56 protein-coding genes, 4 pseudogenes and 1 other annotated feature are annotated in these 57,671 nt (G+C 34.1%); of the genes and pseudogenes, 14 read left to right on the top strand and 46 right to left on the bottom strand.

What is annotated here, in order from left to right; translation table 11 throughout:
- Positions 1–535: 535 nt before the first annotated feature.
- Positions 536–1,297, bottom strand: a complete 762-nt coding sequence (locus AC6CHR_RS21715) for an SDR family oxidoreductase (RefSeq protein ID WP_498251126.1) — start codon at positions 1,295–1,297, stop codon at positions 536–538.
- 197 nt (positions 1,298–1,494) lie between these two features.
- Between AC6CHR_RS21715 and AC6CHR_RS21710 the strand changes: the two genes are divergently transcribed.
- On the top strand, positions 1,495–2,115 hold the full coding sequence (locus AC6CHR_RS21710; protein WP_498251124.1) for a TetR/AcrR family transcriptional regulator: 621 nt from the start codon (positions 1,495–1,497) through the stop codon (positions 2,113–2,115).
- A 79-nt stretch (positions 2,116–2,194) separates the two neighbouring features.
- Here the strand turns inward: AC6CHR_RS21710 and AC6CHR_RS21705 are convergent, their stop codons facing one another.
- From AC6CHR_RS21705 to AC6CHR_RS21680, 6 genes and pseudogenes are all read right to left on the bottom strand, one after another.
- Positions 2,195–2,947, bottom strand: a complete 753-nt coding sequence (locus tag AC6CHR_RS21705) for a CPBP family intramembrane glutamic endopeptidase (RefSeq protein WP_498251123.1) — start codon at positions 2,945–2,947, stop codon at positions 2,195–2,197.
- A gap of 478 nt (positions 2,948–3,425) precedes the next feature.
- A pseudogene (locus tag AC6CHR_RS21700) lies at positions 3,426–3,752 on the bottom strand (class I tRNA ligase family protein); the annotation flags it as partial.
- Between the two features lie 62 nt (positions 3,753–3,814).
- Positions 3,815–4,036, bottom strand: a binding site (T-box leader).
- Positions 4,037–4,319: 283 nt separating this feature from the next.
- Positions 4,320–5,246, bottom strand: a complete 927-nt coding sequence (locus AC6CHR_RS21695; RefSeq protein ID WP_498251122.1) for a 1,4-dihydroxy-2-naphthoate polyprenyltransferase — start codon at positions 5,244–5,246, stop codon at positions 4,320–4,322.
- A 73-nt stretch (positions 5,247–5,319) separates the two neighbouring features.
- The gene (locus tag AC6CHR_RS21690; protein ID WP_498251121.1) at positions 5,320–5,751 is read right to left on the bottom strand and encodes a MarR family winged helix-turn-helix transcriptional regulator; all 432 of its coding nucleotides are present in this window, start codon (positions 5,749–5,751) and stop codon (positions 5,320–5,322) included.
- A gap of 492 nt (positions 5,752–6,243) precedes the next feature.
- Positions 6,244–7,281, bottom strand: coding sequence for a serine hydrolase domain-containing protein (locus AC6CHR_RS21685; RefSeq protein ID WP_498251120.1), 1,038 nt, complete (start codon positions 7,279–7,281; stop codon positions 6,244–6,246).
- 565 nt (positions 7,282–7,846) lie between these two features.
- Positions 7,847–8,179, bottom strand: coding sequence for a hypothetical protein (locus AC6CHR_RS21680; protein ID WP_498251118.1), 333 nt, complete (start codon positions 8,177–8,179; stop codon positions 7,847–7,849).
- Positions 8,180–8,244: 65 nt separating this feature from the next.
- Between AC6CHR_RS21680 and AC6CHR_RS21675 the strand changes: the two genes are divergently transcribed.
- The gene (locus tag AC6CHR_RS21675) at positions 8,245–9,213 is read left to right on the top strand and encodes an NAD(P)-dependent alcohol dehydrogenase (protein ID WP_498251117.1); all 969 of its coding nucleotides are present in this window, start codon (positions 8,245–8,247) and stop codon (positions 9,211–9,213) included.
- 276 nt (positions 9,214–9,489) lie between these two features.
- Here the strand turns inward: AC6CHR_RS21675 and tsaA are convergent, their stop codons facing one another.
- Complete coding sequence (gene tsaA / locus AC6CHR_RS21670) at positions 9,490–9,954, bottom strand: tRNA (N6-threonylcarbamoyladenosine(37)-N6)-methyltransferase TrmO (protein ID WP_498251160.1); 465 nt, start codon at positions 9,952–9,954, stop codon at positions 9,490–9,492.
- A 498-nt stretch (positions 9,955–10,452) separates the two neighbouring features.
- On the opposite strand from tsaA, the gene AC6CHR_RS21665 reads away from it, so the two are divergent.
- On the top strand, positions 10,453–11,370 hold the full coding sequence (locus AC6CHR_RS21665; RefSeq protein WP_498251116.1) for a DMT family transporter: 918 nt from the start codon (positions 10,453–10,455) through the stop codon (positions 11,368–11,370).
- Between the two features lie 224 nt (positions 11,371–11,594).
- Here AC6CHR_RS21665 and AC6CHR_RS21660 read toward each other — a convergent pair whose 3' ends face one another.
- Genes AC6CHR_RS21660 through AC6CHR_RS21650 form a run of 3 tightly spaced genes read right to left on the bottom strand, consistent with a single transcriptional unit; the run spans position 11,595 to position 14,523 of the window.
- The gene (locus AC6CHR_RS21660; RefSeq protein ID WP_498251115.1) at positions 11,595–12,413 is read right to left on the bottom strand and encodes an ABC transporter ATP-binding protein; all 819 of its coding nucleotides are present in this window, start codon (positions 12,411–12,413) and stop codon (positions 11,595–11,597) included.
- 53 nt (positions 12,414–12,466) lie between these two features.
- Positions 12,467–13,522, bottom strand: a complete 1,056-nt coding sequence (locus tag AC6CHR_RS21655; RefSeq protein ID WP_498251114.1) for a FecCD family ABC transporter permease — start codon at positions 13,520–13,522, stop codon at positions 12,467–12,469.
- A complete protein-coding gene (locus tag AC6CHR_RS21650; protein ID WP_498251112.1) occupies positions 13,519–14,523 on the bottom strand; it encodes a FecCD family ABC transporter permease in 1,005 nt (334 codons plus the stop codon). Before AC6CHR_RS21650 ends, AC6CHR_RS21655 begins: the two co-directional genes overlap by 4 nt.
- Before the next feature lie 171 nt (positions 14,524–14,694).
- On the opposite strand from AC6CHR_RS21650, the gene AC6CHR_RS21645 reads away from it, so the two are divergent.
- Positions 14,695–15,693: an ABC transporter substrate-binding protein gene (locus AC6CHR_RS21645; RefSeq protein WP_498251111.1), complete on the top strand. Its 999-nt coding sequence runs from the start codon at positions 14,695–14,697 to the stop codon at positions 15,691–15,693.
- Positions 15,694–15,908: 215 nt separating this feature from the next.
- On the opposite strand, the gene AC6CHR_RS21640 is transcribed toward AC6CHR_RS21645, so the two are convergent.
- The 10 genes and pseudogenes from AC6CHR_RS21640 to AC6CHR_RS21595 form a co-directional block, all read right to left on the bottom strand.
- The gene (locus AC6CHR_RS21640) at positions 15,909–17,447 is read right to left on the bottom strand and encodes a response regulator (RefSeq protein ID WP_498251110.1); all 1,539 of its coding nucleotides are present in this window, start codon (positions 17,445–17,447) and stop codon (positions 15,909–15,911) included.
- Positions 17,448–17,460: 13 nt separating this feature from the next.
- On the bottom strand, positions 17,461–19,308 hold the full coding sequence (locus AC6CHR_RS21635; RefSeq protein WP_498251108.1) for a sensor histidine kinase: 1,848 nt from the start codon (positions 19,306–19,308) through the stop codon (positions 17,461–17,463).
- 103 nt (positions 19,309–19,411) lie between these two features.
- Positions 19,412–21,016 (bottom strand): type 2 periplasmic-binding domain-containing protein, encoded by a 1,605-nt coding sequence (locus tag AC6CHR_RS21630; protein WP_498251159.1) that lies wholly within the window; start codon positions 21,014–21,016, stop codon positions 19,412–19,414.
- A gap of 117 nt (positions 21,017–21,133) precedes the next feature.
- Entirely contained in the window at positions 21,134–22,024 is an 891-nt protein-coding gene (locus tag AC6CHR_RS21625; protein WP_498251107.1) for a carbohydrate ABC transporter permease, read from the bottom strand.
- A gap of 103 nt (positions 22,025–22,127) precedes the next feature.
- Positions 22,128–23,024 carry an ABC transporter permease gene (locus AC6CHR_RS21620; RefSeq protein WP_498251158.1) on the bottom strand — a complete coding sequence of 299 codons (897 nt, stop codon included), beginning with the start codon at positions 23,022–23,024 and terminating at the stop codon, positions 22,128–22,130.
- Between the two features lie 883 nt (positions 23,025–23,907).
- Positions 23,908–24,726 carry a CPBP family intramembrane glutamic endopeptidase gene (locus tag AC6CHR_RS21615; RefSeq protein WP_498251106.1) on the bottom strand — a complete coding sequence of 273 codons (819 nt, stop codon included), beginning with the start codon at positions 24,724–24,726 and terminating at the stop codon, positions 23,908–23,910.
- Between the two features lie 420 nt (positions 24,727–25,146).
- Positions 25,147–25,302, bottom strand: a complete 156-nt coding sequence (locus tag AC6CHR_RS21610) for a hypothetical protein (protein ID WP_498251105.1) — start codon at positions 25,300–25,302, stop codon at positions 25,147–25,149.
- Between the two features lie 108 nt (positions 25,303–25,410).
- Positions 25,411–25,635 (bottom strand): annotated as a pseudogene (locus AC6CHR_RS21605) (NUDIX hydrolase); the annotation flags it as partial.
- Positions 25,636–25,785: 150 nt separating this feature from the next.
- Positions 25,786–26,295 carry a MepB family protein gene (locus AC6CHR_RS21600; protein WP_498251104.1) on the bottom strand — a complete coding sequence of 170 codons (510 nt, stop codon included), beginning with the start codon at positions 26,293–26,295 and terminating at the stop codon, positions 25,786–25,788.
- A gap of 182 nt (positions 26,296–26,477) precedes the next feature.
- Entirely contained in the window at positions 26,478–27,017 is a 540-nt protein-coding gene (locus AC6CHR_RS21595) for a hypothetical protein (protein WP_498251103.1), read from the bottom strand.
- Positions 27,018–27,345: 328 nt separating this feature from the next.
- On the opposite strand from AC6CHR_RS21595, the pseudogene AC6CHR_RS21590 reads away from it, so the two are divergent.
- Positions 27,346–27,548 (top strand): annotated as a pseudogene (locus tag AC6CHR_RS21590) (IS110 family RNA-guided transposase); the annotation flags it as partial.
- Between the two features lie 188 nt (positions 27,549–27,736).
- Here the strand turns inward: AC6CHR_RS21590 and AC6CHR_RS21585 are convergent.
- From AC6CHR_RS21585 to AC6CHR_RS21560, 6 genes are all read right to left on the bottom strand, one after another.
- A complete protein-coding gene (locus AC6CHR_RS21585) occupies positions 27,737–28,111 on the bottom strand; it encodes an STAS/SEC14 domain-containing protein (protein ID WP_498251102.1) in 375 nt (124 codons plus the stop codon).
- A 555-nt stretch (positions 28,112–28,666) separates the two neighbouring features.
- Positions 28,667–29,419 (bottom strand): tyrosine-protein phosphatase, encoded by a 753-nt coding sequence (locus AC6CHR_RS21580; RefSeq protein ID WP_498251100.1) that lies wholly within the window; start codon positions 29,417–29,419, stop codon positions 28,667–28,669.
- 47 nt (positions 29,420–29,466) lie between these two features.
- The gene (locus tag AC6CHR_RS21575) at positions 29,467–30,261 is read right to left on the bottom strand and encodes a PhnE/PtxC family ABC transporter permease (protein ID WP_498251099.1); all 795 of its coding nucleotides are present in this window, start codon (positions 30,259–30,261) and stop codon (positions 29,467–29,469) included.
- Between the two features lie 24 nt (positions 30,262–30,285).
- Complete coding sequence (phnE, locus tag AC6CHR_RS21570) at positions 30,286–31,083, bottom strand: phosphonate ABC transporter, permease protein PhnE (protein ID WP_498251098.1); 798 nt, start codon at positions 31,081–31,083, stop codon at positions 30,286–30,288.
- Positions 31,080–31,928 carry a phosphonate ABC transporter ATP-binding protein gene (phnC, locus tag AC6CHR_RS21565; protein ID WP_498251097.1) on the bottom strand — a complete coding sequence of 283 codons (849 nt, stop codon included), beginning with the start codon at positions 31,926–31,928 and terminating at the stop codon, positions 31,080–31,082. Before phnC ends, phnE begins: the two co-directional genes overlap by 4 nt.
- A 5-nt stretch (positions 31,929–31,933) precedes the next feature.
- Positions 31,934–32,860, bottom strand: coding sequence for a phosphate/phosphite/phosphonate ABC transporter substrate-binding protein (locus AC6CHR_RS21560; RefSeq protein ID WP_498251096.1), 927 nt, complete (start codon positions 32,858–32,860; stop codon positions 31,934–31,936).
- Between the two features lie 510 nt (positions 32,861–33,370).
- Between AC6CHR_RS21560 and AC6CHR_RS21555 the strand changes: the two genes are divergently transcribed.
- Positions 33,371–34,018 carry a GntR family transcriptional regulator gene (locus AC6CHR_RS21555; RefSeq protein WP_498251094.1) on the top strand — a complete coding sequence of 216 codons (648 nt, stop codon included), beginning with the start codon at positions 33,371–33,373 and terminating at the stop codon, positions 34,016–34,018.
- Between the two features lie 373 nt (positions 34,019–34,391).
- On the opposite strand, the gene AC6CHR_RS21550 is transcribed toward AC6CHR_RS21555, so the two are convergent.
- Positions 34,392–35,321 (bottom strand): DUF3231 family protein, encoded by a 930-nt coding sequence (locus tag AC6CHR_RS21550; RefSeq protein WP_498251093.1) that lies wholly within the window; start codon positions 35,319–35,321, stop codon positions 34,392–34,394.
- Positions 35,322–35,728: 407 nt separating this feature from the next.
- Here AC6CHR_RS21550 and AC6CHR_RS21545 point away from each other — a divergent pair, with 407 nt between their 5' ends.
- From AC6CHR_RS21545 to AC6CHR_RS21535, 3 genes are all read left to right on the top strand, one after another.
- Positions 35,729–36,043, top strand: coding sequence for an ArsR/SmtB family transcription factor (locus AC6CHR_RS21545; protein WP_498251091.1), 315 nt, complete (start codon positions 35,729–35,731; stop codon positions 36,041–36,043).
- 83 nt (positions 36,044–36,126) lie between these two features.
- Positions 36,127–36,555: a DMT family transporter gene (locus tag AC6CHR_RS21540; RefSeq protein ID WP_498251156.1), complete on the top strand. Its 429-nt coding sequence runs from the start codon at positions 36,127–36,129 to the stop codon at positions 36,553–36,555.
- Between the two features lie 12 nt (positions 36,556–36,567).
- Entirely contained in the window at positions 36,568–37,035 is a 468-nt protein-coding gene (locus AC6CHR_RS21535) for a DMT family transporter (RefSeq protein WP_498251089.1), read from the top strand.
- Between the two features lie 128 nt (positions 37,036–37,163).
- Here the strand turns inward: AC6CHR_RS21535 and AC6CHR_RS21530 are convergent, their stop codons facing one another.
- The 4 genes from AC6CHR_RS21530 to AC6CHR_RS21515 form a co-directional block, all read right to left on the bottom strand.
- The gene (locus AC6CHR_RS21530) at positions 37,164–37,385 is read right to left on the bottom strand and encodes a YdbC family protein (protein ID WP_498251088.1); all 222 of its coding nucleotides are present in this window, start codon (positions 37,383–37,385) and stop codon (positions 37,164–37,166) included.
- Positions 37,386–37,686: 301 nt separating this feature from the next.
- Entirely contained in the window at positions 37,687–38,619 is a 933-nt protein-coding gene (gene bla, locus AC6CHR_RS21525) for a class A beta-lactamase (protein ID WP_498251087.1), read from the bottom strand.
- Positions 38,620–38,696: 77 nt separating this feature from the next.
- Positions 38,697–40,772, bottom strand: a complete 2,076-nt coding sequence (locus AC6CHR_RS21520; RefSeq protein WP_498251085.1) for a peptidoglycan D,D-transpeptidase FtsI family protein — start codon at positions 40,770–40,772, stop codon at positions 38,697–38,699.
- Positions 40,773–41,024: 252 nt separating this feature from the next.
- On the bottom strand, positions 41,025–43,067 hold the full coding sequence (locus AC6CHR_RS21515) for a penicillin-binding transpeptidase domain-containing protein (RefSeq protein ID WP_498251083.1): 2,043 nt from the start codon (positions 43,065–43,067) through the stop codon (positions 41,025–41,027).
- A 371-nt stretch (positions 43,068–43,438) separates the two neighbouring features.
- Here AC6CHR_RS21515 and AC6CHR_RS21510 point away from each other — a divergent pair, with 371 nt between their 5' ends.
- Complete coding sequence (locus AC6CHR_RS21510; protein ID WP_498251081.1) at positions 43,439–43,819, top strand: BlaI/MecI/CopY family transcriptional regulator; 381 nt, start codon at positions 43,439–43,441, stop codon at positions 43,817–43,819.
- Positions 43,820–43,827: 8 nt separating this feature from the next.
- Positions 43,828–45,633, top strand: a complete 1,806-nt coding sequence (locus AC6CHR_RS21505; protein WP_498251079.1) for a BlaR1 family beta-lactam sensor/signal transducer — start codon at positions 43,828–43,830, stop codon at positions 45,631–45,633.
- 174 nt (positions 45,634–45,807) lie between these two features.
- Here AC6CHR_RS21505 and AC6CHR_RS21500 read toward each other — a convergent pair whose 3' ends face one another.
- The gene (locus AC6CHR_RS21500; protein WP_498251078.1) at positions 45,808–46,200 is read right to left on the bottom strand and encodes a hypothetical protein; all 393 of its coding nucleotides are present in this window, start codon (positions 46,198–46,200) and stop codon (positions 45,808–45,810) included.
- A gap of 254 nt (positions 46,201–46,454) precedes the next feature.
- Here AC6CHR_RS21500 and AC6CHR_RS21495 point away from each other — a divergent pair, with 254 nt between their 5' ends.
- Positions 46,455–47,459 (top strand): DUF3231 family protein, encoded by a 1,005-nt coding sequence (locus AC6CHR_RS21495; RefSeq protein ID WP_498251077.1) that lies wholly within the window; start codon positions 46,455–46,457, stop codon positions 47,457–47,459.
- A 255-nt stretch (positions 47,460–47,714) separates the two neighbouring features.
- On the opposite strand, the gene AC6CHR_RS21490 is transcribed toward AC6CHR_RS21495, so the two are convergent.
- From AC6CHR_RS21490 to AC6CHR_RS21480, 3 genes are all read right to left on the bottom strand, one after another.
- Entirely contained in the window at positions 47,715–47,930 is a 216-nt protein-coding gene (locus tag AC6CHR_RS21490; protein ID WP_498251075.1) for a hypothetical protein, read from the bottom strand.
- Between the two features lie 35 nt (positions 47,931–47,965).
- Entirely contained in the window at positions 47,966–48,418 is a 453-nt protein-coding gene (locus AC6CHR_RS21485) for a GNAT family N-acetyltransferase (protein ID WP_498251074.1), read from the bottom strand.
- A 199-nt stretch (positions 48,419–48,617) separates the two neighbouring features.
- On the bottom strand, positions 48,618–48,764 hold the full coding sequence (locus tag AC6CHR_RS21480; protein ID WP_498251073.1) for an NUDIX domain-containing protein: 147 nt from the start codon (positions 48,762–48,764) through the stop codon (positions 48,618–48,620).
- 228 nt (positions 48,765–48,992) lie between these two features.
- Here AC6CHR_RS21480 and AC6CHR_RS21475 point away from each other — a divergent pair, with 228 nt between their 5' ends.
- Positions 48,993–49,439, top strand: coding sequence for a carboxymuconolactone decarboxylase family protein (locus tag AC6CHR_RS21475; protein WP_498251072.1), 447 nt, complete (start codon positions 48,993–48,995; stop codon positions 49,437–49,439).
- 222 nt (positions 49,440–49,661) lie between these two features.
- On the opposite strand, the gene AC6CHR_RS21470 is transcribed toward AC6CHR_RS21475, so the two are convergent.
- From AC6CHR_RS21470 to AC6CHR_RS21435, 8 genes and pseudogenes are all read right to left on the bottom strand, one after another.
- Complete coding sequence (locus tag AC6CHR_RS21470; RefSeq protein ID WP_498251071.1) at positions 49,662–49,976, bottom strand: hypothetical protein; 315 nt, start codon at positions 49,974–49,976, stop codon at positions 49,662–49,664.
- A 246-nt stretch (positions 49,977–50,222) separates the two neighbouring features.
- Positions 50,223–50,762 (bottom strand): 2'-5' RNA ligase family protein, encoded by a 540-nt coding sequence (locus AC6CHR_RS21465; protein WP_498251069.1) that lies wholly within the window; start codon positions 50,760–50,762, stop codon positions 50,223–50,225.
- A gap of 122 nt (positions 50,763–50,884) precedes the next feature.
- The gene (locus AC6CHR_RS21460) at positions 50,885–51,334 is read right to left on the bottom strand and encodes a GNAT family N-acetyltransferase (protein WP_498251068.1); all 450 of its coding nucleotides are present in this window, start codon (positions 51,332–51,334) and stop codon (positions 50,885–50,887) included.
- Positions 51,335–51,628: 294 nt separating this feature from the next.
- Positions 51,629–51,784, bottom strand: a pseudogene (locus AC6CHR_RS21455) (IS110 family RNA-guided transposase); the annotation flags it as partial.
- 164 nt (positions 51,785–51,948) lie between these two features.
- Positions 51,949–52,452, bottom strand: coding sequence for a DfrD/DfrG/DfrK family trimethoprim-resistant dihydrofolate reductase (gene dfr, locus AC6CHR_RS21450; protein ID WP_498251155.1), 504 nt, complete (start codon positions 52,450–52,452; stop codon positions 51,949–51,951).
- A gap of 467 nt (positions 52,453–52,919) precedes the next feature.
- Positions 52,920–53,486, bottom strand: a complete 567-nt coding sequence (locus AC6CHR_RS21445) for an HAD-IIIA family hydrolase (protein WP_498251154.1) — start codon at positions 53,484–53,486, stop codon at positions 52,920–52,922.
- A gap of 307 nt (positions 53,487–53,793) precedes the next feature.
- Positions 53,794–54,174: a hypothetical protein gene (locus AC6CHR_RS21440; protein WP_498251067.1), complete on the bottom strand. Its 381-nt coding sequence runs from the start codon at positions 54,172–54,174 to the stop codon at positions 53,794–53,796.
- Between the two features lie 160 nt (positions 54,175–54,334).
- Positions 54,335–54,904 carry a histidine phosphatase family protein gene (locus tag AC6CHR_RS21435; RefSeq protein WP_498251065.1) on the bottom strand — a complete coding sequence of 190 codons (570 nt, stop codon included), beginning with the start codon at positions 54,902–54,904 and terminating at the stop codon, positions 54,335–54,337.
- A 635-nt stretch (positions 54,905–55,539) separates the two neighbouring features.
- On the opposite strand from AC6CHR_RS21435, the gene AC6CHR_RS21430 reads away from it, so the two are divergent.
- Positions 55,540–55,758 (top strand): hypothetical protein, encoded by a 219-nt coding sequence (locus AC6CHR_RS21430; protein ID WP_498251064.1) that lies wholly within the window; start codon positions 55,540–55,542, stop codon positions 55,756–55,758.
- A gap of 430 nt (positions 55,759–56,188) precedes the next feature.
- On the opposite strand, the gene AC6CHR_RS21425 is transcribed toward AC6CHR_RS21430, so the two are convergent.
- Entirely contained in the window at positions 56,189–56,995 is an 807-nt protein-coding gene (locus tag AC6CHR_RS21425; protein WP_498251063.1) for an aminoglycoside phosphotransferase family protein, read from the bottom strand.
- A gap of 179 nt (positions 56,996–57,174) precedes the next feature.
- Positions 57,175–57,432, bottom strand: coding sequence for a hypothetical protein (locus AC6CHR_RS21420; RefSeq protein ID WP_498251062.1), 258 nt, complete (start codon positions 57,430–57,432; stop codon positions 57,175–57,177).
- Positions 57,433–57,671: the final 239 nt, after the last annotated feature.

The following is a 57,671-nucleotide window of genomic DNA, read 5'->3' as shown; positions in this document are numbered from 1 at the left end:
ACTAGCCTAATATCTCCTTCAATTTTATGTCCTATCTGCTATTTTATTGGATTCGAACTAAATGCTCTCACATAGGGAATGGAAATAATAAAATCTATTTGTTTATCTAAAAAAAATTTGCTAGCTTTTTTGACTGTGACAAACAATTGTCTGTTAAAATCGATTCAAACTTTTGTTCCTTATCCTCACAATGACGAATCATGCTTCCATCCCCTTCAATTTTGATATTATTGAAGAATTACAATTTTATAATTAAATGCTTTTGGTCTTATATTTCTCCTTCATTGTTGAAATACCTTCTTCATCCAAACTATATAAAATAAGAAAAAACACCTTGCCATCATACTGCAAATCAAAGTTTTTCAGCACTGTAACTATTGCAAAACAAAATATTAAGAGACAGAATCTCTATTGAATAAACCTGCTTCAATTAACAAAAGTCGACAACAAAAAACCATTTTGATAAAAGTTTCATCAAAATGGTTTTTACAGTATTGAGTACGACATTATTTTTAAATAGAAACTAAAAGTAGCATTAAAAAGCAGCGGTCCAGCCAGCATCGGCTACAATAACTGTGCCGTTAACAAAGCTTGATTCATCAGAAGCTAAAAAAAGAGCAACTTGAGCAATTTCGTCAGATTTACCCATTCTTGGCATAACATCTTGTACCACCTTTGTACGACTTGCACCAAATTCATTCATATTTTTCATCGATGAACCAATGTTTGTTTCAACACCACCTGGTGCAATTGCGTTACAACGAATGCCTTTGTTTGCATACATGAAACCAGTATTCTTTGTTAGACCAACGACTGCATGTTTTGATGCCCCATATGTAGCCCCTGCATGAGCACCATTTAATCCACCGGTAGAAGCCGTATTAACGATTACTCCTTTTCCTTTTTCTAAAAAGATCGGTATTGCTTTACGCATTGCACGCATGACACTTTTTGTATTAATATCAAATATTAAATCCCATCTGTCATCATTAATGTCACCAACCGGTTCAAATCCATCCATAATACCAGCATTATTAACTAGGATATCTAACGTACCATACTCACTTACGGCAGTATCAATCATATTTTCAATATCTTCTAATTTTGCTACATTAACTTGTACAGCTTTAGCTACACCACCATTAGAAATAATACCTTCAGCAGCAGTTGTAGCGCCTTCTATATTAAGATCCGCTAAAATAACTTTTGCCCCTTCTTTAGCATACAATTCTGCAATGGCTTTTCCCATGCCAGATGCTGCTCCTGTTACGATTGCCACTTTATCATTAAGTCTCATTATAATTCCTCCATTCATTTGAATGCGTTATTAGACTAAAATTATTGAACAGTTGTTCATTATTTACTATAATCAATATTATTATCATATAGTAATTAATGCAATCAGCAAATAAAGCTCGATTTGTCTATTAATCAACACTATATTTAGTATTTGTTCAATAAGATTAATTTTTTTTCAAATGATGGAGGTCCTTTATGAATTACGACATAACGAACACGATAGACAGAAGGATTACTAAATCTAAACAAGCCTTAAAAGATGCCATTCTATCATTAATGAAAGAGAAAGATTTTAAAAAGATTACAATCACAGACATTGTACAAATAGCAGACTTAAATCGTGGAACGTTTTATAAACATTATCAATATAAAGAGGATATTTTGGATGAAATTATCGATGATGTCATATCAGATTTGATTTCATCTTTTCGCGAACCTTATAAAGGTAACGAAACGTTTGAGGTGAGAAAACTAACATCTTCTGCTATTAAAATCTTTGAACATGTGAATAAATATCAGGATTTTTACACTCTAATCGTGCAATCTACTACACTATCTGGTTTTCAGAGTAAAATATGCAATGTACTAAAAGAATTAGCATTGCATGACCTAAATGACAATCTATCTTATCCAAACATTAATCGAAAATTGCAAGCTAACTATCATGCATATGCTATTTTAGGAATGATTATAGAGTGGATTGATGGAGGATTTAAATACAGTTCAACCTATATGGCTGAACAACTTTTGGAAATAATAATGAATAATCAAGCACATGCTGTTTATACATTAAATATGACTGAATTGGAGCGATAAATTTCAGTTCCTTTTTAGAGTAGTTTTGTCGCAGTAAAAGTAGTTTATAACAAAATCTATACTCTACAGAATTTTCTTCCTAATATACTCCTAAAATCAAGAAAATAATTGGGAAAGCACTAAATGCAATGTTAACAAAAAAATGACAAATGAGTAGAGGAAACAATCTTTTTTGTTTATGATAGATAATCCCACTGCCAATTCCCCATACAAAGAATGCAACTGCATAGACAATAGCTCCTTGAAAACTTGCAGCTAACATAACGTGTTGGAAAGCAAAACCAATAGAAGGAATAATAACACCAACCCACACCCTTTTATAACGCTTGATAAATAATGGTTGGGCATAACCACGGTACATTAACTCTTCAATTGGGGCATTTAAAAAAGGGAAAATTAAAGATATGCCTGCTGCAACCCACATTAGCCATACTGGACGTGAAAAGGAATCGTTCTCTACATCTCCAGCAAATACAGTTTGAAAATGATTGATAAAATCAGTTCCAAACATAATAAACATTGTTCCCATAACAGCAAAAACAAAGGGAATATACAAAATAAAAAGCCAAAAGACACCGTACAAAATATCCTTTCCTAAACGGTCTGGACGAAAACCTAGTAATTCTTTGATGGTACGGCCTTCCTTTTTTAATATTTGATACATAAGAAAGAAGCACATTACATTTACAACTGTGAAGTAAACGGTCGATAAATCAGGAAGAAAAGGGAAAGTGATTTCTAATCCAGACAGTTTTATTACTAAATAGAAAATAATGAACATCACAAAGAGCAATGGAATTCGTATAAATGAAACAATCCATGCATTTTTCAAGAAGGTGTCACCTACTTTCTAGAATGATCCAACTATCTTTTTAATAGGCTGTTTTCGCAAAGGTTGTTGCTTTCCATACAAAGTACACATGTACACGTTTTAAGCTTATCACCATGCTCTTTTCGCTAAATGACTTGATACCCCTCTGGAGATTGCTTGAATTTACATCATAAAAATCCAAAAGCAGATTTTTATTAGTCCTAGAGCAACAAACTTTTAGAAAAGAGCCTTTTAATAATAACCAATTGTCCAGTAGCACTATCTAATTCAAGTATTAATCCATTAGCTTCAGTTAGAAACTAAATGATTAATTAAGGAGATGGATAAAATCTATAACGCGAATACCCATCAGTACTTTTAAAGGAGTCTTTACCGAAATCCGTCTTTAACAAGTGCTCCTCTATATTAAGTTCTACAAATAAAAATAAGAACCTTCTTAAAAGATTAGTTTCAAACAATACGTATAGATTAAGAGTGATAACTCCAAAAAGATATTCTGTACAATAGTGTGATGATGTTCTGTATCAGTCCGTGTGTAGCAATCATAGGTAAAACCTAATACTTCAAAACAGTTAGAAAACTCCTCGTGATATTTATCAGCAATTTCTTTCTGGGTTACCCGCTCTTGCTTTGCTCTTAAAGAAATTGGAGTTCCGTTACAATCACTTCCTGAAACATAAAGAACGTTCTCACCTTTAGCTCTATAATATCGATCTAAAACATCACCCGATAATAAACTAGCTATGTGACCTAAATGCAATGAACCATTTGCATATGGCCAAGCTCCACCAATAAATACACTCATTTAATATTCCTCCTTCTGTAGTTTTAAACAACAAAAAACCTCGCCCAAAAACAAATACATTGTCTAAGGACGAGGTTATACCCGTGTTTCCACCTAACAATAAAGTTCTTATACTCTGACATTTATAACGAGTGCCAAATCTCGTCATAGCTTTACCCGCAATTTGAAGTTCAGCTATGCTACTCAGAGACCATATTCAATCAATCATCCTTTGCTTATTATCAGCTACCGAAGCTTTCTGTATAAGAATAAAATCGATTTACTCTTCTCTTCATTGCTTTTAAGTTCAATCATCATTTACCGTATTATTACATTTCTTTTCCTTTTATTTAAATTAGTTAACAATAACATTGTTATGTAAACTATGTACAGTAGCTAATTTCCCCAAATGATCAAATGAACTCCAAGGGAAAACCCTGTATTATCACGTTAGTAAATATTACAGGGTTTTAATTAAATTTTTTCAATTTTAATAAGTATTCTGCTAAATAATCAAGAGGTGTAAAAGTTACGATCGTACTCGATCAGTTATATGATGAGTAAGAATTGTAGTTTTGTCAAGAACGCTTAAAAAAGATAACTAATAAATAAACCTAGTGAAAGCAGAAAACCAAAAATGGTATTGGTTTGACCCGTTGCTTTCATCGCATTAACCATGTTCAAAGGATTTTCTCTGTCTACAAACCCTTTAATTGCTTGAATCGGTTTAGGTACACTTAAAAAAATCAGAAACAGCCACAAACTTATATCGCTAGCTAGGATTAATCCTGTAATCCATAGATAAGCGGTTAAAAATAAGAATGCTAGGAAGTATACTGCTTTTTTCTTCCCTAACAAAATAGCTAAAGTCTTTCGTCCGCCCTTCTTATCTTCCTCTATATCTCGGATATTGTTAGAGAGATTAAGAGCACCGACGAGAATTGCAATGGGAATGGATATGAGAATACTTTGAGTATTTATCGTGTTTGTCTGAATAAAAAAAGAAATCAATACAAACAGTGAACCCATACATATTCCTGCAAATAGTTCTCCAAAAGGTGTGTATGCAATTGGGAATGGGCCTCCTGTGTAAAGGTATCCAACTGCCATCCCAGCTAGACCAATAAGAGCCAACCACCAACTGCTGTTAGCACATATATATAAGCCAATCAAAAGGGCTATACCATAAGAGCTTAACGCTAATTGTAACACCGACTTTGGTTTCATCCCGTGTCGTACGATGGCTCCCCCAATCCCCACTGAATCTTCTGTATCAAGCCCACGTTTAAAGTCATAATATTCATTAAACAGATTAGTAGCAATTTGAATCAAAAGGCAAGAAAAAAGTACAGCAATAAAAAGCCAGATATGAATTTTCACATAAAACATAGCCAAGACGGTTCCGATTAAGACTGGTACAAATGATGCCGTTAATGTATGAGGGCGAGTTAATTGCCATAACACTTTTCCTACACTTTGTTCTCCTGAATCATTTATTATATTGTCTTGTTGCATTTAACTCTTCCTTTCTATAAGTAAAAATATTGCCGTTTAATTTTACCATGTATAGGTATTATTTGAACATTTATTATTCAATAGCTGCCAAAGTATTGTTCATCATCTTTGTGAAAAGGTTTTGCATGTCAACAAATTGTTCAACCGTTATCCCAGACATCACGGTTTGTTGTGTTTTTTGAAGAACGGGCACAACAAAATGTTCAAGTCGCTTCCCTTCATCGGTTAAATGAACTTTAAATGTGCGTTTGTCTAGAGGGTCATCTGCTCTTTTAATGTATCCCTTTCTTTCTAAACTCACAATCATTCGTGCAATATTAGCTTTGTCCTTATTTAGTTTTAGGGCAAATTCGTTAGGTGAAATTGCATCCTTTTGCCAAAGCATCATCATAATTAAATTTTGTTCTGGGGTAAGATTGTAAGGTTCTAACTGTTTTTTTACATAATTTGCAATGGTCAAATCCGCATTTCGAATCAGGATTCCAATATGTTCATTCAAATTCAATAGGTATCCACCTTCCCAAAAGTCGTTGAATAAACAACGTTGATATATCAACGTTATAGCAATATATTTTCTTTGTCAACTATTCTTCGTCCGATTTTACCTTTGCAATCTTCGATCATTCCGCTTGTTAGCACAATAAGGGTTGAACTATTAATTAATGACTTGTCTCTTCTCGTTAGTAGTGTTTATTTTTTCTTCAACAAGCATAAACCAAATAATTCTCACTGTAGACAACGATTGAAGAATATTCAATAAGTGTATATTCAATAAACCCTGTTGAAATTAGCTTGCTGCGAAGACAAAAACATCCATTATGATCTTATTACTCTTCATCTAACTCTACCAAATCAATTGTTTCCACTTTAGGTTTCGCCTTGTGAAGATATTTTTACTCACTTATTCAGCACATTATATACTGAATGATTTTTTCACCTTTTTCTATGGAAATAATAAAACACCTTTTTCAACCTCTCAATAAAAACTTACTCTTCTTTACTTCTCAATAGATTTATATATTTCTCCTATGATCCCTTCCATTTGGTGAACACCTAATTCTGTATTTGTCATGATGACTGCACCCTTTTCTATATAAGGAAACGCCACCAACATACATTGAAAACCTACTCCCCAACCAAATGATGAAATTTCAACTCCCTTTTCTATTCCATCTAAAAATACTCCTAGTCCAGTCCACGTCTTACCTCTTTGTGGGGTTATCATTTCTTTCGCTCTACTTGCAGTCATTCCAATCGTGCTTTCTCCTTTCAAAGCTTTCAATAATTCAACGACCAATTGTGCTAGATCTAAGGAACTTGTCCAGAGTCCAGAAGCTGCTGGGAAAGGATAAATAGGATATTTCCCATCTACTAATAGGCCATTTTTGTTATGACCACAAGAAAAATGGTCTTTTTTCGTTCCTGAGATTATCGGATCTAATGTACTGTTTTCCATGTTCAATGGTTCAAATATTTGTTCATTCATCATTTGCTCAAAAGGTGTCTCAGTAATATCCTCTATTAGTTGCTGAATGATACAAAAACCTGCATCTGAATAGTGAAATTCTGTCTCAGGTTCATATTTCACTTCAACAGGACCTTTACAATAAGGTGTTTTCCCCGCTAATAATTCAGCCATTGAAGGAATACCTCCCATAGAATTAAGTTCAGCGAAACTATCTTTTGGGTCAATAATTCCAGATTGATGACTAAGTAAGTTTCGTAATGTAACTCTCTTATATTTAGTTAATTCATTATCAGGTACTTTCCACGAAACAAGCCTTTTGTTTACATCCTCATCTAGATCAAGAAGACCTTGTTCCGTTAGTTTCATAACTAGCATTCCTGTTAGGAATTTACTAATCGAGCAAGCACTAAAAATAGTCTGTCTGTTTACATTTTTAGTTGTTCCAGCCTCTAGCAAACCGTAATCTTCGGTCATCTTAATTTCACCATTCTCAATTAATGTAAAACTCAAACCTAATACATGATAATGCTGCATACGCTCTATAATGTTTATATTCTTCAATTCCATCTATTGCCTCCTAATTTTAACTTAATAGAATTATAACAAGAATATATGTTCTGTGTATATATTTAGATATTTTTACATAAAAAGGAGGATAAATTGTCCTATCCCCTCTTACCGTTTATTCCGTAAACTAAGGATTTCTGAAAATAGATAGACCAATCCGAACCCTCTGAACATAAGCAGAGCCTTTGAATGTATTGAATTCACGATTCAAAGATAGAATTAAAATAAACATTCACTTTTCAACGTTTTCATTGGTTTTTAAGCATTGACAAGAACGTTAATGTTAATCCAACAAAAGGGTTAACAATTGGAAATTGATTGAAATACAGGAGGATACTATCATCATGGTAGAATGGGTTCAACAAACAGAGGGTATCCACTATACAGAGAACTAAGACGATTCTGGTTACAAGTAATAAAATGACTAGAAATGTTATTATTCAATCGTGAACGATAATATTCGCACTCTTTTCACCGAAAATTTTATGCTATTAAAATTAAAACTCGTATTCTGGTAAAGGTTTTCATGTTGAAAATCCACCTAATTTAGGTGTGTATGACTATCTCATTGTTTTCTTATTGCAGACATGGAAGCAAATACAGATTCATTGAATCCTTTAAAGATAAGCCATACTGCTAAAATCATTTCGTTAGCAAAAACAGGTAGAGCCAAAATAGCACCCCAAACAGATACTTGTTCAATGTCCCCGAACATGACTAAAAATGCACATATAAAAACAATACACAACTGGTTAGGTGGTAGATAATAATTTAAATAATTTGAATCTTTATATTCACTATTCCGTATAACATGTGGTATCTTATCCTGCTTGATTTTTATCCTATTGAAAGGATTGTAAACGGTAAGGGTTAAACGATTTGTTTCTTTATTAAACATATTTAGTCAATTTCGATACTAAAATTAGGTAATATTGTTTTAACGAAGAACATTGGAGGGTATTCATGAAAGCTATAGTAAGTCACAAATATGGTTCACCTGATGTGCTTGAATTTAAAGAGGTCGAAAAACCTACACCTTTAGACAATCAAGTTTTGGTAAAGATTCATGCAGCATCTTTGAACTTTGGTAACTTAGTTCTATTGAAAGGCGAACCGTTCTTAGCTCGTTTTGCATTCGGACTACGAAGACCAAAATACTCCATCCCAGGAGGTGACATAGCTGGTCGAGTTGAAGCAGTGGGCAAAGATGTTATCCATTTTCAACCAGGTGATGAAGTATTCGGTGACCTGTCTAGTTGTGGTTGGGGTGGTTTTGCGGAGTATGTAACTATTCCTGAGCATGCAATAGTATTAAAACCATCTAATTTGTCTTTTGCGGAAGCCGCTGCCGTACCTATGGCTGCAGTCACAGCCCTACAGGGTATGCGAGAGAAAGGCAAGATTAAGGCCGAAAAAAAGGTATTGATTAATGGTGCCTCTGGTGGTGTGGGAACATTCGCAGTACAGATTGCTAAATCGTTTGGTGCAGAGGTAACAGGTGTATGTAGTACGAGAAATATAGATATTTTACGTTCAATTGGGGCAGACCATGTCATTGACTATACAGAGGAAGATTTTACGAATAAACCGCAAAAGTATGACTTGATCCTTGCTGTTAATGGTTCTCATCCGATATCTGCCTATAAGCGTGTATTACATCCCAACGGAACATTTGTTCACGTCGGAGGATCAGTGAATCAAATGTTCCAAGCCTTAGTCCAAGGGCCATTTATTTCGATGAAAGATAGAAAGACAATGGGTGTTTTTTTACAAAAATACAACCAAAATGATCTTGTTGTTATAAAAGAACTGATTGAAGCAGGAAAGGTAAAACCTGTTATAGATAGATGTTATAAACTTGCGGATGTTCCTGATGCATTCAGGTATTTTAGCGAAGGACACGCACAAGGAAAAGTTGTCATCACTTTGTGAAGAATTTCAGATGAACAACTTGTTTTATTTTAAAAGAAATAGGAAGAGTTACTAAGTTGATAGAGTCGACCTTAACCATAAACTAAAACGTATAGTCAACTTATATGAAAAACACATTCTTTGAAAAACTCAACAAAATAGTAGAACATCCCCTCTAGTTCTGTTCTTCTACTTAAATGTAAGTGTGAAATCTAAATACAGTATTAGAAGGCACATTTTCACCTATGATGTGCCTTCTGTTTTTGTCATATTTTGAGTCACACGGGTCATGAGGCCTTATTTCCCCCAATAATCTTCCATTAAAATGTTAGACCAATTAGGCTGTTGTATCTCCTTTTTGGGTAGGAATTCTTGCATAACTGGTTTGATATCAATAATAGGCGTTCCATCTATTGCATCTAAACCTTTTACAATTAACTCTTTATTAGTATGTTCAATAAGTTCAACAATTGTACTTCCCAGTTTATTAGGTCTATTTTTCCCCCTTTGTGCAAATATACCTACCTTTGGGAACTCTTTATTGTTTCTTGGATGCCTTGAGTTATATTGTATTTTGTTATCGTTTACCTGATTAAAATAAAACAAAATTTCCAGATGTGAAAACTCATCTATACCCTTTAATGAATCATCGCTTAGTTCATCAGTTAGGAAGATGCTTGAAAGAACATCTCCCCAATGATCATCTTCAATCTCTTTTTTACTATTTTGTACTACCGCAATAGGTTTAATTGTATATATAATTTCCCCCGCCTTTTTGGGTCCTCTATAAATAAGACTAACAGAGTGAATAGTCCCATGAAGAAGACATTAATTTTTGTCAATTTTTTCTTTGAAATAGTCGTATGCTTAAATAACGCATGCTTGAAAATAGGTCACAAACAAAAGTGAATAGCCCCACTATAAGTTCCAATATACTAACCTCTTCATAGTTAATATCTTACATAAAGCTTGTTCGTTCCTCAAGTTTCCTTTTAGTTTCATATAAAAGTGAAAAGAGCAGGAAGCCTAATTTCTTTAATTTATTAAATAATAGTGATCATATTACGGTTAAAGTGGTAAAATTCAATTTAATTAATTATTATATATTTTTCATTTCATCTTATCTATCTAAAAGAGAGCCAAAAAAATGTATGATTTCTTGTTCTTCTCGCTTGAATGATTCGTTATAATGAGCCAGTAGTTGTTTAGAGAAGTAGATTTATGGGCTGAATTAAATTAGTAACAGAAAGGAATAGCATGATGCATAACAAATTAGCACTACTATATATTGGGGTAGCGGCATCTTTATGGGGCTTTATTGGATTCTTTGTAACCTACCTTTACGAATTAGGTTTTACACCAACACAGGTTGTTACCATTCGCTCCATATCAGCCGTTTTATTTTTAGTCGTTTATGTGATAATCAAAAATCGAAAGCTTTTCATAATCAAAATAGCCGATTGTAAGTATTTTATTGGAACTGGTGTTATTAGTATTGTCTTTTTTAATTGGTGCATGTTTAGTGCAATTGAAGAAACGTCTATATCGATTGCATCCATTCTTCTTTACACAGCACCTGCATTTGTCACGATTTTCTCAAGAATCCTTTTTAAAGAATCTCTAACGACACGAAAGGTTATCGCTTTAATTGTAACCTTTGTCGGGTGTTCCTTTGTTATTGGCATTTTGCCAAATTCGAGTGAATCGATTTCATTTCTTGGGTTAATTCTTGGACTTGGTTCCGGTTTCTTTTATGCGCTTTACAGCATATTTGGAAAATTCGCACTCAAAAAATACAACTCTTTAACCGTTACGGCCTATACTTTTTTGTTTGCAACGATAGCAGTAACTCCTTTTAGTGAACTATGGAATGTTATCCCGTTATTTTCAAATCTCAACGTATGGTTCTATATAATCGGGTTAGGTTTTCTTTCAACCATGCTTCCCTTTATTTTTTATACAAAAGGTCTAAGCGAAATAGAATCAAGTCGCGCGTCAATCGTAGCAACAATAGAGCCTGTGATAGCATCACTAGTTGGTTTTTTCATTTTTCAGGAAAAACTAAATCTATGGCAATACATAGGAATCGTTTTAGTTATTACAGCTGTCATTATTGTTCAAGAGACATCTAAAATGACAGCTAAACAAACATCCATAACGAGTGAGCCTTCTCTTTGAAATTAAAGCATAAACAGCATTGGGAATCAGGTTCCCAATGCTGTTCAAGTTGTTTAGTGATACAGGTAGTTAGTGTATCACCACGCCGCTCCTGGTGAAATTACCTACCATGTATAAACGCTCAAAATAACGTCCCTTTCATTCCTAAATCGTGCTCTACTTCAATAGAGCACCTTCATACATATTAATTTGAATAAACCAGCGAATTCCTCCATTTTGTTTTATTATCCATTGATAATCTTACTCTTATTTGCAATATATCTACCTCTTCCATGAGGTATACACATTGGTGTCCCAAACAATGGATCCACGGTTACTTCACAATTCATTTGAAAAACATCCTGAACAAGGCTTTTAGTCAAAACCTCCTCTGGTCTTCCTTGAGCATAGATTTTTTGTTCTTTTAATGCGACAAGATTGTGAGCATACCGACAAGCTAAATTTAAGTCATGGAGAACCATAATGATTGTTCGATTTTCACGTTCATTTAATTCAAATAACAGATCCAATATCTCAATTTGATGAGTCATATCTAAGTATGTTGTTGGTTCATCCAATAAGATCGTGTCTGTTTTTTGTGCTAATGTCATCGCAATCCATGCACGTTGCCTTTGACCACCTGAAAGCGAGTCAACAGGTCTTTCCGCAAAGTTCTGCATGGCAGTTGCCTCAAGAGCACTAGAAACAGCTTCTTCATCTTCCTTTGTCCATTGTTTCAACCAGCTCTGATATGGATATCTGCCCTGTTTAACCAACTGAAGAACTGTCAACCCTTCAGGTGCAACGGGACCCTGAGGGAGAATAGCGAGTTGTTTTGCCACTTCCTTTGTAGACAATTTAGCAATTGCTTCCCCTTGAAGTAAAATCGAACCTTGCTTTGGTTTTAAAAGTCTAGCAATTGAACGAAGTAATGTCGATTTCCCACAGCCGTTACTACCGATAAAAACAGTAATTTCCCCTTTTGGTATGTTTAAATCTAACCCATTAATAATAGTCGTATCTCCATATGAAAGTGTTAGGTCTTTTGTTTCAATAGTGTACATGCCGTTTGTCCTCTCTACTATTATTATATGTTTTTTGGATCGTTAGTTATCGATTACATATTTCTTGTTTTATATAATAAATAGATAAAATATGGTGCGCCAATTGCTGCCGTAAAGACACCGGCCGGAACTTCTAGTGGAGAAAATAAAGTTCTACCTATTAAGTCAGCTACTATTACTAAAATGGCTCCAATTAAGGCCGATACAGGCAGTAATGCACCAAATGATGAACCAACTAACCTTCTAGCAATATGTGGAGCCATTAAACCAACAAAACCAATTACACCTGCAAATGCTACAGCACTTCCAGTTAAAGCCGTACTTAAAAGTAATAGGAAGAGCCGATTTTTTTGAACAGAACTACCAACACCTGTTGCTAGTTCGTCTCCTAGCTCTTGAACATTTATTGTTCGAACCGAAATAAATGAAATCAACAATAAAACGATGACAACTGGTAACAGTATGTGAACCTGTTCCCAATTTGCAGCGTAAACTGTACCTGTGATCCATACATTTGCTTGTGCAGCTTGGTAAATCGGCCCTTTTATCATAAATAAGGTTGTTAACGAATTGGTGAGCAATGATAATCCGATCCCAATTAAAACAAGTCTTATTGGAGATGAACCATTCTTCCAGGATAACAGATAAACAAGTAATCCTAAGATTGTAGCACCTAGGAAGGCAGCAACAGGCATCCATTTGATGCTGACAATTAATGAATTACTTCGATCGCTAAATAGCATTAAAAAGATCACAACTGCTACTGATCCTCCACCCGTAATTCCAATGATATCTGGGGATGCTAATGGGTTACGAATGATCCCTTGTAAAATAGCTCCTGCAACCGCTAAACTCATTCCCACTAATAAAGCAATGATAATCCGTGGTAATCGAAATGAGAAAATAAAGAGATTTTCCATCTCAGATCCATAGCCTAGAAGCGCTTTAAACACATGTAGTGGACTAATTATTAGTTCACCTATTCCTGTACTAATGACAAAAAGCGCTAGTACAATAACAGATAAAATACCAGTAATAAATAGTGCCTTTTTATCTATTAATAATGAAAGTTTATCTGAAAAAAGTCGTAACTTGTAATATTTTTTCATGATCGGCCAAACCCCCTACGTGCAATATAAATAAAAAAGGGAGTTCCAATAAATGCGGTCATAACTCCTACTGGTACTTCTTCTGGCATGATGATAAATCGTGCTAGAATATCTGCTAAAACTAAGAAAGCCCCTCCTAGGATTGCACAATATGGCATGATCCAACGATAATCATTTCCTACTAGAAACCTGGCAAAGTGAGGGATAACAATCCCAATAAACGCGATCGGACCTGCTACCGCAACTGACCCACCTCCTAGAACAATGACGATGAGGGCAGCCATTAATTTAACAGTCCCTGTTCGTTGTCCTAGTCCTTTTGCAACATCTTCTCCCATTGTTAAAACATTTATTTTACTAGATAATAGAAAGCTAAAAATAATTGCAGGTAGCACATAAGGCAGTATTGTTAGTAAGCTTTCCATTTTCCTTCCTTGAATCGAACCAGCTAGCCAAAACAGCACTTGATCAAAAGCTGCTTCATTCACAACCAATAGTCCTTGTGTTAAAGAAGAAAATAAGGCTGCCATAGCAGCACCTGCTAACGTTAACTTCATGGGTGTAAGCCCTTCTCTCCCCAATGAACCAAGGAAGTAAACTGTAAACGCAGTTATAGCAGCACCCGCAAAAGCAGTCCAAGTATAAACCTGTAACGAATCGACATAAAATAATGAGACAGCTACTACTACAAAAAATCCTGCACCAGCGTTTATACCGAATATACTTGGTGAGGCTAGAGGATTTTTTGTTAATGCTTGCATAATAGCCCCAGATATCGCCAAACTGGCACCAACAACTGTCCCAATAAGTGCCCTCGGAAATCTTACATTAAAGATAATAATATGTTCATTTGATCCATCAAAGCTTGTAAAGGCATCAAATGCCATTTTCCAACTTGTGTTTGCATAGCCAAATACAAGACTTCCACACATTAATAACAGAAGAATGATAATGATAGATAATAAGCCTATTAGTTTTAATTGGTTTGATTTAAATAACATGATAAACCTCTATTTCTATTCGATTATAAAATAATTTCTACTAGTATAATAACAAAAATTAAATGATTTTGAAATTCATTTTCATTTAGATATTGACTTTTTAGACAATTCCTTCTATTATTCAATATTGTAATTGAAAATCATTATCAAATAATAGTAGGGGGACAAATAATGAATACTACATACAGAAAATCAACACTAGCAATCCTAATGATGAGCTTTATTCTGCTTTTATTAGCAGCCTGTGGAAACAGTGGAGATGAAGAGGATAAAACAGAAGGTAACAAAGAAGCTCCAGTAGAAGAAACCTATTCGGTTGAACATGTAATGGGAACAGCCGAAATAAAAGGAACACCTAAAAAGGTTGTTATTTTAACAAATGAAGGAACTGAAGCTTTATTAGCTCTTGATGTAAAACCAGTCGGTGCTGTTCAATCCTGGTTAGGTGAACCTTGGTACGAGCATATTACAAGCGAGATGGAAGGCGTTGAAGTTGTTGGTACCGAAAGTGAAGTTAATGTTGAGGCAATTGCAGCCCTTAAACCAGACTTGATTATTGGAAACAAAATGCGTCAAGAAAAAATTTATGACCAATTAAATGCCATTGCTCCAACTGTCTTTGCTGAAACATTAAGGGGTGACTGGCAAGAAAACTTCAAATTATATGCCAAAGCTCTAAATCGTGAAGAAGAAGGCAAAAAAGTCATTGCTGATTTTGAAGGACGTATTACCGAGTTAAAAGAAACTGCTGGTGATAAATTAAATCAATCTGTATCGGTTGTTCGTTTTATGGGAGGATTAACAAGAGTCTATTATACAGATACATTTTCTGGTGTAATCTTTGATAAGCTTGGTTTAAAACATGCAAATACTATTCAAGAGTTATTTGCTAATGATCAAGATGACCTATTTGTACGCGAAGTAGGTAAAGAAGTTATTCCTCAATTAGATGCAGATATTCTCTTCTATTTCACATATGCACCACCTGGTGATAAGGAAGCAACGAAAACAGAGGAAGAATGGACAAACGATCCATTATGGAAAAACCTTGAAGTTGTAAAAGAAGAAAATTCGTATAAAGTAGATGACGCGATTTGGAACACTGCTGGTGGAGTGATCGCAGCAAATTTATTGCTAGATGATCTTGAAGAAAAGCTTGTAACTGAGTAAATAATCGTTTAAAGGACTGACTTATTGTCAGTCTATTTTTTTGGTTCCACTCCCTCATCTATCATTATAATTTCAAAAAAAGAGACATTCCTAAAAGGTTACTTATAAACCTTTAAGAAAAGTCTAAGATCAAATCTATAAATAAAATAGTAGAAAATAATCAGTCTCTATGTAATCGCATACAAAATACTTAGTAATAATTTATACTGTATCAATTAGTCCACCCTACTACCTACAGAGTGGTTTCGAAATTCCTGTGGTGAAATTCCTTCTAATTCACGGAATACACGAGAAAAAAGTTTCGGGTTTTTATAGCCAATTTTCTCACTTATCTCATATACTTTTTCATTTGAGTGAATTAATAATTCTTTCGCTTTTTCAATTCGTACTTTCCTTAAATATGCCACAAAGTTTTCCCCAGTGTATTCCTTAAACGCATGACTAAAATATGAATAATTTAACGATACATGATTAGACACAATCGCTAGATTTAATTCCTTCATATAATTATACTTTATATATGTAACAGCTGCTTCCATTTCGTTATGACTCGTGTATACTTGTTTAATTTGGTGAAGGTATTCATTTAATCTAATAACGAATTGATTGACATTACGAGCATATTCTATGACTGTATCAAATAGATACATGCTTCCTAAGCGGTGATACATTTGAAAGATATCAACTGAGCTTTCACCGAGTTTATTGAAAACTCTATCAAATACAAGATTATTAAATAAATGATTGATTTCTTCAACGTATTGAATCTTTGCAAGTTCCAATTCTTTGTGATTTAAAACCTGCTTTAAAAGCATTTTTAATTCAGCTTCACGATCTGTCCCTAACATATTGCCAATCTTTTTAATCATTTCAATGGGTGCTTGTTTTGATTGTCGGTTTTTATATTCCTCATAGAAAATAAGTCCGGTAGATGACAACAAAAAGTGGTATTTTAGAGCCTCTGCCGCTTGTCGATAACACTCTTTAAAGTTAGTAATGTCTGTCCCTTTTTCACTTATACCAATCTTATATAAATATAAATTTGGTAGCTTTTCCGCTACTTTTTTTATCCAGTGTATATCATTGACAAGGATGACTAGTTGGCGATCTTTATCGATAAACCATATTCCATTTTGACCTAATAGTTTTAAGGTATCCTGATAAATCACTTGATCTCCTATGTTTTTTTCCAGCAAGCTCCCTTTTACGATGGCAATATAATACGGTTTATAAAGCAAATCTAGTTGAGCTCGTTCGCAAATTGTTTTTATTTCTTCTTCTGTAATTGTTTGATGCAAAAGGATGAAATTTAATTGACTTGAACGTAGTTCTTCTGTTTTTTGATGAACGGAAGACACGTTTTTTTCAACAACTTCTTTATTCTGTAGTTCTTTTAGGACTCTCTCAATTGCTGTGTAAAGTTCAATTCGATTGACTGGCTTCAATAAATAATCCTTCACTTCACACTTAATGGCATCTTTTGCATATTGAAAATCATCATACCCACTAAGGACAAGGATAAAAGGCTTACGTTTTAACTGATGTAATTCCTTCATGAGTTGAAGGCCATCCATTTTTGGCATTTTAATATCTGTTATCACGATATCAAATGAATGCTCTTTTGCCATATACAAGGCCTCTACGCCATTAGAGGCAAGAAAAATATCAAAAAGATCAGGGAACTTCCTATTTATCATCACTTTAATTCCTAATCGGATATTTCGTTCATCATCAACAATTAACAGTTGCCGCATACCCTTCGCCCCCTTAATACGGTATTGTCAAAGTTACCTTCGTATATTCACCCAGCTTACTATCAATGGTTAGGTCAGATTGATCTCCATAATGTAAATGTAACCTTTGGTAAACATTTCGAAGTCCTACTCCATGGCCGTTATAGTCAGAAATCGATTCATTCATTTCTAAAAATTCATCATGATCAAGCTGTATCATCTCTCTTACGATTTTAAGCCTTTCCTGTGAAATCCCCATCCCATTGTCTATTATTTCGACCATCATCTGTTGTTCTAGTTCGATGCCAGTTATTTTAATTTCACCTTGATTTACTAATTGATCTGGAGACAATCCATATTTTGATGCATTTTCAATCAGTGGTTGTAGCATCATTTTTAATATTTCTTTACGAAGTAGGTCAGGTGGTATATCGATTGTTAAGTTGATTTTATCTTCATATCGTAAGTTTAATAGAGAAACAAAATGAGCGATATGAGTAATCTCATCTCCTAACGGAACATAATTATTAGACCACTTTAAATTATATCTCATCATCCCACCAAGCGATGTGATCGCATCCGATATTTCGTATTTTTCATCGATCTCAGCCATCATCTTGATATTCTCAAGAGTATTATAGAGAAAGTGTGAATCAATTTGCGTTTTTAATGCATGTAATTCCGCTACTTTTGTTGCCGTCTTTTTGTTGACCCCATCTGCAATCAAACCATTTATTTTCACCATCATTCTTTGAAACTGATAAGCTAACTCTTCTACTTCACTAGTACCTTTCACCTCTATTTGAATGTCTAAATCTCCCTCTTCCACTTTTTTCATCGAATAAACGAGCTGTTTCAACCGTTTTAGAATAAACGAAATAATAAAGAAGGTGATAATTGATAAAAAGGAAATAATTAACCCACCTACTAAAATGACAATACTCCTAGTCTGTTTAATATCTTTATAGACTTCCTCAAGTGAAATAACATTTACGAGATACGAATCAAGTTGTTCAAGATATGTATACACAACTAAATACGGTGTTTCTTGATTCGTAAAATGAAAGGAACTCTGTTTATCTGTTCGATTCGCTTTAAATTGTTTGATAATATCGTTCATCTCTAATTGCTGGTTTCCTAGAAACGTATTTTGTGAATTTGTAAACGCATTCATTTCCTTATCTAAAACGAGTAATTCGGAATGTCCGTCTTGAATGTTACTATACATTTTCGAAAAAAAGTGTTCAAATAACATAACAATTTCAAGTACCCCTAGGTATTCTCCATTGTCATAGGTTATCTTTCGAAATAGTGAGATCTTCGGTTCCTGACTTTTATCAGTAAATAGGTTTACTATTTCTCCGCTTTCCCTTTGTCCAAAATGCCAGTTTTCTACTTCATTTGAATCGATAACGCTTTCGTACCATTCTGTTTCTTTTATTCTTTCTTCAAAAAATACAACTGGCCAAAACTCAGCTAAGTTGTGGTTATTGATATAAAAGCGAATATGATCGATACTAGGATTACTAAACTGTATCTTAACTAATTCCGGAACCGTTTCCAAATTATAATTCATCAACTCTTCAATACTAGGTTCTTCGTTTCTTTTTGTAAAATCAATGAATTTTTGATTGGAGGCCGCCATTTCTGCGGTTCGTCGCATCGTCTCAATTTGATGGACAATGTTGTTCTTTTCTAACTCTAGTAAATGTTCATTATCTTTCACGATTCGATCAATCGAATTTTCATACATTTCTTTAAAAAACGAATAGGTAAAAATAAGTACTGGAATGAGTAGAATAAGTATATACGTTAAGACTAATTGTTGTTGTAACGATAAATCTTTAAATTTTATGATCATCAAGCGAATCTTCTTTTTCAAGACAACACTTCCATCTTAAATTGATACAATTATCATACTATATAATTCAATCGCATATAACCCAGTTTTATCCTTCAAACTGGGTTATATGCTGACTAAACAGCTATTTCAGATTAAGTTTTTCGATATTTTCTTCATATTTCTTTTGCTGGTATTTGATCACTTTATCGTAGCCAAATTCATCACGTTTCGCTATAAATTCATCTAGGATTTTATCAAACTCGTTATCTGACTTAGCTAATAGCAACTTAGGAAGTGTTTGTCCCCATGATTGAGCAATTTTCGATTGTGAGATTCCTTCTTCAGACGTTCCTGTTGGGTTGATCCCGTCGAATTGTGCAAAGCTCTTAGTCTTTCCTTTTGTCCAATCTTCCATTTGCTTAAATGGTGCGACACCAGGTGGAGCCCATTGTAGTGTCATATTCGTATCCATTAACATCCAGAATGTATGAGATGCCCCAAATTTTTTGTCAAATGCGGTACGATCAGATTGCAACAAATCGACCACTTCTGGCTTGAATTGGTCTTTTCCATCTATCGTATCCCATGTTGTTCCTTTTGGTCCTAAGTACGTGTCTTTTTGCCCTTCTTCACTTATGAGATAACTCATGAAACGAATAGCTCTTGCTTTGTCCTTTACATTTTTTGAGATAAGTGTAACCGTCCAGCCTGAAATACCAGGTCCTGCAAGTGTTGGCTCATCACCCTTTGTATTCTTAGGTCCCTCGACTGCGATATAAACGGAATTAGGATCATTATTGTGCAATACATTTTGTGGAGCCGTTAAATCACTACGTTGGTACATCATCGCAAAATATCGACCTTGGGCAATTTTCTCTTCCATTTGCGGACGTTTATCGATAAAGATATCTTTAGAAAGCAAACCATCTGCATTAGCTTTACGGAACGTTTTTAACCATTGAATGTATTCAGGATCACTCGTGCGGTCATATAATTCTCCGTCTTTTTCCATTGGTATCGCTAAGAAGTTTTGCAAATATCCTTCGAATGAATAGTTCCCCGTTTCGCCAAATTCATGGGTACCGAACGGGATTAACGGTTGACCATTTACTTCTGGAAACTTTTCCTTAGCTGCGGTTATCGCCTGTAAAAATCCTTCTGGAGTTGACATGTCTGGACTACCTATTGCTTCATACATATCTTTTCGTACTAAAAATGTTTGATTGGATGTCATTTGATCTTTATATTGTTCAACCTCTGCGGGTGATGAAGAGGCATTAGGATACTCATATACATTTCCATTTTCCTGTGTATACCAGGAAATCTTTGCAGGGTCTGTCACCTTAAAAAAGTATGGATCATATTGATCTGCTAATTCGTTTAAAGGATGAACAAGTTCTCCTTCAATGATCTGTTTAACAGCGTCATCATCCCATTGTAGTGTGATAAAGTCCGGCAACTCACCAGAGGCAATCATTGTATTCATTTTTTCACTTTCATTTCCTGCTGGAGCAATAAAGTTAATATCAACGCCAGTTTTTTCAGTAATATATTTCGATGTTGCATCTTCTCCCCATTTTGAAGCATACCAAGCAAAGTTCATATACCAATCAAAGGTAATCGGTGAGGTATCCTCTTTCCATCCTGGATCATCCTTCGTTAGTTTTGTCCCATCATCTTTTGTTGCAGGTGCCGAACTCTCTTCTTTCTCTGAACAACCAGCAAATAGAAACAGCAGCGCAGTCATTACGAACAGATACGTTAACCTTTTCGAACTTTTTAAATGGACCATTTGAGATTTCCCCCTTATTATTTTATATCTCATCTTCATCTTTGAAGAATAGACACCATTGTTCGATATTCTTTAGCCTTTAATCGAACCAATCATCATTCCCTTTACAAAATATTTCTGAAGGAACGGATAAACAAGGACGATCGGTAAGGTTGTAACGACCATTGTTGCTAGTTTGATTGATTCAGATGTTACTGATTTATTGGCAATACCACCAGGAGCATTGGCCATCATTTGATTTGAACTAGATTCTGCGACCACTTTATATAAATAGGTTTGAATCGGCTGCAGATCAGCGTTGTTTGTATAGATCATTCCGGTAAAGTAGTCATTCCATTGATACACCCCATGAAACAAGGCAATCGTTGCGACAACCGGCAGAGAAACAGGTAAAATGACGCGAAGAAAAATGGTGAAATCATTGGCCCCGTCTATTTTAGCCGCTTCCTCTAATGAAGTCGGTATCTGTCTAAAGAAGGCTACAAAGATGATTAAATCAAAGAAGTTGAACATCGCCGGCAAAATATAAACGAAGAAATTATCGAACAACCCAAGTTCTCGATAAAGGAGAAATGTAGGTATAAGTCCGCCATTAAAAAACATCGTGATTAACCCGAATATCATATAATACTTCTTACCCACTAGATCATTTCGTGAGAGCGCATAGGCAACCATTGCTGTGAAAAAAACATGGATCGCTGTACCAATCACTGTTTTGCTCACGGTTACAAAAAAGGATTGCAGGATACCAGAGTTTGAAAAAACAGCTTTATAGTTATCTAAACTAAACTCTCTTGGCCACCAAAAGATTCCTCCTTGCATCGCGTCCATACCATCATTAAATGAATTCACAATCACATACCAAATTGGATAGATGGTAATGACGCATATAATCACCATGATCAACACATTGATATGATCAAAAATGAATTCACCCTTTGTCCGATTCTTCAAGAGATTCAACGGTCATCCCTCCTTTTTAATAAAAGGCTGTATTCGCAAAGTTTGTTTTTTTATCGTCATAAGACCTTCTTTACTTATTTAGCCTATCTTCGTGCTCTAGAGCCTAATATAATGAGGTTCCATCTATTTTCTTGGTAACTTTGTTTGCGATAATAAGTAAAATAACAGCAATAACAGATTTAATGAGTCCGACAGCTGTAGCATAAGAATACCTTGCATTTTGGATACCTGTCGTATATACATAGATATCTGCTACATTACTTGCACTAGCATTCAATGAATTTCGTAATACTAAAATTTGGTCGAAGTTAGAATTTAAAACACCACTGACAGCTAAAATAAATAGAATCGAAATCGTTGGTCTAATCGCCGGTAATGTTATGTACCACATATTTTGTATTTTACTTGCGCCATCCATCTTTGCCGCCTCATATAAAGCCGGATCAATTCCTGCTATTGCCGCTAAATAAATAATTGCTGACCACCCTAACTCCTTCCAAATATCAGAGATGATTACAATGCCCCAGAAATACTTAGGATCAGCTAAAAAATTGATCGGGTCCTTCAACACTCCAATACTAAGTAAGATTTCATTAATTAATCCAGTATCTGATAACCAAGTTGTCAAAATCCCACCTAAAATAACCCATGATAAGAAGTGAGGCAAATAAGTAATGGTCTGTACAGCTTTCTTTAATCGTAATGAAATTAATTCATTTAAAAAAAGAGCGAAAATAATTGGAAGTGGAAACCCGATGAATAGCTTAATCAAACTAATACCAAGTGTGTTTTTTACTACATTCCAAAGATTTTCATCCTGAATAAATTCTTTGAAATGAGCTAAGCCTACCCATGGTGCTTCAGCAATGGTATGAATCACACTGTATTGTTTAAAGGCAATAATTACTCCAAACATTGGAATGTAATTAAAGATCAACATCCATAAAACACCGACCAATGCCATTATTTGAAGATACTTTTGTGTTGACATTTTTTTCAGATTTGATCTAAAGACACTTTCTTTTTTTACTGGTTGTAAAAGCGCTACCTTCGAATTAACATCTGGTGTTTTCACTTTTCTCCCCCCCAAATCCTAGCTAGTCATATTCTCTAGTACTTACAGTTTAATGAATCGCCAACAACTATGTAAGTACTTACATTTTGGTTTAGGTGCTATTTTTTTAGGTTTGGGTATAGGGTGTATTCCTTGTTTATCAGATACACAAAATATCAAAAATTCCTATCGTTCCTCAAATCAATTCGCCTAATCTTAATTACTGGAAATGGTGGATGAATTCTACGTACAGTGTAAAGGATACTAGGAAAGACGATGATTTTTATTGATGAAATTACGTTTCCGTTGTCTATATAACAACACTATCCACTCACATCGTCAGATCTTTCTATTATTTATGGTGAAATAGAATAAAAGCTCGATAACACAATACGGGGATAAAGCAAAAGTCCTGGTGAACATATGGGGCGTTTCAGGAAGGGAGAAAAGGAAATACCTCGTTCGCATCTTCAAATTTTTATTTAGAAAATCCATCTTCAACTATCCTACTTCTCAGGCCACCGCTTGAGTGGCACCAAGATATGAAACGTTTTCTATGAAGAGTGTGTATTTATCTAATTCAACACGAATGACATTACCTTTTTCGAAAAAAGATTTTATAAATGATCTAAACATAGAAATAAGCTCCTTTCACTATTACCATACTCATTTCTATTACTATTCCCCTATCGTTCGCACAACAAGAGCTGTCAAAATAGACAGTTCTGATCTTCAAGTATTGCACCTGTTGTTACTTTAAGTACATGACTTCACATAATCAATTTCATCCAATTTCATCTGAATTGAATAACGTATAGTTTTTACAGTATTACAACATAGACTCTTTTTTACGCCAGTTGTGTTTTGGATAAATGAATGATAAAGCAGTTGCTCCCATAGCACTGGGGAATAAAATAAAGGCGAAAAATTGAAGTGTAAAGAATCCACTCACCTCAAAGTGGTTATGGATGGAGTTTAAAATTTGTGTTGCGGTCATTATTGCTACGTGGAAACCGATGGATGTCCACACATTCCCTGATACCGCCCTAAAATAACCTAGAATAAAGGCAAAGCCAGGAAGAAATTGAAGCTGTTCTACGGAATACATGGCCCCTATAAAAAAAGCAAATAGTGAAAACAGAAGTGATTGTAAGATTAGTGTAATCCAATGAGGAAATAATACATTTAAGTAACGATATATATAACCTCTAAAGATAAGTTCTTCTGGTAATGCTTCTATAAAAAATACGGTTATGAATAAAATTAAAATACTCATCAATAAATAATTCAAATCTGTATGTAGTGTTATTTCAACCCATCCAAATATTAAACAAATATATATACCAATAGATGCAGGGATCGTCCAGAGAAAAAGGCCTAAAAGAAATGAAAAGATATTCGTTTTAATAGATGCTTGCCCAAGTTGTTTCCACGAAACCATGTCAATCCTACGTACAAATTCTATGAGACTAACGGTTAATATAGTAGTAATTACAGCAATAAAGAAGTGAATTATTCGACTATATTCTTCTCCCACATACATGCCATTAAGGTAGCTTATAAAGTTCCAAATGATGATACTTATTATCATTACAACTGCAATTTTCATCAATATATTTTTCATTTTAAATGGAGTCTTTCCAACCAATCTATTCAACTCCCGACTTATTAAATTGTATTTTATATATTGTGCTAAATGGACATTGCATTTGCATTAGTCGAGCAGTTTTATAGCAGTAAAACAAAGATTATATGAATCACCCTTATATCGTCGCTGCCCCACAGAGCATGAAAATATGTCGAACTGTCCATACTGATTCTTAATCCAGTCAATCCAATCCATAGTCATTAATTGCCGCTCACTCTATTTTTTTAAACGAAAGGGATGGGTCTTCTTTGATGTTGTCATTTTTCGGAGTTATAGACGTTTATTTTCATAGTAGTTCAATAAGAATATGCATTACTCCTTCTTGGTGATGCACCAGTTCCTTTAAGTACTTTATTCACAATATTCTTCGTTAATCAAACCAAAAAAGACGATACTGTTAAAGAATCGAACTCATTTAGACTAGTTAAATATATTCTTGATTAAACGAATCATCATTCTTGGTATCAACATTAAAATGTTCCAAACTAATTCAAATAAGATTGACTCCCGAATTTCATTAAGTATGTCTTTAAAAATGCCGCCCTGACCATTCTTTTTCCCTTTCCTGACTTTCATCCTCTATCTCCTAATAACTTAGTATTTACTATTATGACTCGAATTTCTAAAAAACTATTTCGATCATCCTACCAATTAGCACAACAAGAGCTGTCAAAATGCTCATCATCCCTTTTCCTTAAAGAATGCTTCATTTACTGCTACAACATTTTCAATTTCAATTGTTAAACCTGTTTCCTCCTTAGTCTCAAGGATAACTGCCTGTCCGAGAGTTTCTCCTTTTTTAACTGCACCACCAGGAAGAGACCAACTGCGCCCTTTGTTATTAACCATCAGGATTTCTTCCTTATCTTCGTTATAAAATAATGCATATGCGACATCTACTCTTATCATATTTTACTATCACTCTTGGTTTTATAATTGGTTTGAATGTCCAAATTATAACAAAATGAGCTGTCGTAACAACTCCACTGATAAACTCAAGTACCCGATAGTTTAATTGTAATTTTTCACAAACTATTAGCGAGCTTAGTTCTATCTCATTTAGTTAGAATATAGCTTTACTAGTTCTTGTAATGGTAAATGATTTGATTTATCCAATTCAACAAAATATTCTAATTGCCATTTCTGTGTTTCGATAGCCTGTTTGCTAGTTGGTTTTTCCCATCTGGGGTAAACTCTAATTGCCATTTTCCCTTTTGTAGTAGCTGTTTTAAGGATATTTTGTTTTACAAGAACTTCTTTTGGAAAAACAAATTGGCCAAAACTATTTTTACTAGTAAAGATATTGATAACCAATAAATCAGTAGCCTTTGCATATGAAAAGGCTTGGTTTTTATGATTCCTATCTTTTTCCCAAAAAGCAACAAACTGTCCTAACTTAGTAGGTGTTTCCTTTGCGACTCTAAATCTAACCGACTTCGAATTTAGTTGAAATATACCCGCCCCATAATCTGAATTTTGAGCTTCTTCTCGGATAGCTTTTATAATGAAGTGATTTGGTTCATAAAAATTTTTATTTACATATGTTAACGCCTTATAAAATTCATTCACTACTGTTACCCCTTAATTTTTATACTATTATATCCATTGCCTCTCAAATCAAGATTATCCTAATTTAACACAATGTCCAAATATAGTAATTGAATGATCCTGCCCCTTAAGTTAAAGAACAATATAGAAAAAAGGTTACCGTAGCAACCCTTTATTTTCTTAAACACTTGCACCCCGTTAGATTAAGAAGGAATAAGGAGTCTCCAATATTCCCATGCTTTGAGGTAAGCATTCAAATCGTGTGGATGGATCTTTACACAAATTCCGATACGTGTATATAACTGGACCACTACTTCTTCTATAAGCCTTGATTTTTCATTCGATACATTATTAAGCAATGAAGAAGACGCAAGTAGTGTTTCTAGATCCAAATCATCTGGAGAGGAACAGAAAGCATAAGTGAAGTCGTAAATTACAGGTCCAATAATGGGTGAAGGATCAATTATTCCATTTAAAAAAGAATTGTTAAAAACGAAATTGTGAACACCTGTGTCGCCGTGAAGTAAGTATTTTTCATCTTTGTTTTCATCTTTTCCTATTTGATCAACAAATGATTTAACTTTGAAATAATCTTCAATAGGCAGTAAATCACCTATATTTATATACGCAGATTCCAAACTTATTGTATTGAATTCATACCAGGTTTGTCTCGGTATCCCTAACCTACCCCATTCTGCTGCCGGATCGTATCTTTTGTAATGATTGAATAGTTCTTTTACCAAAGTAGTCATCCAGTTAATTTTGGAACCACGATTGTTGTGTGTTGTTCCTACTATAAAAGAATACACAATAAATTTCTTATCAGGATCTGTGTAAAGTAGTTTAGGTAACAAACTAACATTCTGGTAAGCTTGAAGAAATTGTATTACAAAATCTATCTGTTTTGGGTAATCAAGCTTCAGAACGTATATGGGTGTACTTAAAACTCCCTTTCAACAAGAAACTGCATTACCCCATCTTGAAGGAATGTATTGATTTAATTTCGACTTTAAAAAATTAATGCCTAAGAGAATATATATCGCTCTATAACTCTAAGGAGGAAGCTCTTATATGAAGTTTAAAATGCAAGGGACAAACAAAATCAACTAATTGAAAGAATTTCCGATAACCATCTTTTTGTAGGTATAGATATTGCTCAACAAACAGATGTGGTTCGAGCTGTAAATGATTGTGGTATTGTGGGTGACGAACCTCTATCTTTTGAAAATAACGAAGTTGGCTTTGCGAGATTACTAGAATGGATATACCAGTTATACCTAGCAACAATGTGTCTTGTGATAAACAAATCCTGAATTCAAAGAAATTCTTGCACACAATGTCAAAGTGAAAAAAATGAAATCTATCATGAAGCTAATTGGTCAGTTTGCAAGAATGCTAGTAGGAATTGTCAGAAGTAACGAATCCTATTGTGCGGAAAAAGTATACCCTTTGGCACCATAAGTTAATTATAATTAGAAAGCCATTCAACTATTTGATTATAGTTACTAGAGAAAAATACATTGTCCTTAGTATTTGACTGTTTAAGGTGATTTAAAATATCACCTTCTTCAATTAAAAATGCAACTGAAATAATATTGTTTAGTATTGGTTCAGAGAAAAATTTATCTTTCCATAATTTTTGAACATTAAAATGTTCTGGAGTGTAACCTTTTCTGTTTACTAACAATTTATACTTTTTGCCACTTTTTATAAATGTTTGGCAAGTATCCTCCAATTCTTTAAACCATAGATTTACGTCATCGGTTGTGACAAAACCCGTCAAATTAGTAATAATTATATCACCGGATACTAAAGTACTAGTATTTTTAACAATCAAAAAATCATCTCCTTGTTATTAGTAAAAACTAGATCATTGTAATAAACATAAGACTTAATGTTTATTGCGTAATTCAGATAAACACCTCAAATAAACTATTATTTTTTCATGTTAGTCCTATTCTCCAAACCCTTTCACCTTTAAATGATTGGATACCTCATATATCAAATCCAAAAAAGTGATCAATGGTATGTTCAGGTTCTATTTTTTTAACCTATTTACTAACTGTTAATCATTCTATATTAAGTCATTTTTTTCCTGCTAATGATGTCGATAAAAATAAAGTATCTTGATTTTAGTTGAACAACGAAAAATACAAACGATTGAAGCTGCAATCCTTGGTATTCTTTCGCTTTGCTCCCATTTAGCATTTACTTCAGGAAATTCCACATTTACAACGTTTAGAAAATTCAAAAATAAAAAATACCTAATTTCTCAGTGTTGTAAAAGAGAAATTAGGCTTTCATTACTTCATAAAAACAATAATACTACTGAGTTAATCGAGGCATCCAATGATAAATGCATTAAACACCTCTAGCTTTTTACATTTGGACGTCAATGTGAGACAACCGCTTCACCCAAACTAAAAAGTCGTCCTTTTACTTGATCGATCATACCTTGCCCCACTCCTTTGGCAATTAGAAAATGATCGAAGCTATGATAGGTGTCTAAAATGTGATCATAAGCTCTTAAAATATATTCTCTATTGGAGTATAAAAGCTCCTTTGGAATATTTTCATACTCACCGTTTAACTGGTGTAGGGATTCTAAGTTTGTGTAGGTGACTTCATAGTTTGTGACAATATCCTTTTTATCTACTCCTGCTAAGCCTAACAGCAACATCGCTAAGATCCCTGTCCGGTCTTTTCCGGCCTGGCAATGAAAGACGATGCAGCCTTCCTCCGCCTGTCCAATCGTTTCAATGATCTTCTTCACCAAATCGTTTTGTTCTAATAACTCAACATAGAAGTCTCCCATGAAAACTCTACTTAAAGTTTCTGTAAGATCTGATACTTGATGATTAATAAACGGAATATTATGATATTTGCAAAAAACTTCTTCCGCAAGCGGGTTTTTATGAAGAGCAATTTCATCTTCACCGCGTAGATCAATGACCGTTTTCACTCCGTATTCTTTTAAAAAGACCATGTCCTCCCGAGTGAGCTTGCTCATATCACTTGACCGTAAAAAGGTGTGCCACTTTGTTTGTTGGCCATATTCGGTATTGTACCCACCTAACTCTCGACAATTTTCAAGACTATCAATCGGCAAGCGTACCCAATTTAATTTCGCATTTTTCATCGACATAGTATCCTCCTAATAAACCGTTCCATCAGTTGATTTTATTTTTGAAATCAGCTGTTGCCAAATTTAATCCTATTTTTAATGTTTGTCATCGCGAGTTCAATCCCAAACATAAGCAAACAAATCATCACAATGATTGTCGTTGTTTGTGGATAATTATACGTATTAATCGCTTGTGTCAATAAGAGACCAATCCCGCCGACCCCAATGATTCCTAAGCTAATTGATTCAGATACATTGGATTCAAAGCGAACTGTAATCCAAGCAACAAATGAAGTAATGCAGAGTGGGATCAATCCGTGATAGATAATATTAAACCAAGAGGCCCCTGTTGATCTCATCGCTTCAATTATTTCACTACCGGTATCTTCAATACTCCCTGTAAACGTTTTGGTTAGATAGCCGACTGCGGGAAACAACATCGCGATAAATCCAGATGTATTACCAAAACCTAGACTTGCAATCACCATTAATCCCCAAACAAGTGAAGGAACAGCACGAATGATCGCGAAGAAACCTTTGATAATGATGGATAAAAATCGATTTGGCGTAATATTGGATGCTGCTAAAAAACTCAATAGCATAGATAAAAGAACAGCCACAACCAATGTCAAAAAAGCCAACGTTAAACTTGTGACAATATCCAACATGGCTTTGGGAACAATCGAGAAATCAAGTGCCATCATATTGCTTAAGACACCTGGAACATTCTCTAACCTCTCATAAAACTTTTGTAAATCAAAATTAATAAGATTTAAAGCTCCAATAAACACTGCTCCTAATATAAGGACAAGAAGAATCGGTTTGACGACACTTCCCTTTGAAGTAACTCGAATGTGCTCCATTATGTATTCAATCCCTTATTTAAATTATACAAATCGCTTACGAATCGAATTAGTTACTGTTTCTGTTAATAGTATTATGGTGACAACCACTGCAATAATGGATAGAGCTTCTTCGTATTTAAACAAATTAATATTTGTATCAATTAGAACACCTATTCCACCCGCACCAACAAGACCTAATACTACGGACGCTCGGACATTAATTTCAAACGTAAACAACGTCCAATTGATCCAAGCAGGAACGAATTGGGGGATGACACCGTGAAATAAGATTTGAAAATAAGAAGAGCCATTCGCTCTTAATGCTTCGAGCTTGTCTCCCGAAATTTCATCAATTGATTCCGCATAACTTTTACTTAAAAAGCCAATGGTCACGAGAATCAATGCTAATACGCCAACAATCCCGCCTAGACCAAATATATAAACCAATAAGGCTCCCCAGATAATAAAAGGAATATTTCGCAAAACTGATACAAAACCGCGGCAGATCACCCGTAATGGTTTGTATTTATTCGTATTTTCCGAGATTAAGATTCCAAAAACAAATGCAATAATCGTAGAAATATAGGTAGAGATGACAGCATAACCAATCGTATAAACTACAGTGGGAATATACTGCTTTAAATTCTCCATGTTCGGAGGAAAAAACTTTTCAAAGAAAAAGAGAACAAAGTTTGGCAAACCGACTATCATCTCTATAATAGAAATGTCTAAATAATAAACTGAAAAAATCAGAACGGCCAAAATTGCTATCACAATCGCAAGAGTTACTTTGGGATCTTTTTGATCGAGCGGGATCTTATGTAGAACTTTATTAGTCATCGTTTTTGCCCCGCTGCCAATTGCATGGCTTGATTTCCTTGATTTTCTATCGAATTATTCACCACATGTCCCTTTTCATCCTTGAGGGTCATTTGTGATTCTTTACCTTCATATATATATCGAACCATTTCATCTGATAATTGGGATGGAGTCCCGTCAAAAACGACCTTCCCTTTTTTAATGCCGATAATCCTTGATGCATACTTTTTTGCGTACTCCACCTGATGGAGATTCACAATACAGGTTAATTTCTTTTCAGAAGAAACCATATGAAGCTGCTGCATCACGATATTGGCAGACAATGGGTCTAGTGATGCAATCGGTTCATCCGCTAGTAACAGTTTTGGTCTCTGCAAGATCGCACGACAGATGCCAACACGCTGCATTTGTCCCCCAGAAAGCTCATCGGCTCGTTTATAGATTTGGTCTTTAAGCCCCACTTTTTCAAGAATATCAACCGCTTCTTTTTTATCTTCATGGGGGTAGAGTCCGAACAAACTCTTGTATAACGGAGTGTTACTTAATCGTCCATGGAGAACGTTTTTAATCACATTCGTTCGTCCTACCAAGTTATAATGCTGAAAGATCATTCCAATTTTGGAACGTTCTTTCCTCAATTTTCGGCCACCTAATTTCTCTAAATGCTGTTCATCGAATATAATTTCTCCTCCTGATGGATCCACTAGACGATTGATACATCGGATAAGCGTTGACTTTCCTGCACCAGATGGACCAATGACAACAATAAATTCACCTGGGTAGAAATCTAAAGAAATTCCATCCAACGCACGTGTATCTTTTCCGTATACCTTGACTAAATGTTTGATTGTTAATAAGGGATTCATGATTTTTATTCTTCCTCCAAAGCATTAATGGCAGCAAGCACTTCGATCGCTAGATCATAATAATCTGGTTCCGTAGCTACAAAACGAGCCTCTGGATCCTCATGGACGGCTTCAAAGTAAGCTTCATCTTCAAATGATACAAAGGCTTCCCTTAAGACCTTTTTAAAATCTTCAGGTAAATCTTCGCGTACAATATAAGTAGCATCAGGGATGTCCTTTGTACGTCCGATAACTTTAATGTCATCTTCCTTAATGGTACCCGCTTCAATCATACTATCAATCTGACTAGCAGCCGCTGCCGCTGCGTCGAAATCACCCATTTTCACACCCATGACACTATTTGGATGGGATTCAGAAAATGTAACATTTTCAAAAAAATAGTCTGACTGCTCGACTAATTCTGGATCTAAGTCAAACTCTTGAACCAAAGTTCCCTTTGGATAAAGATAGCCTGAAGAAGAAGCTGCATTAACAAACGCAAAGTTCTTTCCTTTTAAATCTTCCATATTGTTAATATCCTCATTATCTCCTTGAGTGATAAAGGCAGTATAGTAGTTATTTTTTTCTGATTGAGGTGTAACCAATAATTCCGCTCCTGCTAGCTTGTTTGCTTGATAATAGCTCATTGGACTAGCAAGCATAATATCTAAGTTCCCACTGGCAAGTGCTTCTATACCTACTGCGTAACTGCCACCTTCGTATTCTTTCACTTCAACTCCTAATTCCTCCGATAGGTGTTCTCGTAACGAAGTATGCATGGAAGCTGCTTTTGGGTTGTTTTCATTTGGCATTTGTACCAAAGAAATTTCTTTCGGCCATACATTGTTTCCTGTATCAGAAGAAGCGGACGTTTTTACACTCCCTTCATTCCCACACGCTGTAAGAGTGGATACAAGTCCTATCGTTAAAAAGAATGTTGATAATTTATTCATGATATTAGTAGTCTCCTTTTCTAATAAGCTAAATTCCTTTTCTTTCCTTGCCTGTCCTAAACACCATTGCTAGCAAGATGTAAAATCTATTAAAAAGTTCATATCAGCTTGTAAAGCATCTGATTGCTTTTACGATCACCACCTTAAAATCGATAGAGATTCATTATCTCCTTCATCGGTATTCAGCTTGTATACAACTAATATACAAACGGATTATTAAGGAAATATAGTAGCTATGTAAATCTTTATTAATAAAACGTAAAATAGGAATCTGAGGTCATCGTATTAAATGACTAAAATTGTAAAATTTTCTCTCACATATAGTTTTCTTTTGAAATACAACTTGTGTACAACTAAAATAGTGGTAAGATTTCAATAGATGATTCATTTAAAGTTTTTCATACCATTTACGTGGTAGATTAAAGTTCTTAATAGATCTAGAGAACTAATTTTTATTTTCATTACGACTAAATTGAATCATTTTCAAATTTGTGGAAAGGAAAACAACGTATGCCCTCTATATCATTAGCTAATAAAGCTTATCAAGAAATTCGTAAGAGAATCATATTTGGTGACTATCTACCAGGTGAGGTTCTATCAGAAAACGGACTTTCTAAGGAATTAGAAATGAGCAGAACACCGATACGAGATGCTTTACATCGATTGGACTCAGAAGGTTTTATTGTTACAGTGAAAAACCGCGGAATTTTTGTAAAGGAAATTACCTACAGAGAGATGTTTGAAATAATGGAATTGAATCATTGTATGAATGGTTACGCTGCTGAATTGGCAGCAAATGGGGTTGCCTCTTTTAATTTAGATAAACTTCAATTGCATCTAAAAAATCAACTTAAGGCAAGCGAAGACGACAATTATATTGAATATGTCCAGCAATCCATCTTATTTGGACGTTGTTTGATTGAAACATCGAATAATCAAATGATGTTGAAGACATACGACTCCTTTCGCGACAAGACGTTACGACTTGGCATCGTAAATTGGAAATTAAGTCCTCAGGAAAAGCACTATTCTGCCAACCTAGTAAATTCCCAAATCTACGATGCAATCGTCTTAAAAGAATATGAAAAAATCAAAAATATTCAAAAGGATTATTATTTACATACTCGTGAACGGTTTATAACAAAAGGAACGATTTAATGAAGAAAGTGTGTGTGGTGAACTTATTAAAAGGTATGGAGAGTACTTTAGCTGAGTAAGACTCAATTCTGGCTAAATCTTATCTTACCCATAGAATCTTCCAAGCGTAGTGACAAAATGCCTGCACTAACTTCCAATAGGATCTAAGTTATCAGGCGGTTACTCGTCTCCATTAATTACTCCTTTCACTGTATGTATATCATGTTTCACAGAATTATCAATCCCTCTTCAATTTTGTATATATAGATTAGGAAACGTGGAAAAATGCTATTAGCTACTTTATCATCCAAATTATAATGAAGAAGAGGTTTCTCAAAAATTCCCAAGGATTACACCATTGCACCAAAATTTATTTTTCCATAGAGTAAAAAATTTAAAGATCCATTTTCGGTGGTTCCTCAAGCCATCCATTAGCTATCATGAGCATAGCACCTTCTCGTGTGTATTCTAGTACATCTTTAGCCTGTACCCCTAATTTTGCATTGCGCAGATTGAAACCGGAGCTAAATCCTTGACCTCCAAGACTAAAACCACCCAAAAGATATGTACAAAACATCATCAGCTTTTCAGAAAATGGGGCTATGGTTGAACTAGTAACCGTGCCTATCGTTGTGGCAGGTGGTTGAATATTATTTTGCAGAAGGATGTCCCCATCTGTTCTTAAATTTTCTTTCGAAAGCTCTTTTCCCTTTGTGAAATATTTTTTCACTTCTTCATCCTTGGAACATTGAGCAAAGCCACCCATTAATTGCATACCGGTAATATTGGTTTCAATCGCATGATATAATAATCCAAACTCAACAGTATTTATTGGTCGTTTATGCCCCAAAATATTAGTACCTTTCATGTATTTCTTGTCAGTTATATAATCAATCGACTTTGGCATGGTGACATATGTAGGGCGAGGTAGAAGCGATTTTTCAAGAAGATATTGTGTAAATTGATTATAATAGGACTGCGTGATGGCAGTAAGTTGGTTATAAAATATTATAATATCCTCACGATAAGAGGTAGTCATATGAACTACATACATTCCTGTACTGATTTCCTTTAATACTCGACTGAACATAATATCAAACCCATTTCCCCATAACTTTGGTGCTTCCAGATTAACATCTTCTTTAGTGAATCCTTTTGGACATGCTGCTCCTTCATTTTCAAGCATAGCCTTTAGTTCGATAACCTTTGGTTGAAGTTGTTGCCATAAACCTGACATGAGATTTTTGGCTCTTTCATCATCTGCTTTCTCAATAAAGTACTCCAGCATGCGCAAAATCATTGTTTTTTTTGATATGTCATCCATAATGCACCGAGTTCAGTTGAACTCATTTTAGGTTTATCATTCATGTTGTTTTCCTCCACGGTTACTTTTTTTGTATCTTTTCCCTCTCAGGAGAAAATATTCATGTTGAATAATTCATTCATTTATAAAATGTTTATGAAGCCCAAACATAAAAAAGCATAATTTCTCGGTGTTGTAAGTGAGAAATTATGCTTTCGTTACTTCATCAAAGGATCTTTTGTTGTAGGTTTAAAATAAAGTTTGATCATATCAGTAATCATTCTTTTACTAAAGCACCATTTCTTTTAGTTTAAGTACACCTCTTCACAAACTCATTTAAATAATTGGAATAGCACGAAAGGTTTATAATTATATTTTGTTCTTTCATTTAAATTTGACATATCGAGAAAATTCGATATAATATCCTTATGGAACCTATCGATGTATTTAAAGCATTATCTAATGAAACTCGGCTTAACATCTTACTGTGGTTAAAAGAACCGGAGAAGCACTTCCCTAAACAAGGTGCTCACCTGCCAAAGGAGGTTAGTTATAAAGGTGGAGTATGTGTTGGGGATATACAAGAAAAAGCTAAAACTTCTCAATCTACGGTGTCCCACTACTTAAATTTGATGCAGAAAGCCGGATTGCTCGAATCTGTTCGTTATGGTAAGTGGACTTATTATAGAAGAGATGAGGAAGTCATTCGTCAGATTGGTGAATATTTTAAAACGGAAATCTAGTTATCATGATTTTCGTTATTTTTTCTTTTGTTATATCGATAATTCTAGATATATAAATATAAAATGTTAGGAGTATTTAAATGATGCGTTATATTGCATATATATTTGCTTTATTAGCAGGAGTAGCCCTTAGTTTTGAAGGAGCTATTTATGGTGAACTAGGTAAAACAATAGGTCAGCTGGAAACCAGTTTTTATAATTTTTTTATGGGCGCAATTATTCTTGGTTTACTATGGTTATTTTTTGGTAAAGGCAAGATTTCACATGTGGTTGAAGCACCGAAGTGGACACTCCTTGGAGGTGCTTTAGGAGTTGTGTATTTAACAGCAATAGTAATTAGTGTTCCATTTGTCGGTGTTGGTATAACTATGGTTGCTGTCATTATTGGTCAATTAGCCATGAGTATGGTTATAGAACATTATGGTTGGCTCGGGAGTAAAAAAGCGAGAATTAATAAAGAAAAGATATTTGCTGTTATTTCAATGATTATAGCACTTATTTTAGTTAACTAGGAGGTCTTAAAGATGGGTATATTTATGATTCTATTCACTTTACTTGGCGGTATCACATTGAGCGCACAATCTGCTATTAATGGTACATTTAGTCGTAAGGCAGGAACAATTGAAACGACATTTTTAACCTTTATAACTGGCACTATGTTTTTAGCTATCGTTATTCTCTTCTTTGGTCAAGGTGATATATTTGCCATCTTAAAGGTACCGGTTTGGCAATTAAGTGCGGTATTTTTAGGAGTGCTATTCTTACTCTTTAACGTCTTTGCAGTTACAAAAATTGGTGTTATTGCAACTAGTATTACTGTTATCATCGGACAACTAGTTATTGGGGTCGTAATTGACCACTTTGGCTGGTTTAATAGTTTGGTTATCCCTCTTGATATGAAACGTTGGTTTGCATTGCTATTTATGATCGTTGCTCTTTATTTTATCTATAAAGGAAATAAACGCCCACATGAAGAAGCAAATGCACAATAATTAACTAATTTAAATTGCTCCAACAATTAATAACGTTGGAGCAATTTTTGCGTTAAACAGGATTTTTTATCAAGCTGTTTCAGACTGCTCTCAACTATTTATATATGGATAAAGATGACTCAATAACTCTATAAATCCATTCCATTTAAGATTTTCTTTAATTGAACTAACTCTTCCCTTGAAAGAGTTACACCTTTTCCCATTTTTTCATTTGCCTGATCCCAATCACGTAAATCATATTTTGGATCACGATCATTCCAACTAATCAGATTGAGTTCCTTCTTCCACCCTTTTGCTCCCTCCGAAATAGTTCCTAGCTTTTCTTTAATTTCAAATTTTAAATTTGCCAAAATAAATAACTCCTTATAAGTAGATTTCTACCATTTTTATATCATTTTCTCATAGAATATTGACCTGGAAAAGGAAATCTAATAAGTTATTTTAGATTTATTCTCAAATACTAATTTCGAAATTAAAAAACTACTATTATCACCAAACTGCAACTAAATGTATTTTTGAATATTTCTAAATAATTTGGAGTAGCGAAACTAGGCCTTATAAACAATTAAACCCTTGAAAGGCATAATCGCCAATCAAGGGTTTTGATTTCTATTACTTTAAAGTAGGTAACTTTTTTAATACGATATCCTCCTACTTGTGGTCACCATTAAGTATTTCGATAACTTCCTCTGTTGCCTCTGCAATAAGCTTGTCGTTATGAGCAGCGTCCTTTATACCGCGACTAGAAAGGATGGCAAGCACAATTGGGTCTCCACTCGGTGGCCAAATGATCGCAATGTCATTTCGAGTACCATATGATGCTGATCCAGTTTTATCGCCAACTTCCCAACCTTCTGGTACACCCGCACGAATTAATGCATCTCCGGTGGTGTTTCTTTTAAGCCAATCGATTAACAACGTTCGTTTTTCTAGTGGTAGTATGTCTCCAATTGTGAAGGCCTGGAGGCTCGTAGCAAGCGCTTTTGGTGTGCTAGTATCATGAGTTTCTCCTGGTTCTACTTCGTTTAACGCTGGCTCAATTCGCACAGGATTGGTAATTTGATCACCAATCTCCCTAAGAGATTTTTTAAGCCCAGCAGGTCCACCTATTTGCTCAAATATGAGGTTATCAGCAGTATTGTCACTATATCTAAGTGACGCATCGCTAAGCTCCTTAAGTGTCATTCCTGTTTCGATATGCTTTTCTGTGATCGGATTATAATTGACAAGATCTTCACTCGTGTAGGTAATTCTTTCGTTAAGATCTTCTATTGACTTTTGTTGTAACAATACACCTACAGCTAAAGCTTTATGAGTAGATGCATATGCAAAACGCTCATCTGAACGATATTCTACCGTTTGGTTTGTACCTGTGTCTAGTGCAAAGACGCCAAGTCTAGCATCATATTCCTCCTCAAGTTTGGCAAAATCGGCTGTCATTTTGGTTTCTTGATTTTTTGGTTTAGATTGAGCAGCTTGACTGTTTTCACCTGAACAACCGACTAGCGTTACAAATGAGAGAAGAAGTACCGGTACAAGTTTTTTAAATTTAAAAGTAGTGAACAATGTGTTAGTTGTTTTCATATAAATAACCTCTTTCGGAAAAAATGTATTTTTAACCCAATTAGATATTTAGTAATAAAATTCATTACTCTTACTATTTATTGCTTTGAAATATCGGTAGTTGTTACATATTTCTTTTGTAAACTCACATATGCTTCTACTATTCTATTAGCAATATGCTTATTTATTGGATCACCATCATTACTAAGCCATGGGACAACGACACTAAATGCTACCTCTGGATTTTCTGAAGGATAATAACCTACGAAGCTTAAATTATTTGTTTCCTTGCCCCAATACTCGCGTTTGATTCCATAATAAGCTGTTTCTGAGGTTCCCGTTTTACCAGCAACATCATGTGAAAATTTCCCTTTGGCTGTCCCAGAAGTAACAACAAGCTTAAATCCATCTTGAACTCGCTCTAGATCACTTGTTGAGTTATTTACTTTATTTAATACGTTTGGTTCCTTATCCACAACAATTGGTCCAAGCTCAGAATCTTCATCAGGTATATGTATACTTGTTACAATCCTTGGTTGGATCCGTGATCCACCATTCGCTATCACAGAAACATATTGTGCCAATTGTAATGGTGTGTAAGTATCAAATTGACCAATTGAAATATCTAGTAGCTTCCCTGCCTCATCAGGTGGATTCTGCAATCCAGATGACTCCTGTGCTAAATCAATCCCTGTTGGAACTCCCAAACCAAACTGAGCAAAATAGTTTCGTAGCTTCTGGAAATCCTCTGAAGTTGCATGAAATGGCCCATCTTTAATATAAGTGATGTCTGCAATCTTCATCGCAACATAAAACATATAGACGTTTGATGATAATTTTAATGCGTTCAAATCAGTCATAAGACCCAAAGGATATGCACTATATGACTTCTTTTCCGGTGTTCCTTTTAAATAAATCGGTGAATCATAATAAGTTTGACCATGTGGCATTCCATCTTGATAACCTGCAAGAACAGTTGCACCTTTTACAGTCGAACCCGCTTCATACTGTGTTGTAAATGCGCCATATCCATAATCGAGGATTTTATTACGGTTTTCCGGGTCAAGCTGCTTACCAACCATCGCTAATACATCACCTTGATTAGGATCCATCATGACGACAAACGCACGATCCATTAAAAAGTGGTTTCTACTAGCTTTACGCAACTCTTCCTCTACAATCTCTTCCACTTTCATTTGAAGCTCCATATCAAATGAAAGCTTTAAGTCATAGCCTCTTTGACCCTCATCAATCACTTTTTCAGAGACAATCTTACCACTGTTATCAGAAATATATTCTACTTTCGCTTTACGAGGATTTAAGTAATCCTCATACTGGTACTCCAAATAACTTTTTCCGACTCTTTCGTTTCGTGCATAACCTCTTGCGGTATAAAAGTCCTCTCGTGATTGAAGAATGCCTTGTTCAGGTGAGGTTATTCCGCCAAAAATTGTTTTTAAATGTTTTTGATATGGATACGAACGGTCCCAATCAGTGATAATGTCTACTCCTGGTAATTCCTCTAAATGCTCAGCAACAGTAGCAACTTCCGTTTCTGTTAAATTTGTTGATTTGACAATCTGTGGTTCATATTGATAACCAGAAGAAAAACGTGTGTAAAGATAGGCAAGTTCTTGCTGTGCCGGACTTGCTTTAATGGCTTCTATCTCCTGTGTTGGAACACGATCAATCTGTAGTTTATATGTTTTAGCAGGCTCTAATGCTAACTCCTTTTTAGAAAGTAGTTTCTTAGACTCTTCAGCATTTGAGGCCAACCAATAATCTTTTATATCACGAACCTTCAGCTCTTCCTTTAAAAACTCAGAATCAAAATGGATAAACTCTGCAAGCTTTTTGGCAGTTAGGATCTTCTCATCTGTTTTAGTTGTCTTATCAACTGTATATGTAATTGCTGGTACACTCTTGTTATCGACAACTACTCGGTTATAACGGTCATACATTTTCCCTCTTGGTGCTGGAAAGCTTGCATAATCAGCTTCAGTTTTTGAAACTTCTTTTGAGAACTCTTCTCCTTGTACAATCTGAACCATTCCTAATCGGACAATAAGGGCAACGAATAGTAAAAAGACAAGGAAAAAGAAAACATTAATCCGAACATATCTTAATTTTCTAAGTTTGCGCTGATCAGATGTAATTGTGTTTAGTTCTGTCAAAACTGTCTCCTCCTTTCTTTTCACTAAAATAGTTCACTTCCTTATTGAACAGTAACTGATGGTCAGAACAATTTACGTTTCCTGCTATAGTTCTACATTTTTACTATCATAGGTAACCCCCTTAAAATTACACTTGTAAGATTTCGTGTTAATCCTTCCCCAGAATTGAATATCGATACACCTTTGACAGATGATCCATTTCTAGGAGCTTACTACATTCTAAAATAGTAAACTTTTCATCTACGCTTTCGATTATTCTCCAACAGAAATAACCCCTATTTTTTGTAAGTAATCCGACAATGCATTTTTGCCAATTGGTACAGCCGCACTACTGCCACCTTTGTCTTTCACATCCTCTAGCACGATGGCTAGACTTATTTTAGAGGTATCTAGGTCTGTTGCAATGAACCAACCATTTTCACTTCCATCTTCATCATCTTGAGATACTTTTATTTCAGCAGTCCCTGTTTTTCCAGCTAATCGAACCCCTGAGATTTGTGAAGATGTTGCTGTTCCACCTTCTTCATGAATGACAGCACTAAACGCACTTTGTAATGTAGGTAGATGTTCAGATTGAATGGCTTCTTTTTTCCAAACCTTTACAGTTTGATCTTCTGTTTGAAGAAGTGATGGTTCCATAATATCTCCATCATTTGATAATGCACTATAAGCAAGAGCCATATTTAAGGAGGTAACCATGATTTCTCCTTGTCCATATCCTGAATCAGCAAGAAGAATTTCACTATCAATTTTTCCATCATTGGAGATTTGGCTAGTGCTTAACGGATAACCAACTTTTAATTCTTCTCCAATTCCAAATTTTCTCGCTCCAGCATCTAAATCAGCACTCCCCAAATCAAGTGCACTCATGGCAAAATAGATATTATCCGAGTATTTTACTGCACGTTTTAAGTTGATTGATGTTTGATCATTCACCCGAGTAATTCTGTAGTTCCCCCAAGAATGATCTTTTTGCCATGAACGATTATTGATGGCAATTTGCTGCTCTGGATCAATTGTTCCTTTTTCAAGTCCAGTTGCAGCAGTTATTAATTTAAAAACAGAACCCGGTGAGTATAATCTACTAAATCTGTTTGCTTCGTCAGCAAACTGAGTTTCTTCCCGATTTTGTTGTTCTTCCCGAGTCACATATGTTGTGTAGCGATTCGAATGATAAGAAGGTGAACTCACAAGTGCAAGAATTTCACCTGTTTGTGGATGAACAGCAGCGGCTGACCCTTTCTCACCTTTCATCTCATCATAAATATACGTTTGCAAATCAGAGTCTATTGACAACTTAATATCCTGACCATTTTGTGGTTCAAGCTTTGCAATGGTATCAATCTTTTCTCCATCTCTTTCAACATAAATTTCCACTCCACCCATTCCTCTTAGAGTCTCTTCGTATACTTGCTCAAGACCTGCTTTACCAATAAGTGAAGTCGTACTATATCCTTTGTTTTTGTTCTTTTCCAATTCCTCTGCTGTAATACTTCCTACGTATCCAATAAGCCTACCGAAAGCTTCATGATTGATATATTCCCTTGATTCTTTCCTGTTTACGAAAATACCATCATCACCCCTCTCATCTAACATTTTTAATTTTTCATCTTCAGGAAGAATATCGACAATTGGAACAAAGTAACTTGGATTTGTATTAGCATTTAGTTTTTTGTTAATATGTTCTTCACTTATATCTAATGAATTTGCCATTTCAGTTATTTTCTCTTCTCGATTGCTTTTATCAAACACTTCAGGATTTATGCCAACCGTTTTGATTTCACCATCTTTAGCGAGTGGTTTGCCAATTCTATCAAGAATACTGCCTCTTCTTGCTTTTTCAGTAGCTACCCGAACCTTATCTCCGTTTTTCATACTAGGAAAAATCAATGTCTCATCCCATTGGATTTTCCACTCTTTCTCTTCTTTTACGAGCTTTAACTGGTAATCTGATAAATTTACCTTTCCTGCAACAGTTTCCATTTTTATAGAGAATGGAATCACATTCTTTTCATTCTCTTTTTCAGCCAGTTTTTCTTTTTCTATGTTTATGTTACTGGCATCAATACCCGAGTAAATAGTTGTATACCTTTCCACAAAGTCTTTCTTGCTTATGTATTCTTTGGATTCTTTCGATAATAAAGCATACAAAGTACCATAGTCTCGTGTCGATAACAATTCAGCGTAGCGCTCAAAAGTTTCTGCTTGTTTACTCTCGTTTGAGCATCCAGCTATAAAAAGCAAGCAAGTATTCACTATGATAAATAATAGGAAATACAGTTTATTCTGTTTCACTATGTAACCTCCTCGTAAAACTGATCACTTTCACAGTTTCATTTTTATTTTTAGATGACTATTTATGTTTTATCGACTCTTACACATTTGCTTAACCCTCATATGACTATTTATTTACTCATATTCAGAACGGGTTTAAAATACTACATCTGTAAGATTTCAAGGCAAAAATAGTTGCGAATTGAATAGCCACTACCGATTTCACGTATATAAACTTTTACCTTATCGTTTCCAACTACCTGAGCATATTAAATATTACACGTGTAGTATTTAATGTCAAATGTTTTTTTTGTTATCATTTCAATCATTGACTTCCTAAAATACGAACCATATAATGAAATTATTACAAATGTAAGTTTAGGATGGTTGATATGAAAAAAACACCACAAATCTCAGAGGCAGAATTAGAAGTGATGAAAATAATCTGGAAACATCCCTCGATCAACACCAATGAGGTGATTGAAAAGTTAGCTAAAACGAGTAAATGGAGTCCTAAAACAATTCAGACGATGTTGTTACGGTTACTTAAAAAAGGTGCATTGAATCATTCTAAAGAAGGTCGTGTATTTGTTTATACAGCTAATGTAGCTGAAAGTGATTATCTAGAAATTGAGAGCAATAGTTTTTTAAACCGATTTTATAACGGTACGCTCAACTCTATGGTATTAAACTTTTTGGAAAATGATAAACTATCAGATCATGAAATTAACGAATTGTATCAAATTTTAGATGAACGAAAGAACAGAAAGTAGGAAATGACATGGGCAGTTCATTCTTTACGCTCTTTTTGATTAGTAATGTCATATTGTCTGTGATTTTTTGTATCGTCGTAACTATAAAAAAAGGATTAAAGATTCAACTAACTGTAAACACCAATTATTATATTAGTCTGCTATCTTTATTAACATTGTTTGTACCTTTTATTCCTTTGCATTTTCTAAATACAAACCCTTTATTTGACTGGATCCGAAATATAAGCAAAAGCGATTCAACATTATCGGATATCAATTCTTCAGGTAAAACGAATGAATCGGTTCAAAGCATAAATTGGCTACAAGATTTTTCTATGTCCATTGACCATTCGTCTTTTAAAATAATGGATTCTACCCTTTTCATCGTCTGGATAATAGGAATCATTGTTATGGTAGTGGCGACTTTATCTAGCAATCTGAGAATTTTCAAAATCAAAAACAGCTTACAAGTTGTTGATGATAACAAATTATCAACACTGTTCACTACATGTAAAGAGGAATTAAAAATTCATAAAAGAATCGTTTTAGGATATTCCTCATTGATAAAATCACCGATTACCTTTGGTCTGTTCCAACCATATATTGTCATACCAAAGAATCATTCAATGCTTTCTAATGACGAAATGAAATATGTTTTGCTTCATGAGTTGTATCATTGTAAACGTAGGGATATGCTCGTAAACTATTTCATGTGTATGTTCAGAATGGTTTATTGGTTTAATCCTCTCGTTTGGTATTTTTTAAAGGAAATGAAAACAGAGATGGAGATTTCTTGCGATCATGCTGTTTTAAAATCGCTAGATACGGAGTCACATCTCAAATATGGTGAAGTGATTTTAAGATTTGCTGCTGTTTCGCAAACGACATCATCCTTGTTTGCAGCTTCCGAAATCAGCAGTTCATACAAACAGATAAAAAGACGTATTGTTAAAATCGCAAATTTCCAAGTAGAACCACAACTGCTAAAGATAAAAAGCACTCTCATATTCCTACTTGTTCTGACCATCATTTTGGGGAGTATTCCCTCTCTATCCGTATTGGCTATGAACAAAGAAATAAATCCTTTTACTCCTACCGATGTAGTGAATAAAAATGACGATAGCTTTTTTGATGAATTTACAGGGAGTTTTGTTCTTTACGATTCCAAAATAGACAAGTACACGATCTATAATCAAGAAGAAAGTACCACAAGATTCGCCCCTGCTTCCACTTATAAGATATTCAGTGGATTGTTTGCATTAGAATCTGGGATTATTACAAGGAACCATTCTCAAATGACTTGGGATGAAACCCAACACCCGTATGAAGAATGGAATCAAAATCAAGATTTATTCACTGCTATGGAAAACTCTGTTACATGGTATTTTCAACATCTTGATCAGCAAATTGGCAAAAAGAAATTGCATCATTACTTTGACCAGATAAACTATGGAAATGGTGATTTATCAGGCGATCTATCGAATTACTGGTTCGATGAATCTCTAAAAATTTCTCCTGTTGAACAGGTAGATATGTTGAAAAAGTTTTATGATAATGATTTCGCCTTTGAACAAGCTACTATTCAAACTGTGAAAGACTCCTTACTTTTAGAAGAATCAAATGGTAGCCGTTTATCTGGAAAAACGGGAACCTTAGACATAAACGGAGAACTGATTGAAGGTTGGTTTGTCGGTTATGTAGAAACGAAAGATAATACGTTTTTCTTTGCCGTTCATATTCGTGGGGAAGAACAGGCAGGTGGAAGTTCTGCTGCTAAGATCGCACTTTCCATTTTAGCAAAGGAAGGCATTTATCAATCAGTTTCCTCACGATAGAACCGATATTATCTATTTCGTGTGTCTTATTAATCTATAGACTAATAAGACATGATTTCGCTTCACCAATAGTAACCGAACCGCAGATTACAATCTGCGGTTTTTATATCGCTGTGCCCCATTTTAATTTATCATTACCTTCAATTTAATAAATTCGTTATGGAAAAAAATGATCTATTCTTCTTTATGTTTATCAATTCGGATTAGTCCTTCTTGCCAGAGTTGATAAATGTAAAGAGTGATGGAGATTACTGTCATTATTAAAATCCCTTCCAAAGGTGACAAGTTTCCACTACTTGTTGTAATTTTAAGTTTTTTCCATAAATCTCTAAAGCCAAACGAATAAATACAATCTACAACTAAATTAACAACGAAATAAATCGCAAAATGGCGAAATGTGAAGCGGAATATCCATATAGTTCCAACTGAAAAAATCCCATAAACAGTATGTATTTGTGCTACTCTATCCCAAGAGAAAAGAGTTTCTTTATACTTCCACCAATCATAGGTCCAAGCTACTTGGTACATAATTGTATTTATAACCGTTGCAAACAAGGCAACAGGCATATACCTACGAATAGTAGAATTATTTTAAAAAAATAACGAAAACCACGGTAATAAAAAGAAAGCCCATAAAACGATTTTTACCATAAATGAAGTCTCCTTTAAGATTATATATGGTATATTTCCTCAAAGTTCTTTAATCTACTCACTTTCTTCAATTATTTCACCTAGTTCATTGGAAGAAGATTTTAAGAATTGAATAATTTGTTACCCTTAGAAACATACTTTAATCAAAAGTGGAAAGGGAGGTAATAGTTGTGGATAATAAAAACCCTATAACTTCATCAGAATTAGGAACACTCTGGCTTACATACCAAGAAAAGACACTTATCCTAAGGATTTTAGAATATTTCATAGAAAAATCTGATGATCAAGAAGCTCTGAACATCATGGGAGGTTTATGGCAAGAACTGCATTATTATGTTAAGAAGGTTGAAAAAATTTTTATAAGTGAAGGAGTTGCCATTCCTACTGGATTTAATAAGGAAGATGTTAACTTAGAAGCACCTAATTTATACGACAATGGGTTTGATATTATGTTTCTTCGTATCTTAAAAGAAGTAAGCATGGGTATGTATACAATTAATATGAATATGGCGTATCGTGATGATGTTATGATGATTTATGAAGGCCTTACTAGAGTAACTCAAAAGATTTATAAATTAACTACTCTTTATTTACTTGAAAAAGGAATTCTTACCCTTCCACCAAATGTAACGATGCCTAAATCCAAAGAGTTTATTGAAAGTAAAAGCTATTTGAGTGGATTTAATCCATTTAGTGAAAAAAGAGTATTGAATGATATTGAGTTAGGTTATCTTCATCATGGAATTGAGACAAATAATATTGGAATGCAGCTGATTACCGGCTTTGCACAATGTGCAGAGAATAAAGAGGTTAAACAATACTTTGTGAAAGGAAAAGAGCTAGCTAAGAAACAAATAAAGGTGTTTTCTGACATCCTTCTAGAAAACGTTGCTCAGTTTTCTGCTACTTCTGGAAGCACTGTAACCACTTCTAAAGTCGCTCCCTTTTCTCAAAAGCTCATGATGTTTTGTGTTTTCCTTCTTAATGGTTTCGGAATTGTAGGAAGTAGCTTCGGCACAATGTTTAGTTTAAGAAAGGATGTATCCATGAAAACAGCATTAATAGCCAAGGATATATACTTCTATGCCGATGAAGGTATTAAAATTATGATTAAAAACGGGTGGTTTGAGGAACCACCACAAATGGAGGATAGAGCTCAAATAATAAAAAAATAATCGATATATTTTGTTTTAAGGTAATAAGTAATCCTAGTCTTATTTGAGTTCACTTATTAGCTCTTTATCAGCATTGATTACTATGGTACTTAAAGCTACAGATTTAAAAATACACGCCAAGTTTAACTTTACGGTTGAATACAATTTAGTAACTTCCTCAAAGTATAGCAAAAAGGTAAGCATAGTAATTGTGCTTACCTTTTTTCACCAAGTAATCTACCTTAGTTAATGTTTACAATTACTATGTATTTCCTGTCATTTTTCATTACTAACTAAAACATACTTATTCTCTGAACGGAATCCGTTTTTAAACTCCCATTTCCCGTGTGTACCGGTAAATGGTTCGACTGCTATATATCCACCATTTCCTCGAACTTGGCCGGCATTCCTTACGAAGACTTCAAAGTTTAGGTATACTGTTTTATTACAAGAACCTGAAGGATCTTTAGCAAGTCGACATATCACACCCATATACATAGGAAGTTGGCACACTCCCCTTTTTTAACCTATAACTCTTGAGATAAACGAACCATATCTCTGCACTGAATACCGTTCTCAAAAATTTTTTCAGGATAATGCCTAATAAAAAAGTCCATATCAACACCAATTATTCTAAAACCACATTTTTGATAAAGAGCCAGTTGCCCTATACCTGAATTTCCAGTTCCAACTTCAATTGTTTTGTAGCTTTTTGCCTTTGCTACCTTAATCGCATCCATTACCAACTGTTTCCCTATCCCTCTACCATGTTGCTCTTCTACGACTGCAACATTCACCAGCTCTACTGTCTCTGGTCTGGTTGGAAGTAATACATAAACTCCAACAATTTGCTGTTCTCTTTCAGCTACATAACATTCCCCTCTATTGACATATTCCTCAACAATCTCTTTGGATGGGTCAGCCAATAACAACAATTCCATCGGAAGTTTTTCACTTTTAGTAAGTTTCCTAATATCCATTTTAAGCTCCTTTGCTAACCTCTGATTTCTTTGTGATTCTATATTCCCTTTTTAAAAACTAAACTGCCCTATAGTTGAAGAAGAAATAGCGATGATGTTATTGAAATATCACACTAGTTAATGAAGTAAGATTATTTAATTAGAGGAAAGAATTGTTTTTTCATAAGGTACAGTAGAATCTATAAAATCTTCGTCAATTTTAAAGAATCCTTTTTTTAGATTCACTCTTCCACCTTTCACCCAATTCCATAAATCCGCCTGGGAATCCCCATTGACCATTATCAGTACGTTTTTGCATAAGCACTCGATTTTCTTTATCAAAAATAAATGCACCCGCAACAACCATAATTACCTTTTTCGTTACCTACCATTGACCTAAATGTTGAATGTAATCCATTTATACAACCCTCTCATTTTAGCAATATAAATCAAATCAGGACAAACTCTTCTTGCACATTATGTTCGAATTCCGATATAACCTAATTTTAAAAAATCCATTACCATCAACCCTTTTCATTAGCACATACGTTCAAAAACATCTATAGTTAAGTTATAAATGGAAAGGAGTGGAAAAATGAAAAGGTTTGACTATTACAATGTAGCCCCAGAAGGAATGGAAATTATGATGCAAATGGAAAAATATACAAAGAACTCTTCCGTCAATAGAAAACTTAGAGAACTTGTAAAAATAAGAGTTTCTCAAATAAATGGGTGTGCATATTGCTTGAATATGCATACATCTGATGCACGGAAAATGGGTGAAACTGAAAGTCGAATTTACTGTTTACCTGCTTGGCAAGAATGTGATTTTTATGCACCTGAAGAGAAAGTTGCTCTCGAACTATCTGAACATATCACTCTAATCCCTACAAAAGGAGTTCCAAAAGAACTATATACACGGGTAAGGGAACATTATAATGAGAAACAATATATTGACCTTGTTCTTATTATTAACCAAACCAACAGTTGGAATAGAATTTCTATCGCAATGGGAAATACAGTAACCGTAACGGAAGACTAAGGTTACTCAAAACGAGCATCATATTCGATGTTCGTTTTTATTTATGTCGGATTTTCTATCAAATGCGACATTAAGGAGTCATTCCTCTCTTCCACTAAACTGCCTCCAATTATGGTAACTAGATCTTAAAGTAACACCCCCATAATTTAATTAAAGGAATAATATTTGTTACATAGAAATGACTATACGCTTTACTAGTAAAATCAATTTATGCGTATAAACTTATTTAACAAAATGACATATATCTAGAATTACTTTTCCACTTTCATCAGGTTTAGTAAAACGATGACACCCATACCGTTCAAAGAACCACCATGCCCCTATTTCATCAGTAACTATTTCATACCCTTCTTGTGAAAGCATTTTAGCACATTCTTCTTCCTTACCATATATTTCTGGTTCTGTTCCATGTACCCAACAAACACCTAAATTAGAATCTGTAAAATCGATATAGTCGTACCCCTCTGGGACTACCGTACCTTTTGGAAGAATCATCCCTATCCAATATTCAAATTCTTCTCCTTCTTTCCATCGCATTAAGCCGATATTTGTATTGAAATCTTCATATACAAGCGCACCCCTTATCCAATCATGCAGCAGGAATATCGTCGCTCCACCACAGAGAATGAAAATATATCGAACTGTCCTTACTGATTATAAGCGAATCAATCCAACCCATAGTGCCATTAATTAGGGCTTGCTCTATTTTTTTAAAACGAATGGGAGGGGTCTTCTTTGATATAACGACATTTATTTTCAAAGTATCTTAATAAGGGTAAAAAACTATTTTTTAAATCTTTTTGAATATATGATTGGTGCTTGTCTTTCATCAGATACATCAATTAAAGCGACTTCCACTATCTGTCCTAGTATAGTGCTATGTCTTTTTGAACAATCATTAAATGCCTCGGTTAGTTTTTCTTGAGACAACCTATTAGCTATCGTACAATGTGGTATCCAATTATCAGGAAGATACAATGAAATTGGATTATCATTAAACCTTTCGAAAACCATATGATGGTTTGAGTGAAAATCAATTAAGTCTTTTGTAACAGTAGGGGAAAAAAACAATGTCCCAGATTTAAGAAAAGAGCCAATTGTATTAAACTGTATATCAATCACTGGGTGATTTTTATATGTTACATCCATTTGCTCGATGAAATCAGGTATATTTAAGTTGTTATAACTCGCCAAAGTAATATGAGGTTTCCTATCTTCCACTTCATAAGCATAGAAAGAAATAGACCTTACCATTAATTCCTTCCAAATATTCTTTATCAATTGTTTTGTTGATTCATCGAATAAAGCGATTAGTCCATACATAAGAAGACCACCTTAAATTATTATCTTATTCAATACCCCTGCCACTTTAGTCGAATAAGAAATATGCCTCGCTCCTTAGAAGCAAAATACTTGTTGTTCGAAGACGTATTATAATATATGACTTAATCGATAATTTTTGACATCATCATCATTCTTTGACTTACATAGAATCCGTTTTTCTTATAAAAATTTTCAGCTTGTCCATCTCTTGCTGTTAAAAGGGTAATACGTTTTATATTTTTTTCCTGACAATAACTTTCTAATGTGGTAATCAACCTCGAACCAACGCCTTTACTTTGAAACTCAGTATTCACACACATTTCTATAAGATTAAAGTGTCTATCTTGTAACCATTTTTCAGAATAACCCATTAAAAAGCCATTTAAAAAACCATCTTTGCTAAATAACCCTATACCCCAGTAATGTTGATTATGAATTATCTCGGATAGTCGTTCTTTGACATCTTTATGTAACCAACCATCATTCCAAGGATCTCCGTTAAAGACGGATGTATAAAGAACAGTACATTCTTCTAAATTCTGTAATGATAGCCCTTTCATTTTATAGTTCATACGATTTCCCCATTTCTATTTACATAATTTATTTCTATAAAGAACCAATAGATCCTCCTCTAATAATACCTATCTCATCCAATACTTTTTATCAAACCTTCTTCAACTCCCTCAGTTTGATCCTCTATCTCTTGAATGCTCACTTATTCGCAGGATTTCATAACTCTTATAAAAAAATGACGGATAATAGGAATGAATAATTACCTGTAGGTTCCATACTACAATTGTTGCATTTAAGTTCTTTCGCTTTTGTAGAATTTGGATGCAGTCTAATAGTCTTCAGAATTCCACTTTTAATTTCAAATGTCAGAGGTTCTCTGACTATAATTCCACGGTAGTTGATAGCTCGTGCAACGTGAATCTGTTGTGCTATTCAACACCAACAATAAGCTGTTTATCGGGTATTCTTTCTATTACTTGATTTTGATAGTCTTGTATTTTACTATTCATAATAGGGCTTCCTCCTTAAGAGGCTTAGTTTAGAGTGGTCTCTATACTCGTATCTTACTGAGGGAGTCTATTTTTTCAAACCTGATATTTAACGATCTACAGAAATGCTAAACTGCCACCTTAGTTCAATATAAAAAGCGATGCTTCGTTGTTATAAAGCATCGCTACCAGCTATCTAAATAAGTTTTTCTTTCATATACATGAAAATAGTAGTCATACGGATTTAGAGCATCCTTAATTCCTCTTTGGGCAGACACTTCATACCATTCCTCATAATTCACTTCTGGGAAAAAAGTATCTCCTTCGAATGCATGATGTATTTTTGTTATATACATTTTCTCAACATAAGGGAAAAATAATTTATAAATTTGTTCTCCACCGAAAATAAAAATCTCTTCTTCGTTTTTACATAACTCAAAGACATCTTCTATTGAATGAAGAATTTCACAATCATTAAAAGAAAACCCTGTATCCCTTGTCATGATAATATTCCTTCGTTTGGGTAAAGCTCTTCCTATTGATTCAATGTTCTTTCTACCTAAAATAATTGGATGTCCCTTTGTAGTATGTTTAACAAACTCCCAGTCTTTCGGAATTCTCCAAGGAATGTCGTTCTCTTTACCAATTACTCTATTTATATCCATCGCAACAATTAAAGACACTTTCATATACAACACAGCCTTTATAACTATTTTTCCAAGTAATTTCTTATTTAAATTGAGATTTCTTTTTCCACTAGTCGAGTAAAGGAAAACCTCTCTTTCCATCGGTAGATAGATTGCATTCTCCCCTTGCCATTTACAAAATACAGCTAATCTTTTAGGTTCAGATATTGCTAATTCTGCTATCTTTACTAGTAAATATGCCTCTAGTAAGGGCGATAACTGGTAGATAGCCTTCTCTCTAACAGCATTACCCAACTCCATTGGTACTACGCTGCTATCCGACTCCCTACCAAGCGTTTGGCTTCCTTTAAATTTACCTTTAGCTCTCCTAGACTTGCTACGAGTGAATGGCTAGTTCTTTCTCGACGGAAATCCCATCCGCTATAGGACTCGACCTAGGCTAGGCCGCACACCTACCCCGATCGTTAAAGAAAAAAGCCTCGCTATCCATAAGCAAAGCTAGTCCTTTATTATAAATATTGGTAATATTCCTCTTCTGAAATTATCCATTTAACAGCTTCATTAAAATCTTCCGCGATAAAGTCAGGTTTAATTTCACCCCAACGACCATAAAATTGTTTATTTATGTACTTGTTATAAGTTTCTTTCCCACTTCCCGTTTTCACTAAAATCTTCTTACAACCAACTTCATCTGCAGCTAATAAATCAGTCCACCTATCACCGATAACTACACACTTTCCTAATTCTAGATTATTTTCTATAGCAGCCTTTTCTAACATTCCTGATGAAGGTTTTCTACAATTGCATCCTTCATTATGTTGATGAGGACAGATATAAATTTTGTCAAAGCCAAAATCCTTAAGTTCATTATAAAAAGAATCGGATGAAGCCTCTCCTTTAGATATTCCAGGTTGATTAGTAAAAGAACAAATTAGAACACCAGCCTTTCTTAATTGGTTAATTGACTCTAATACTTCTGGGAAGAGTTCAAAATCCCCTGGATAAATAACTCTATCACTACCTCCTATAGTTCCATCCCTATCAATGAAAATAGCTTGTAAGTTTATAACTTTCATCTCCGAAGTCGCAATTTTATCCTTTATTAAATATTCTTTATTTATCAATAGAATTCATTGATATAAACAATTTCTTCTTAAACTCCAAGTTAGTTCAACAAGCTCCCACAGAATTAGATGTATATTCTATACAAAACTAATTAGTTCCATTAATTAGGGCTCGCTCTATTTTTTAAAACGAATGGGATGGATCTCTATGATAATGTCATTTTTCGGAGTTATAAAAGTTTTTTTCATTAGTTGTTAATGAACCAAAAGGGACTAATCTTTATTGCTGTAAAGAATTCATAAGTAAAAACATAATATTTTAGACTTTCTTTTTCCAAGACATTAAATCAGAAAAAGCCAATCCAAATGATACTCCAAAAGGAATACCTAAATCCAAAATATCCATTTGCGAACGTCTAAAAAAATAATAAATAAAAAAGTGTGCAACACTTAAAGAAATAAACCAAATAATAAACGTAAAAAGTCTTTTTCTTATTTGAATCCAATTTAACTTCCTTGTATTCATAATAACTAGTGAGATGGAGAACAAACCATATAGAAAAAGATAAATTACATATCCTATAATAAATTTAAGAGAAATATAAGTATCAATATCCTTATATATTATAAATATCGTAAGTATGGTTCCTACCAAAAATACACTAAACAAAATTAAGTTTAACGAAATATATTTCTTCATCTTTTACCTCTTACCTTCAAAGTCTTTATTTCTTTTGATTATCTCAAAATATCAGAACTTATGCATTGGTAAATCTCCTTGCACTTGCCCCTTTAGTTGAAGAACATAAAGAAAAAAGGCTGCCGTAGGAATCAATATTACTCTTCAACTCTTGAACCCGTTAGTTGAACAGAGAAAACGTCATACAATTCCAATGCTTTGCATCCCTTTTTCTCGAACTTTTCATGCCCTTCTTCTGTAACTCTTTAGCAATCAACATATTAAAAAAACCGTGTCCAACTAATACCACTGATTTATATTCATTAGCGTAGTCAATTAACTGTTGTGATGCCTTATTTGCCCTGAATTTTGCTTGATTCAAAGACTCGCACTTGTATGAATAGCCACTGAACCATAATATCCTTAGTACAATCGTCCAGATACTTGGCTTTAACTTCACATTAAATAATTTTGAAGAAATAGAGGGTAACTCAGTTTCTCGGAATAAAGGGTCAGAAATGATTTTTGTTACTGGATTTAATAATCTTGCTGAATTAACAGCCCTTTTTAAATCACTCGTAATAATAATATTTGCAGTTGCAACTTTTTCAAGGGTTGCTGAGGGATATGTTGACTCTTCAAACACTCCAAGGTAATCATAGCTTTTAATACACTTCTTAAATTCCAAACCAGATATTTTATCATTTTCAGTTAGTTGTGATTTTCCATGTCTAATTAATGATATTTCCATAATTCTTCTCCTCAAATTTGCACTTCACTTACTACCATTAACTGTTATTCTATAAATGAATTTAGGAATCCTTCTTCAATTAATCTGCCACATTAGTTCAACTAGATCCCACAGAATCAAATGTATACTCTATACAAAACTAGTCATCATATTTTTTGACAAAAACGTCACACCAAGTCTTCATCCTTTTGAAAACTCTCTCTATTATCACTATTGTTTAATAAAAATTCAGCTTTAGAATTGCAACACTTAATTTATTTAATTTTGGTTCTAGCCATTAAGGCAACTATGAAACAAAAATAAAGTTTAAGCGTCTTCTTAATGTAATAGATTAGTAGGTTCAAGTTTGGATTTTTATTATATATACCTTTTTTACTGTTTTTTAATAGAATATTTACATATGTCAGATGTAAAAGAAAGGAAGGAATACTATTGGTTCAAAAACAAAAACAAGAGAAATATAATACAAGTTTTTTTATCATATCAACAATTTTATTTTTAATAGTGATGTTGGATAATATTATAGAGGATAACTGGTTTGATTTTTTAGCCTATTGTTTATCTTTTTTGATAGTATGTTTTTTAATCTTTATTAGTGCTAAACAAAAAAGAAGAACGGTATGAGTAATCTTTAGTTGTTTATTTGTAATTTATATATTATCAGTTTTATTGTTACAATTGCTGTTTCTTTTATTCCTGAAGTAGGAATTCGGATCGATGAAGATTATTATTGGTTTTTCGGTTATCCGGCTCAATGGTTTAGTTATTTCGGTGGAGGTTCATTTAATTTTGTTATCTTCTACGTTTTATTTCTCCTTTTGTTTAAAATATTGAAGGAAATGTTTGCTCAGTAAACTTCTCCATATTCATAAGTAGCCTAATGATCTTTTTTATTATTTTAGATTTATTAGGTGTGATGAAAACGTCAAACCTCTGAAAGGACAAAAACCATTCATACCAATACTTCAAATTATTTTTAAAACGGCTTTAGAATTCAAAAAACTTGATAACGCGAGCCAAGTACTAACATTATTGGGCGCAATCCCTTCAACCATTTGGCTTTCGACCCGTCACCTAACTGTCTATGTTTAAAGACTAAAGTTACCTTTAGCACTCCTAGACTCGCTACTAGTAAAAGGCTAGTTCTTGCTCGACGGCAATCCCACCCGCTGTATGATACGACCTAGGCTTGGCCGCACACCTGCATCATTCGTTTAATAAGAAAATGGTTTACTCCTTCTTGAAGTATTGCAGCCTTTAGTTAAAGAAGAACGTTTGATTTTATTATATATTCTCCAAATGAAAACGTACAAGAGACAATAATTTTTTCTTTTCATCTACCGATAAATCCTCAGCTAGCCTTGCAGCAGCAACAGGTAGTTCCCATTGTTTGAATGTCTTTGTTGTATATGGTAAAAACTTTTTATAATAACGAAGATAATAATAAATCATTAACCTGCGAAATATCCTATGAATTCTGTAATGGAATGGTGAAATCTCTTTAGGAAAACCACCATAATTTATTATTAATATTGTCCTAACTAAATCTGCCATATGATTTCCGATTGTCGCATCCGACCAATCAATTATTATTGGACCTTTATCCGATAGCAGAATATTATTTGGGTGAAAGTCTCCGTGACATAATATATTATCTTCAGGTAACATATGTAAATAATCAATTATAGTCTTCTGTTCTCTGCTTGTTAGTTCTGTAACCTTTTCAATTTTCCATTCAAAGGACTTTTTTTGAAATGGAAGAGTAAGACCTGACTTTTGATGGATATCAGCTTGTAATTTTGCCATAATTTTTATTTGTCGTATTACAGTCCAAGGTTTTTCCTCTAATTTTTGTGTTAATGGAAAACCCTTAATTTTTTCATATATTATTGCCTTTTTCCCCTGTACAATTCTTTCACCATAAACTTTTGGAACACATAAGCCAGTCTCGATTACCTTTTGACTATTTGTAAGCTCTTGATTAATGTAAGATGAATGAATGTGTTCGTGAAAAACTTTTGCAACTCTATTCTCATCTAACAAAACAACCTGAGCTGTATTACCTTGACCTAAAATATGTCCATTTATCAACGTAATCACTCACTTTCTTACAGGTAAATACCCTTATAATATATTTCTATAAAGTGAGGAAGAAGACCTTTGAATTCCATTATTAAAATTTTATTCAATTATCCTGCTTCTATAGTTGAAGAACGATAAAGAAAAAGTCTGCCGTAGCAACCCATTTTATTCTTCAACTCTTGCACCCGTTAGTTCAACAATTTTTTATAAGAAAATATAACAATTCCGCAAATCACTGTTACTCCTATAAAAGTAAACAAGTAAAGAAAAGGAGAATTAGCTTTACCAAAATCTACTTCACTTTGAAGTGTCTCTACTTTATCCCACGCACTTGCTATATCTGGTTTGTAGTTTCTTGTTTTGATATAACCGACCAACATCATACCGACTATATAGATTATATGAATTATAATTGAACCAATAAATGCTTGTATAATTATCTTCATTTAGACAACCTCCTTTACATCCGCATTACCATAATAACCCATATTATTCTTCAAGTAACCTGCCACGTTACTTTAATAAGGAAAAAGCGATCCTTCGTTATTGAAGCATCGCACCCTAAAGTTTAAGTGTACTATTTCACAATTAAACTTTAAGATAGGTAATAAGTGATCTTAACTTAGGGATATATCCTTTGGTTTGTATCTCCTCAATAATGTTTCAAGATGTTCTTTTACATCAT

It is taken from the genome of Metabacillus sp. GQ13, assembly GCF_059758525.1.
The sequence above is the reverse complement of the archived record's forward strand: the minus strand, read 5'-3'. Positions and strand labels throughout refer to the sequence as shown.

Coding starts and splice junctions, on each gene's coding strand:
- AC6CHR_RS21715 (WP_498251126.1), bottom strand. CDS start 1,297: ATGAGACTTAATGATAAAGTGGCAATCGTAACAGGAGCAGCATCTGGC.
- AC6CHR_RS21710 (WP_498251124.1), top strand. CDS start 1,495: ATGAATTACGACATAACGAACACGATAGACAGAAGGATTACTAAATCT.
- AC6CHR_RS21695 (WP_498251122.1), bottom strand. CDS start 5,246: ATGCAACAAGACAATATAATAAATGATTCAGGAGAACAAAGTGTAGGA.
- AC6CHR_RS21685 (WP_498251120.1), bottom strand. CDS start 7,281: ATGGAATTGAAGAATATAAACATTATAGAGCGTATGCAGCATTATCAT.
- AC6CHR_RS21680 (WP_498251118.1), bottom strand. CDS start 8,179: ATGTTTAATAAAGAAACAAATCGTTTAACCCTTACCGTTTACAATCCT.
- AC6CHR_RS21675 (WP_498251117.1), top strand. CDS start 8,245: ATGAAAGCTATAGTAAGTCACAAATATGGTTCACCTGATGTGCTTGAA.
- AC6CHR_RS21665 (WP_498251116.1), top strand. CDS start 10,453: ATGCATAACAAATTAGCACTACTATATATTGGGGTAGCGGCATCTTTA.
- AC6CHR_RS21660 (WP_498251115.1), bottom strand. CDS start 12,413: ATGTACACTATTGAAACAAAAGACCTAACACTTTCATATGGAGATACG.
- AC6CHR_RS21655 (WP_498251114.1), bottom strand. CDS start 13,522: ATGAAAAAATATTACAAGTTACGACTTTTTTCAGATAAACTTTCATTA.
- AC6CHR_RS21650 (WP_498251112.1), bottom strand. CDS start 14,523: ATGTTATTTAAATCAAACCAATTAAAACTAATAGGCTTATTATCTATC.
- AC6CHR_RS21645 (WP_498251111.1), top strand. CDS start 14,695: ATGAATACTACATACAGAAAATCAACACTAGCAATCCTAATGATGAGC.
- AC6CHR_RS21640 (WP_498251110.1), bottom strand. CDS start 17,447: ATGCGGCAACTGTTAATTGTTGATGATGAACGAAATATCCGATTAGGA.
- AC6CHR_RS21630 (WP_498251159.1), bottom strand. CDS start 21,016: ATGACTGCGCTGCTGTTTCTATTTGCTGGTTGTTCAGAGAAAGAAGAG.
- AC6CHR_RS21610 (WP_498251105.1), bottom strand. CDS start 25,302: ATGAAAGTCAGGAAAGGGAAAAAGAATGGTCAGGGCGGCATTTTTAAA.
- AC6CHR_RS21580 (WP_498251100.1), bottom strand. CDS start 29,419: ATGTCGATGAAAAATGCGAAATTAAATTGGGTACGCTTGCCGATTGAT.
- AC6CHR_RS21575 (WP_498251099.1), bottom strand. CDS start 30,261: ATGGAGCACATTCGAGTTACTTCAAAGGGAAGTGTCGTCAAACCGATT.
- phnE (WP_498251098.1), bottom strand. CDS start 31,083: ATGACTAATAAAGTTCTACATAAGATCCCGCTCGATCAAAAAGATCCC.
- phnC (WP_498251097.1), bottom strand. CDS start 31,928: ATGAATCCCTTATTAACAATCAAACATTTAGTCAAGGTATACGGAAAA.
- AC6CHR_RS21560 (WP_498251096.1), bottom strand. CDS start 32,860: ATGAATAAATTATCAACATTCTTTTTAACGATAGGACTTGTATCCACT.
- AC6CHR_RS21555 (WP_498251094.1), top strand. CDS start 33,371: ATGCCCTCTATATCATTAGCTAATAAAGCTTATCAAGAAATTCGTAAG.
- AC6CHR_RS21550 (WP_498251093.1), bottom strand. CDS start 35,321: ATGGATGACATATCAAAAAAAACAATGATTTTGCGCATGCTGGAGTAC.
- AC6CHR_RS21545 (WP_498251091.1), top strand. CDS start 35,729: ATGGAACCTATCGATGTATTTAAAGCATTATCTAATGAAACTCGGCTT.
- AC6CHR_RS21540 (WP_498251156.1), top strand. CDS start 36,127: ATGCGTTATATTGCATATATATTTGCTTTATTAGCAGGAGTAGCCCTT.
- AC6CHR_RS21535 (WP_498251089.1), top strand. CDS start 36,568: ATGGGTATATTTATGATTCTATTCACTTTACTTGGCGGTATCACATTG.
- bla (WP_498251087.1), bottom strand. CDS start 38,619: ATGAAAACAACTAACACATTGTTCACTACTTTTAAATTTAAAAAACTT.
- AC6CHR_RS21510 (WP_498251081.1), top strand. CDS start 43,439: ATGAAAAAAACACCACAAATCTCAGAGGCAGAATTAGAAGTGATGAAA.
- AC6CHR_RS21505 (WP_498251079.1), top strand. CDS start 43,828: ATGGGCAGTTCATTCTTTACGCTCTTTTTGATTAGTAATGTCATATTG.
- AC6CHR_RS21500 (WP_498251078.1), bottom strand. CDS start 46,200: ATGCCTGTTGCCTTGTTTGCAACGGTTATAAATACAATTATGTACCAA.
- AC6CHR_RS21490 (WP_498251075.1), bottom strand. CDS start 47,930: ATGGGTGTGATATGTCGACTTGCTAAAGATCCTTCAGGTTCTTGTAAT.
- AC6CHR_RS21485 (WP_498251074.1), bottom strand. CDS start 48,418: ATGGATATTAGGAAACTTACTAAAAGTGAAAAACTTCCGATGGAATTG.
- AC6CHR_RS21480 (WP_498251073.1), bottom strand. CDS start 48,764: ATGGTTGTTGCGGGTGCATTTATTTTTGATAAAGAAAATCGAGTGCTT.
- AC6CHR_RS21475 (WP_498251072.1), top strand. CDS start 48,993: ATGAAAAGGTTTGACTATTACAATGTAGCCCCAGAAGGAATGGAAATT.
- AC6CHR_RS21470 (WP_498251071.1), bottom strand. CDS start 49,976: ATGCGATGGAAAGAAGGAGAAGAATTTGAATATTGGATAGGGATGATT.
- AC6CHR_RS21465 (WP_498251069.1), bottom strand. CDS start 50,762: ATGTATGGACTAATCGCTTTATTCGATGAATCAACAAAACAATTGATA.
- AC6CHR_RS21460 (WP_498251068.1), bottom strand. CDS start 51,334: ATGAACTATAAAATGAAAGGGCTATCATTACAGAATTTAGAAGAATGT.
- dfr (WP_498251155.1), bottom strand. CDS start 52,452: ATGAAAGTGTCTTTAATTGTTGCGATGGATATAAATAGAGTAATTGGT.
- AC6CHR_RS21445 (WP_498251154.1), bottom strand. CDS start 53,486: ATGAAAGTTATAAACTTACAAGCTATTTTCATTGATAGGGATGGAACT.
- AC6CHR_RS21440 (WP_498251067.1), bottom strand. CDS start 54,174: ATGAAGAAATATATTTCGTTAAACTTAATTTTGTTTAGTGTATTTTTG.
- AC6CHR_RS21435 (WP_498251065.1), bottom strand. CDS start 54,904: ATGGAAATATCATTAATTAGACATGGAAAATCACAACTAACTGAAAAT.
- AC6CHR_RS21420 (WP_498251062.1), bottom strand. CDS start 57,432: ATGAAGATAATTATACAAGCATTTATTGGTTCAATTATAATTCATATA.